This is a genomic window from Maribacter sp. ACAM166 (assembly GCF_005771495.1).
Classification (GTDB): Bacteria; Bacteroidota; Bacteroidia; order Flavobacteriales; family Flavobacteriaceae; genus Maribacter.
Window position 1 is genome coordinate 1 of sequence record NZ_VAUW01000006.1, and the last position, 57,671, is coordinate 57,671.

At 36.1% G+C, this 57,671-nt stretch carries 41 protein-coding genes; 22 read left to right on the forward strand and 19 right to left on the reverse strand.

Going from position 1 to position 57,671, the window contains the following annotated elements; translation table 11 throughout:
• Window positions 1-104 precede the first annotated feature (104 nt).
• Window positions 105-1,937, reverse strand: coding sequence for a cation:proton antiporter (locus ES765_RS06435; protein WP_138112417.1), 1,833 nt, complete (start codon window positions 1,935-1,937; stop codon window positions 105-107).
• 115 nt (window positions 1,938-2,052) lie between these two features.
• Between ES765_RS06435 and ES765_RS06440 the strand changes: the two genes are divergently transcribed.
• The 9 genes from ES765_RS06440 to ES765_RS06480 all read left to right on the forward strand — a co-directional run bounded on the left by ES765_RS06440 (window position 2,053) and on the right by ES765_RS06480 (window position 14,717).
• Window positions 2,053-2,943, forward strand: a complete 891-nt coding sequence (locus tag ES765_RS06440) for a universal stress protein (RefSeq protein WP_138112419.1) — start codon at window positions 2,053-2,055, stop codon at window positions 2,941-2,943.
• On the forward strand, window positions 2,940-5,162 hold the full coding sequence (locus tag ES765_RS06445; protein ID WP_138112421.1) for a SulP family inorganic anion transporter: 2,223 nt from the start codon (window positions 2,940-2,942) through the stop codon (window positions 5,160-5,162). The genes ES765_RS06440 and ES765_RS06445 overlap by 4 nt, the downstream gene beginning before the upstream one ends.
• Window positions 5,163-5,700: 538 nt before the next feature.
• Window positions 5,701-7,647, forward strand: coding sequence for an ATP-binding protein (locus ES765_RS06450; protein ID WP_138112423.1), 1,947 nt, complete (start codon window positions 5,701-5,703; stop codon window positions 7,645-7,647).
• A complete protein-coding gene (locus tag ES765_RS06455; RefSeq protein ID WP_138112425.1) occupies window positions 7,628-8,047 on the forward strand; it encodes a response regulator in 420 nt (139 codons plus the stop codon). Before ES765_RS06450 ends, ES765_RS06455 begins: the two co-directional genes overlap by 20 nt.
• 169 nt (window positions 8,048-8,216) lie before the next feature.
• The gene (locus ES765_RS06460) at window positions 8,217-9,077 is read left to right on the forward strand and encodes an MBL fold metallo-hydrolase (RefSeq protein WP_138112427.1); all 861 of its coding nucleotides are present in this window, start codon (window positions 8,217-8,219) and stop codon (window positions 9,075-9,077) included.
• Between the two features lie 55 nt (window positions 9,078-9,132).
• Complete coding sequence (locus ES765_RS06465) at window positions 9,133-10,782, forward strand: S8 family peptidase (RefSeq protein ID WP_138112429.1); 1,650 nt, start codon at window positions 9,133-9,135, stop codon at window positions 10,780-10,782.
• Between the two features lie 16 nt (window positions 10,783-10,798).
• Entirely contained in the window at window positions 10,799-12,652 is a 1,854-nt protein-coding gene (locus ES765_RS06470) for a M1 family metallopeptidase (RefSeq protein ID WP_138112431.1), read from the forward strand.
• A gap of 72 nt (window positions 12,653-12,724) precedes the next feature.
• Entirely contained in the window at window positions 12,725-13,108 is a 384-nt protein-coding gene (rnpA, locus tag ES765_RS06475) for a ribonuclease P protein component (RefSeq protein WP_138112433.1), read from the forward strand.
• The gene (locus ES765_RS06480; RefSeq protein ID WP_138112435.1) at window positions 13,089-14,717 is read left to right on the forward strand and encodes a S41 family peptidase; all 1,629 of its coding nucleotides are present in this window, start codon (window positions 13,089-13,091) and stop codon (window positions 14,715-14,717) included. Before rnpA ends, ES765_RS06480 begins: the two co-directional genes overlap by 20 nt.
• A gap of 35 nt (window positions 14,718-14,752) precedes the next feature.
• Here ES765_RS06480 and ES765_RS06485 read toward each other — a convergent pair whose 3' ends face one another.
• The 3 genes from ES765_RS06485 to ES765_RS06495 form a co-directional block, all read right to left on the reverse strand.
• Window positions 14,753-15,625: a DUF1080 domain-containing protein gene (locus tag ES765_RS06485; protein ID WP_138112437.1), complete on the reverse strand. Its 873-nt coding sequence runs from the start codon at window positions 15,623-15,625 to the stop codon at window positions 14,753-14,755.
• A gap of 47 nt (window positions 15,626-15,672) precedes the next feature.
• Window positions 15,673-16,512, reverse strand: coding sequence for a PIG-L deacetylase family protein (locus ES765_RS06490; protein ID WP_138112439.1), 840 nt, complete (start codon window positions 16,510-16,512; stop codon window positions 15,673-15,675).
• Window positions 16,513-16,702: 190 nt separating this feature from the next.
• The gene (locus ES765_RS06495; protein ID WP_138112441.1) at window positions 16,703-17,809 is read right to left on the reverse strand and encodes an acyltransferase family protein; all 1,107 of its coding nucleotides are present in this window, start codon (window positions 17,807-17,809) and stop codon (window positions 16,703-16,705) included.
• 125 nt (window positions 17,810-17,934) lie between these two features.
• On the opposite strand from ES765_RS06495, the gene ES765_RS06500 reads away from it, so the two are divergent.
• Together ES765_RS06500 and ES765_RS06505 are read left to right on the forward strand one after the other, a co-directional pair.
• On the forward strand, window positions 17,935-19,440 hold the full coding sequence (locus tag ES765_RS06500) for a S10 family peptidase (RefSeq protein WP_138112443.1): 1,506 nt from the start codon (window positions 17,935-17,937) through the stop codon (window positions 19,438-19,440).
• Between the two features lie 146 nt (window positions 19,441-19,586).
• Window positions 19,587-21,716, forward strand: coding sequence for a pyrroloquinoline quinone-dependent dehydrogenase (locus ES765_RS06505; protein WP_138112445.1), 2,130 nt, complete (start codon window positions 19,587-19,589; stop codon window positions 21,714-21,716).
• Between the two features lie 673 nt (window positions 21,717-22,389).
• On the opposite strand, the gene ES765_RS06510 is transcribed toward ES765_RS06505, so the two are convergent.
• The gene (locus ES765_RS06510) at window positions 22,390-23,583 is read right to left on the reverse strand and encodes a C40 family peptidase (RefSeq protein ID WP_138112447.1); all 1,194 of its coding nucleotides are present in this window, start codon (window positions 23,581-23,583) and stop codon (window positions 22,390-22,392) included.
• Between the two features lie 56 nt (window positions 23,584-23,639).
• Here ES765_RS06510 and dcm point away from each other — a divergent pair, with 56 nt between their 5' ends.
• The 3 genes from dcm (at window position 23,640) to ES765_RS06525 (ending at window position 25,929) form a co-directional block, all read left to right on the forward strand.
• Window positions 23,640-24,869: a DNA (cytosine-5-)-methyltransferase gene (dcm, locus tag ES765_RS06515; protein ID WP_138112449.1), complete on the forward strand. Its 1,230-nt coding sequence runs from the start codon at window positions 23,640-23,642 to the stop codon at window positions 24,867-24,869.
• Window positions 24,866-25,474: a hypothetical protein gene (locus ES765_RS06520; protein ID WP_249356254.1), complete on the forward strand. Its 609-nt coding sequence runs from the start codon at window positions 24,866-24,868 to the stop codon at window positions 25,472-25,474. Before dcm ends, ES765_RS06520 begins: the two co-directional genes overlap by 4 nt.
• 80 nt (window positions 25,475-25,554) lie before the next feature.
• Complete coding sequence (locus ES765_RS06525) at window positions 25,555-25,929, forward strand: hypothetical protein (RefSeq protein ID WP_138112450.1); 375 nt, start codon at window positions 25,555-25,557, stop codon at window positions 25,927-25,929.
• A 48-nt stretch (window positions 25,930-25,977) separates the two neighbouring features.
• On the opposite strand, the gene ES765_RS06530 is transcribed toward ES765_RS06525, so the two are convergent.
• Window positions 25,978-26,421, reverse strand: coding sequence for a GNAT family N-acetyltransferase (locus ES765_RS06530; RefSeq protein ID WP_138112452.1), 444 nt, complete (start codon window positions 26,419-26,421; stop codon window positions 25,978-25,980).
• A gap of 228 nt (window positions 26,422-26,649) precedes the next feature.
• Complete coding sequence (locus ES765_RS06535) at window positions 26,650-27,078, reverse strand: RpiB/LacA/LacB family sugar-phosphate isomerase (protein ID WP_138112454.1); 429 nt, start codon at window positions 27,076-27,078, stop codon at window positions 26,650-26,652.
• 638 nt (window positions 27,079-27,716) lie between these two features.
• Here ES765_RS06535 and rnr point away from each other — a divergent pair.
• The 3 genes from rnr (at window position 27,717) to ES765_RS06550 (ending at window position 31,365) form a co-directional block, all read left to right on the forward strand.
• Window positions 27,717-29,900, forward strand: coding sequence for a ribonuclease R (rnr, locus tag ES765_RS06540; protein WP_138112456.1), 2,184 nt, complete (start codon window positions 27,717-27,719; stop codon window positions 29,898-29,900).
• A 142-nt stretch (window positions 29,901-30,042) separates the two neighbouring features.
• Window positions 30,043-30,678, forward strand: coding sequence for a head GIN domain-containing protein (locus ES765_RS06545; RefSeq protein WP_317131398.1), 636 nt, complete (start codon window positions 30,043-30,045; stop codon window positions 30,676-30,678).
• Window positions 30,679-30,684: 6 nt separating this feature from the next.
• A complete protein-coding gene (locus ES765_RS06550; RefSeq protein ID WP_138112460.1) occupies window positions 30,685-31,365 on the forward strand; it encodes a LysE family translocator in 681 nt (226 codons plus the stop codon).
• 45 nt (window positions 31,366-31,410) lie between these two features.
• Here ES765_RS06550 and ES765_RS06555 read toward each other — a convergent pair whose 3' ends face one another.
• The 5 genes from ES765_RS06555 to ES765_RS06575 form a co-directional block, all read right to left on the reverse strand.
• Window positions 31,411-31,917, reverse strand: a complete 507-nt coding sequence (locus ES765_RS06555) for an OmpH family outer membrane protein (protein WP_138112462.1) — start codon at window positions 31,915-31,917, stop codon at window positions 31,411-31,413.
• Window positions 31,918-32,156: 239 nt separating this feature from the next.
• A complete protein-coding gene (locus ES765_RS06560; protein ID WP_138112464.1) occupies window positions 32,157-32,984 on the reverse strand; it encodes a class I SAM-dependent methyltransferase in 828 nt (275 codons plus the stop codon).
• Window positions 32,985-33,106: 122 nt separating this feature from the next.
• Complete coding sequence (mnmG, locus tag ES765_RS06565) at window positions 33,107-34,975, reverse strand: tRNA uridine-5-carboxymethylaminomethyl(34) synthesis enzyme MnmG (protein WP_138112466.1); 1,869 nt, start codon at window positions 34,973-34,975, stop codon at window positions 33,107-33,109.
• Window positions 34,976-34,980: 5 nt separating this feature from the next.
• Window positions 34,981-35,400, reverse strand: coding sequence for an rRNA maturation RNase YbeY (gene ybeY / locus ES765_RS06570; RefSeq protein ID WP_138112468.1), 420 nt, complete (start codon window positions 35,398-35,400; stop codon window positions 34,981-34,983).
• Complete coding sequence (locus tag ES765_RS06575) at window positions 35,393-38,824, reverse strand: DUF4175 family protein (RefSeq protein ID WP_138112470.1); 3,432 nt, start codon at window positions 38,822-38,824, stop codon at window positions 35,393-35,395. Before ES765_RS06575 ends, ybeY begins: the two co-directional genes overlap by 8 nt.
• 191 nt (window positions 38,825-39,015) lie before the next feature.
• Between ES765_RS06575 and gltX the strand changes: the two genes are divergently transcribed.
• Window positions 39,016-40,524, forward strand: a complete 1,509-nt coding sequence (gltX, locus tag ES765_RS06580) for a glutamate--tRNA ligase (protein WP_138112472.1) — start codon at window positions 39,016-39,018, stop codon at window positions 40,522-40,524.
• A 464-nt stretch (window positions 40,525-40,988) separates the two neighbouring features.
• Here gltX and ES765_RS06585 read toward each other — a convergent pair whose 3' ends face one another.
• From ES765_RS06585 to ES765_RS06600, 5 genes are all read right to left on the reverse strand, one after another.
• The gene (locus ES765_RS06585; protein WP_138112474.1) at window positions 40,989-41,225 is read right to left on the reverse strand and encodes a CBU_0592 family membrane protein; all 237 of its coding nucleotides are present in this window, start codon (window positions 41,223-41,225) and stop codon (window positions 40,989-40,991) included.
• Between the two features lie 158 nt (window positions 41,226-41,383).
• Window positions 41,384-42,361 (reverse strand): 23S rRNA (adenine(1618)-N(6))-methyltransferase RlmF, encoded by a 978-nt coding sequence (gene rlmF / locus ES765_RS06590; protein ID WP_138112476.1) that lies wholly within the window; start codon window positions 42,359-42,361, stop codon window positions 41,384-41,386.
• A gap of 44 nt (window positions 42,362-42,405) precedes the next feature.
• Complete coding sequence (locus ES765_RS06595; protein WP_138112478.1) at window positions 42,406-42,990, reverse strand: PepSY domain-containing protein; 585 nt, start codon at window positions 42,988-42,990, stop codon at window positions 42,406-42,408.
• A gap of 228 nt (window positions 42,991-43,218) precedes the next feature.
• On the reverse strand, window positions 43,219-43,374 hold the full coding sequence (locus ES765_RS21695; RefSeq protein WP_171017246.1) for a hypothetical protein: 156 nt from the start codon (window positions 43,372-43,374) through the stop codon (window positions 43,219-43,221).
• Window positions 43,375-43,518: 144 nt separating this feature from the next.
• Complete coding sequence (locus tag ES765_RS06600; protein ID WP_138112480.1) at window positions 43,519-46,281, reverse strand: M14 metallopeptidase family protein; 2,763 nt, start codon at window positions 46,279-46,281, stop codon at window positions 43,519-43,521.
• 259 nt (window positions 46,282-46,540) lie between these two features.
• Here ES765_RS06600 and katG point away from each other — a divergent pair, with 259 nt between their 5' ends.
• Window positions 46,541-48,784: a catalase/peroxidase HPI gene (gene katG / locus ES765_RS06605; protein WP_138112482.1), complete on the forward strand. Its 2,244-nt coding sequence runs from the start codon at window positions 46,541-46,543 to the stop codon at window positions 48,782-48,784.
• A 149-nt stretch (window positions 48,785-48,933) separates the two neighbouring features.
• Here katG and ES765_RS06610 read toward each other — a convergent pair whose 3' ends face one another.
• Window positions 48,934-49,293 carry a bleomycin resistance protein gene (locus ES765_RS06610; protein WP_138112484.1) on the reverse strand — a complete coding sequence of 120 codons (360 nt, stop codon included), beginning with the start codon at window positions 49,291-49,293 and terminating at the stop codon, window positions 48,934-48,936.
• A 259-nt stretch (window positions 49,294-49,552) separates the two neighbouring features.
• On the opposite strand from ES765_RS06610, the gene ES765_RS06615 reads away from it, so the two are divergent.
• Window positions 49,553-50,482, forward strand: a complete 930-nt coding sequence (locus ES765_RS06615) for an SPFH domain-containing protein (protein WP_138112486.1) — start codon at window positions 49,553-49,555, stop codon at window positions 50,480-50,482.
• Window positions 50,483-50,763: 281 nt separating this feature from the next.
• Here ES765_RS06615 and ES765_RS06620 read toward each other — a convergent pair whose 3' ends face one another.
• Window positions 50,764-52,449, reverse strand: a complete 1,686-nt coding sequence (locus ES765_RS06620; RefSeq protein ID WP_138112488.1) for a glutamine--tRNA ligase/YqeY domain fusion protein — start codon at window positions 52,447-52,449, stop codon at window positions 50,764-50,766.
• 224 nt (window positions 52,450-52,673) lie between these two features.
• Between ES765_RS06620 and ES765_RS06625 the strand changes: the two genes are divergently transcribed.
• Complete coding sequence (locus tag ES765_RS06625; RefSeq protein WP_138112490.1) at window positions 52,674-54,920, forward strand: gliding motility-associated C-terminal domain-containing protein; 2,247 nt, start codon at window positions 52,674-52,676, stop codon at window positions 54,918-54,920.
• Between the two features lie 7 nt (window positions 54,921-54,927).
• The gene (locus ES765_RS06630) at window positions 54,928-57,078 is read left to right on the forward strand and encodes a type IX secretion system membrane protein PorP/SprF (RefSeq protein WP_138112492.1); all 2,151 of its coding nucleotides are present in this window, start codon (window positions 54,928-54,930) and stop codon (window positions 57,076-57,078) included.
• Window positions 57,079-57,671: the final 593 nt, after the last annotated feature.

Sequence of the window (57,671 nt, forward strand, 5' to 3'; positions counted from 1 at the left end):
CTTTGGTAATTTCTTGGTGAATATTATCTCAGGCCTTATTGCATATAGCTTCTTGCCCAAGAAACCTAGCATCAAATATCAAACCGTTAAAACAAATCAACTAGTTATGTTTTAATCGAACTCAGGTTTTTACCCAAATAGGCTAGTTTGTAGCCTTCCTGTATATCTGTGAATTCTTTGCTGAATGCTGTTATAATATGAATATCGCCATCAGTGTCTTTAAGAAATAAGGGGACGATGTCAGCGTCGGCCTTTGTGATTTCTATCAAACCTTCATAATGCTCTGTATCATGAAGTTCAATTTCATGTATCGCCGGATACTTTCTAGCAGCTTCCGTCAGTTTTATGAAATCATCGGTATGGGAAAATAAACCTTCTTTCGGATTATTTTCAGGATCTCCCATTTCATCGGCATCCACCAATCTAAAAGAACCATTTTCTCCAAATGCACTTTGAAATTTATTAATGGCATATTTATTAATATCAGAGTTGCCAGTCAATGCCATTAAATACCCAATGTCATTAAGTTCTATATTATCTGTCAAACTATCGGAATAAATATTGGCTGAAATTGCTTCTAAGCCCAGTTTATTCGCCTTGTCAATATTTGATTGATTATTATCAATCAACACCACATGCCTAGCGTTTTGATGTAAATAGTTGCCGATAAGCCTAGATGCTTTTGAGGCGCCCAGAATTAAAATTCCCTCTGATTTGTTCAGAAATACGCCAACCAGTTTAGCGAACATACGAGCAGTAGTGGCGTTCAATAGAACGGTACCCAGCACAATCATAAACACCAAAGGGGTAATATACTCAGCACCCGGTTCACCTTTAGATAATAGCTTAGAACCAAATAGAGAAGCTATACCTGCTGCAACGATACCTCTAGGGCCAACCCAACTAATAAATAGTTTTTCGTTAAACTTTAAATTAGAGCCCATTGAACTAAGGAAAACTCCAAGCGGCCTTATTAATAAGACAATGGATAAAAATAAAGCCACCGTTTTCCATGTATATATTAATTCAAGATCTGCAATATTGATATTGGCTGCAAGTAAAATGAATAATATTGAAATTAGTAGAATACTCAATGATTCCTTAAAGTAGAGTAGCTCTTTAATATTGGGTAAATTGGTATTCCCCATGACCATCCCCATGACCACAACGGCCAACAGTCCAGATTCATGCGCGAAAACATCTGACATTACGAACACGCCCAACACCACTGAAAGTGTGACTACGTTCAATAAATAATGTGGAATAAAGTTCTTTTTAATTAAAAAAGTAAGGGCATGGGCAAAGGTGAAGCCGAATGTAAACCCAAACAATAAAATTTTTCCGAATTCAATCAATGCCGTCACCGTATATGCCTGTCCTTCTCCTACGCTGATAAACTCGTATACCAAAACGGCTGCCAACGCGCCAATGGGGTCAATAAGAATTCCTTCCCATTTTAGAATGGCCGAAACATCCTTTTTAAGTGGAATATTTCGTAGAATGGGCGTAATTACCGTTGGCCCTGTAACGATAATCAATGCCGAGAACAAGAAACATAGTTGCCAAGAAAGACCGAACAGAAAATAAGCTGCCAATGCGGCACCAAAAAACGTAGTGACACTTCCTAGTGTGATTAATTTAGTAATCACTGGGCCAATACTGCTTATCTCAGAACGCTTAAGGGTCAATCCGCCTTCAAATAATATGATACTTATGGCAAGTGACACAAAATAATACAGACTGTCCCCCGGAAAGAGACCTTTTTCCCCATTCCAAATTGGCTCTATGATTTTAGAACCATCTACCGTATAAAGCGTAGAAAATGGCCCTACCAATAAACCAATAAGTATCAAAGGTAATATGGCAGGCAGTTTTAAACGCCACGCCACCCATTGAGCGAGTATTCCCAAAATAATAATTCCAGCAAGCTCTAGCATATTATTTTTTTGTTAAAAATAACAATTATACAGGATTAAATACCATAAATTTTTAATCTAAACCATGCATTTTAACCAAGTGAAATAGCAAGCCTGTTTTCCATCTTATAATTAAATGTTATCTTGGAACGCACAACCCTATATTACACATCTTATCAAGCTATATAAATCAATTTTATTCGGATTTGCCTTTTCCCCTTCGCTTAGGATAAATATCCTTGAAACTACCCGTATCGCTAATTTTCTAGATTGTAAGTTGATTTTATTGCATGTTGGAACAAAAACTCCGGCGAAATCAGAGAAAATCAATACCATAATTTCACAAACCGAACACGCAAACCTTTCCATAACTATACTTTGGGAAGAAGGAAACCCAGAATCAGTCATTACAGAAGCCTGCTTAAATTTAAAGATTGATCTCTTAATTTTAGGCGCTTTACAACGTGAAAATAAGTTTCAGTTTTACTTAGGTTCTATAGCCAGAAAGCTGACGCGTAAGGTTAACTGTTCGGTTCTTTTGTTGATAAAACCTTCTGATAAAAGAGTGCCATGTAAACATGTTGTCGTTAATGGACTTGATGCTCCAGAAACTGCTATGGCAATAGAGCATGCCTTTTACTTTTCTAATTTATTGGGGGCACAACAAATTACGATTGTAGAGGAAATTCTAACCAAAGAAATTCAAGTTACCGTTGAGGATGACCGTTCCTTAAAAAAAGCGAATATTATTAAACAACGTTTACGGCAAAGAGAAGAGTCTAGGGTCAAAAACATTGTTGAAGCACTACCTGTCGATATTACCAAAAACCTCAAAGTAAAGACCCAAAGTATTTTTGGAAAAAGAGGCTATTCAATAGGGCATTACGCAGAGGTAGTTAGGGCCGATCTTTTAGTATTGAACGCCCCTGTAAAGTCTGGTATTTGGGACCGTATTTTTCCGCATGATATTGAATATATATTATCTGATTTACCAACCGATTTATTAATTGTTAGAAAGCAAATTTGAGCGCTAAAAAAAAGAAAACCGCTACGTTTTTAGGTACGCTGCCCAAGAATTTATTTTCTGGTTTCGTGGTGTCTTTAATAGCCCTTCCCTTAGGGCTCGGACTGGCTTTAGCGAGCGAGGCCCCTCCTATATCCGGTATTATTGCTGCAGTGGTTGGCGGCGTAGTAGTTTCGCTTTTAGGTGGCTCGAATGTCACCATTACTGGACCAGGGAATGGAATGGTGATTGTGTTATTGAGTGCAATTACAACTTTAGGCGCAGGTAATATGTATGAAGGTTATCTTTTTACGTTAGCTGCAGTTGTATTTTCCGGTATCTTAATGCTTATCCTTGGGTTTCTTAAAATGGGCCGACTGGCAGATTTCTTTCCGGCATCTGCTATTGAGGGTATGCTGGCGGCCATAGGCTTAGGCATACTAGCCAAACAGTTTCATATTATGATCGGTCATAATAACGAGCAAGGTAGTATCGTTCACTTATTGTTACAAATACCAGAAGGCATTCTTGGCCTATATAATAATTATCATTTAGAACAGCTAATTGCCGCAATTATCGGGCTGATCGCTCTACTGATCATGGCAAATTATTCTAAGATCAGAAATAAGTATTTACATCTTATTCCCGCCCCAATGTGGATATTGATTTTAACTGTGACCTTCAGTTATGTTTTTGATTGGATAGACGTGCCCTATCCCTTACAGGGTGAGTTTTTGGTCAATATTCCAGATAACATCCTGTCTAATTTAGCCTTTCCTAATTTTTCAAAAGTGCTTAAATTAGAATTTATAGTGGCTGTTTTCTCTATCACCCTTATCGCTAGCATCGAATCATTATTAAGCATAAAAGCAGTAGACAAGCTTGATCCTGAGCGTAGAAGATCTAATGTAAATAAAGACCTTAAAGCTCTTGGTCTCGCCACTACACTTAGTGGTTTAGTAGGTGGTTTGAACGTAGTCACGGTGATTGCGAGAAGCTCCGTTAATGTAAACAACGGAGCGACCAATAAATCTGCTAATTTTTTTCATGCCCTTTTCCTAATTATATTTGTGCTCCTTTTTCAAGATCAATTAAAACGAATACCGTTGGCTGCTTTAGCTGCGATTTTAGTATATACTGGTTACAAGCTTGCTACACCGAAGAACATTAGAAAAATTGCCCGAATCGGTAAAGAACAGATTATCATTTTTACAGTAACCCTACTAACGACCTTATTTACAAATCTGATAACCGGTATAGCAATTGGGATTGTAATGACCTTCTTAATTCACGTTGCGCTTAATAAGAGTATTTTATTGTTCGTAAATAATTTGGTAAAGCCCAATATATTAATGTTCAAAGAAAAGGATGGAGGTAATTATTACATCAGCGTAAAGTACTTCTCTAGTTTTCTTAACTTTTATAGATTAAAGAATAAATTGGATATTATTCCGGAAAATGAAAATGTAATACTTGATTTTTCATTATGCAATTTTGTAGACCACACCGTAATGGAAGGCCTAGAGAATTATGTGGACAACTTTACTAAAAAAGAGGGAAGTATTGAATTAATTGGGCTCGATAAGCATGGTGCAGATTCCAAACATCCATTTGCAATTCGTAAATTGTTGCCATTGGCCAAACTTGGGCCTATTCAGAAATATTTCACCAAAAGACAGGGTCTTTTGAAAGTTATGGCCAAAGAATACAACTGGTCGTATATGCCAAATCGATCTAATAAAACTAAATTTTTAAATAAGTTCATTTTCTTTAGAACGAGAAAAGTCCCTTTTTTCTATAACAGCTTTTACGACGAAACAAAAACGTTTCATCTATTTGATGTGGAGTTTAGTGAGGGTGAATTCATTGCGCGCGAAGTAGTAAAGGCAACGATATTACATATAAAGCTAAAGCAACCAATGCCAGTATTTACATTGGATAAGGAAGGGCTTTTAGATTTCATATATGGTATGGCAGGTTTTAAAGACATTCAATTGGAAAATCATCCCGATTTTAACAAACGCTTTTTCTTAAGTGGTGAAGATCAATCTGAAATTCAAAATCTGTTTACTGACGAATTGATATTGTTTTTAGAAAGCAACCCGTATTACCACGTTGAAACAAACGGGAATTCTATTATGATTTTAAAGAAAGAGCGCCTTTTAAGTGTTAAAGAAATTAAAGCAATGCTTTATTTTGGAAAACAATTAAACCTACTGTTGAATCAAAATAGTACCGCTTAAAACTTGTATAATACAATACGTATTAATTTAAACCAACTCCTCATTCTACTGACACAGTAACTCTAGAGTATCTATTTATTTGGTGTTCTTAATAGGGTATTGGGTAGGGGTCAATATTAATATAAGTACCATTAAAATTAGTTATAAATCAAAATACTGTGTTGCCTATTCGTTCAATTAGACATGCTATTTTTAATATCTATTTAGGGGTGACATTGTTAAAAGATAAAGGTAATCCTACAAGATAATAAGAGAAAACTTAGCTTTATACGTGTCTTTTCTTAAATTTGTTAAAAATTGCCAATTTTATGTTTAGTCCCCTGGTAATATTTAATTCAGCATACATCAGCTATTAATATTTAATCATGGTTCTCCTTGACAAAATGTACTGTATCAATTTTAGTATAAAAAAGGCATGTACAAATTAAATTTAGTTAGGCAAATAATGGAGATTAATACGGTTTATTGTCTTGCCTACTTATACATAATTCAAATTATATGAATGCTGCCCTAACTTCTAATTGCAAAAATTCATATAGTGCTTAAAACTAAACAACCCTCTTTTTTCAAAAAACCACTAACTGCAGGTGTTCTGGTGTTTATTTTGGTATGTATTATTACTCAGGTAATTAGCTATCAGAGATTTCAACTATTGCAGAAAACTGAACAACAAGAGGTCAATGAAAGAGTCTTAAGCTTAAAAGAGGATTTACAGAATGTGCTTGGACAAAGTTTTATGGCGACAAAAACCTTGTCGTTTATTGTGGAAAACTATGGTATTCCCCATGATTTTGACCGCATTGCTCAATTATTATTAAGCAGCAATAAAAATATTGAAGCTTTAGAGCTTGCTAATAGCCAAGGTGTTATTACCCATGTGTATCCATCAAGGGATAATGATGTTTTAGGTTTTAATATCCTACAAGATTCCATAAGTAGGTACGCAGCGCTCACAACAGTTAAAAGAAAAGATTATTTTACGGCGGGTCCGTTTCACTTAAAACAAGGGGGTGCGGGTTTTGTGGGTCGTACACCATTATTCAGCGCAGGTGACTTCGCTGGTTTTGCTTCTGCAATTGTACGTTTACCCACAATTATAAGTGCCGTACAAATAGATTCTTTAAGTGATACTCAATTTTCCTATCAATTGGCTAAAATCAATCCTGATCAATCGGAAGATGTCTTTTACCGTTCTAATGAAATTTCAATTAAAGATGCTATTAAAGTGCCCCTGACCACAAGTCAAGGGGAATGGAAGCTTTATGTCATCTCTAATCAAACACCACCATATTCAACAATTCTTATCTTTTCCTTTTTGGGACTACTACTTGCTATTGTTTGTGGTGTTCTTGTTTGGTTTCTTGTACTTCAACCATATAGATTAAATCAATTAGTACAAGAAAAAACAGTATTGTTAAGGGAAAGCAACAACAAATTCAAATCATTGGTGGAACAAGCCTCAGACGGCATATTTCTTACAAGTCCAAAAGGTGTCATTTTAGAGGTAAATAGCAAGGGGGCTGAGATGTTGGGCTATACCTTAAATGAATTAATAGGTTTAACCTTAAAGGATATTTATGACTCCGAAGAAGTACGTTATAACCCTATTAAATTTAAGGAATTAAAAGCAGGTAAGGTTATTCTGCATGAGCGTAAAATGATTAGAAAGGATGGTAGCCATTTTTACGGAGAAGTCAATGCTAAAATGGATCTCAATGGTAATTTATTGGGCGTTTTGAGAGATAGCACTGAACGAAAAGAGGCAGAAAAAAGTTTAGAAGCTCAAAATTTAGAACTTACGAAAACTAATTCTGAACTAGATAGTTTCGTCTATAGCGCCTCACATGAACTAAGAGCTCCCCTATCTTCGGTTTTAGGACTCATAAACATCATATTATCCGAACAAAACAATCCTAATTTGGTTTTTCAAATAAATATGATGGAAAAATCGATTAAAAGATTAGATGATTTCATCAAGGATATTATAACGTACTCTCGAAATAAGCACTTAGAAATTGAGGTGAGGAATATAAAATTCAGTAATTTAATAAAAATTTCATTGGAAAATTTCTCGTATTTAGAGAATGCAAACAAAATAAATATGCATTCCAATGTCAATGATAAAGTTGATTTTGTTTCTGATAATAAGAGAATTTCAATTCTATTGAATAATTTTATATCTAATGCAATCAAGTACCATGATGTAAGTAAAGATTCCCCTTCAATTTGGATTAATATTGAAACCACAAAAAAGGAAGCTATTATAAAAATAAAGGACAATGGTCTGGGAATGGAAGAAGAGCAATTAGATAAAATTTTTGATATGTTCTACAGAATATCATCGCAAATAATGGGAACAGGTATTGGTTTATTTATAGTCAAAGAAGTATTAGCAAAATTAAAAGGCTCTATAGAAGTAGAGTCTGTATTGGGGGCGGGAACAATGTTTACCTTAAAAATACCAAATGAATCAGATAGAAAATAAAATGAATGAGGATATCAGCGTATTATTAATAGACGATTCGGATGTGGATAATTTTATCAACAAAGTCATAATTTCGAAAGAAGAATGTATTTCTAAAATCACGGTCAAGACTTCTGGCGTTGATGCTTTAGAATATTTGAATAGTATACTCGACAATCCAAAAGCGTATCCAGATATGATTTTTCTAGATATCAAAATGCCAAGAATGAACGGTTTTGAATTCTTAGATCACTATATGAAATTACCGGAAACACTAAAAGAACACTGTAAAATATTCATTCTTAGCTCCTCATTAGACCCGCTAGATTTTGAAAAGGGAAAAGAATATAGCGTGGTAAAAAAACACCTAACAAAGCCTTTGGCGCATCATCAAATTAGCGACCTGTTCGTAGAGGCTTAATGACCTCAAGGCACATGGTTTTTTATAAGTTTTACCTTTATTTTCTAATACAATAAATTGTTCTAATTTCTATACATAGGTCAAAAATCACTTTTCTGCTCCTTAGCCAAATGATAATATATTCTTAATCCAACCTAGGATTTCATACGCTTTTATTATTTTGCCCCTTATGAAAATTTATCCTGTTGAAACTGGTAATTTTAAATTAGACGGTGGTGCAATGTTCGGCGTTGTTCCAAAGACCATTTGGCAAAGAACGAACCCTGCAGATAGTCGTAATTTAATTGATATAGCCGCACGTAGCCTTTTAATTGAAGATGGTGACCGCCTTATTTTAGTAGATACTGGAATGGGAAATAAGCAATCAGATAAATTTTTTGGATACTACTATCGCTGGGGAGATTTTAATATTGATTCGTCCTTAGATAAAATTGGTTTCCATAGGGATGATATTACCGATGTTTTTTTGACTCACTTGCACTTTGACCATTGTGGCGGTGCTATTCAGTGGAACAAGGATAGAACAGGGTATGAACCCGCGTTTAAGAATGCGCGTTTCTGGTCGAATGAGAAGCATTGGAAATGGGCAACGGAACCAAACCCAAGAGAAAAAGCTTCGTTTTTAAAGGAAAACCTCATCCCTATGCAAGAAAGTGGTCAATTGAACTTTATTGACCACACAAACAAAAACTACCTTAATAATAGCCCGTTAGGTTTTGATATTCGTTTTGTTGACGGACATACTGAAAAACAAATGTTACCCCAATTTCAATATAAAGACAAGACCATTGCCTACGTAGCAGACCTTATACCTACTGTAGGCCATATTCCATTGCCTTATGTAATTGGCTACGATACTAGACCGTTGATTACAATGACAGAGAAAGAACTGTTTTTAAATCAAGCCGCTGAAAACAACTACTATCTGTTTTTTGAACATGATGCACATAACCAATTGTGTACCCTAAAACAAACGGATAAAGGTGTTCGTTTAAATCAAGTATTTACCTTTGATGAAGTTTTCAATTAATTTACGCACTACTAATATATTCACAAATAAATTTTTTATTAAAAGTTGCCCACATATGACAAATACCTATATTAAATCGTTGTTCATACTATCCTTCTCTATATTATTATTCGGCTGTGGTAGTACGAGTCCGGCAGGAGGTCGCGGATTAATTCTCACTCCCGTCGAAAACATTGATGCCACTCCATTAAAAATAACAGACCTCACTGAAGATGAAAAGAAGAATTGGGGCCATTTGGATCTGGTTGCCGACACCATACCGGGTATGAGTGTCAACAAAGCATATGATGAAATCATCAAAAATAAGAAAGGGACCAGAACCATCGTAGCTGTTTTAGATTCCGGCATCGATTTAAACCATGAAGATCTTGATGGTGTTCTTTGGACGAATACCAAAGAAAAAGCTGGCAATAATATTGATGATGATGGCAATGGTTACGTAGACGACATTCATGGATACAATTTCTTGGGAGAATCTTACAACGAACAATTAGAATATGTGCGCATGTTACGCCTTAACATCGGTGATGCAGCCACGTTATCTAAAGCAAAAGCAGAATTAGAAACAAAGTATAGCGAGGCATTACAAGGTAAACAGCAATATGAGCAAATCTTACAAGCTGTAAAAAATGCTGATACAGAGGTGAAAAAATATTTAAAAAAGGATGCATATACGAAAGAAGATTTAGCCGGCATAAAAGCAACTGATGAAACCATGCAACGAAACTTGGCGGTGTTAAATCAAATGTTCAGTATCAAAGAAACCATCCCAGAAGTTATAAAGGAATTAAATGATGGGCTTACCTACTATTCTGAACAGTTAAACTATAATTTAAATAAGAATTTTAATGGGAGAACACCTGTAGGTGATGATGCGTATGATCTTACCGATGTAAATTACGGAAACGGCAATCCAAAAAATAGGTTCGATGATGAAAGTCATGGAACGCACGTAGCCGGAATCATTGCTGCAAAACGCAATAATGGCAAAGGGGCAAATGGCGTGGCAAATAATGTTGCCATTATGAGCGTCAGAGCCGTTCCAAATGGCGATGAGTATGATAAGGATATCGCACGTGGTATTCGTTATGCCGTTGACAATGGTGCACGAGTTATAAACGGAAGCTTTGGAAAATCGTTTTCCCCAAAAGCCGAGTGGGTTTATGAAGCGATTAAATATGCTGCAGAAAAAAATGTTCTTTTCGTACATGCAGCAGGCAATGATGGTGCTAATTTAGATGACCCTAGCATCGGTAATTTTCCAAATGACCAAGTAAAGAATGGACCTGAAATTGCTGATAACGTAATTACAGTTGGAGCCTTAAACCCTAAATATGGTTCAGAGTTGGTTGCCTCCTACTCCAATTATGGCGCTATAAATGTTGATGTTTTTGCCCCTGGCACCGATATCTACTCTACGTTCCCCAACAACGAATATGAGTTTTCGCCAGGTACCTCTATGGCGGCTCCGGCGGTTGCAGGTGTAGCGGCACTGGTAATGTCACAATACCCATCATTAACAGCTGCGCAAGTAAAACAGATTATTTTACGTTCTGGTCTGCCTATAAAAACGAAAGTAATTCTTAGTGGCGATACTACTAAAAGTGCATCTTTAGATCAAATTTCAACCTCTGGAAAAATTGTAAATGCTTACAACGCATTGGTAATGGCAAGCAAGGTCGTTGCAGGACAGATTCAATTATAACATTTATACAACAAACATGACTAAATCAATATTTTCATTTTTTACAGTATTATTTACCATTGGGCTGATTGCCCAAAATAAAACAAATTACTGGCAACAACACGTAGATTATACGATGGAGGTTGACATGGATGTAGACAATTTTAAATACACCGGAACGCAAACACTGGTCTACACCAACAATTCTCCTGATGAATTAAAAAGAATTTTCTTCCATTTGTATTTCAATGCTTTTCAACCAGGAAGTGAAATGGATATACGTTTACAGACCATTGAAGATCCAGATGGTAGAATGATTACAGACAATAAAAAAAGTAGAATATCGACCCTTTCTGAAACTGAAATGGGATACTTACACGCTACTTCTCTAGTGCAAGACGGAAAAAAGGTGACATTTTCTGAAGAAGGCACTGTGTTGGTCGTAGATTTAGCTTCGCCAATACCTGCTGGTGGAAAATCAACTTTTAATATGGATTTTAAAGGTCAAGTTCCGTTGCAGGTAAGACGTTCTGGCAGAAATAGTAGTGAGGGTGTTGCGCTTTCCATGAGCCAATGGTATCCTAAACTTGCGGAATATGATTTTGAAGGGTGGCATGCAGACCCCTATATCGCTCGGGAATTTCACGGTGTTTGGGGTGATTTCGATGTGAAATTGACCTTAGATAAAGAATACACCGTTGGTGGAACGGGATACCTTCAAAATGCTGATGAAATAGGACATGGCTATGAAACACCTGGGACAAAAATTAAGAAGCAAAAAGGTAAAACATTGACTTGGCACTTTAAAGCTCCAATGGTTCATGATTTTATGTGGGCGGCAGATCCAGATTATATTCATGATATACAACAAATTCCTGATGGTCCAGAATTGCATTTTTTATACAAGAACAACCCTGAAATTTTAGAGAATTGGAAAAACCTTCAACCAAAAACGGTAGAAGCTATGGCGTTTTTCAACACGAATATTGGTCCTTATCCGTATAAGCAGTATTCTGTTATACAAGGTGGAGATGGCGGTATGGAATATGCTATGGGAACACTAATAACTGGAGAGCGAAAATTTAGCAGCCTTGTTGGGGTGATGGCGCATGAAATGGCGCATTCTTGGTTTCAACAGGTGTTAGGCACCAATGAAGCTAAACATGAATGGATGGATGAAGGCTTCACCTCATTTATTTCTACACTTTGTATGAATCACATTATGAATCAAGAAAAGAATAATCCTTTTGAAAATACGTATAAAGGGTATAGAAATTTGGCGCTATCTGGTAAAGAACAGCCGCAGTCTACTCACGCAGATCGGTATGCCCTCAATTTTGCCTACGGCATTTCTGCGTATAGCAAGGGTTCAATCTTTTTGTCACAATTAGGATATGTAATCGGTCAAGATAAATTAATGGAAACTATTCGTACATATTATGCTGATTTCAAATTAAAGCATCCGATACCCAATGATGTTAAGCGTACTGCAGAAAAAGTATCTGGAATGGAGCTAGATTGGTATTTAACCGATTGGACACAAACAACAAACACCATTGATTATGGCATAAAAGAAGTGACGGCCTCAGATACGAATACCAAGGTTACCTTAGAGCGTATTGGATTAATGCCAATGCCTATGGATATTTTGGTCGTATATACTGATGATACTAGAGAAACGTTTTACGCTCCTTTGAGAATGATGCGTGGTGAAAAAGAAAACCCATATACCGGCATTGAACGAACGGTATTGAACGATTGGCCTTGGGCATATCCTATCTATGAATTTGTGATTGACAAACCATTATCCTCAATTAAAGGAATTGTCTTAGATCCATCTCAGTTAATGGCAGACGTTAATTTGGAGAACAATGTTTGGCAGGCAGAGTAATTTCAACGTGTAAATCTTTAGGTGGTAATACCTCTTTTAAAGAGGTGAATTCTTCATAATAATTCTTTTAGAATGGACAAATCCTTCGGTAAAAAGGAAAAACTTAAGAGCAAAATACGCATCACGCAATTATTTGATGAGGGAAAAGGTGTTTCAAGTTTTCCATTGAAGTTGATTTATATGCCTGTTCAGCAAAAATCGATTTCTATACAAGCCGGTGTAACTGTTTCTAAACGTAATTTTAAAAGTGCCGTCGACAGAAACAGGATTAAACGCTTGCTGCGAGAGTCCTACCGACTTAATAAAGCGCTAGTTTTTAACAATACAGATGCCAACTTTGCGTTTCTATTTTTATACCTTGGTAAGGATATGCCCTCCTTTGAGCTCGTAGATCAGAAAATGAAGCTCGTATTGAACAAATTTAAGCTCCAGATTGATGAAAAAAATAGTGCGTAAAAAAGTTCTTATCCCTATTATAGCGGTGGTATTTCTATTTATTGGGAGTAGTTATAAAAGTGACTTTTTTGAAATAGCAAAGCAAATAGAAATCTTTACCACGCTGTTCAAAGAATTGAACATGAACTATGTGGATGAGACCAATCCTGCAGAATTAATGGACACCGCCATTAAAAATATGCTAGAAGAATTAGATCCTTATACTAAATTCTTAAATGAACAAGATGTTGAATCTTATAGAATTAATAATGCAGGTGAATATTCTGGTATCGGTGCTCTAGTTCGTTCTTACGATGATAAATTATTGATTGTTGAGCCTCACGAAGGCTACCCAGCAGATAAAGCAGGCTTAAAGGCTGGAGACGAAATCATTCAAATTGGGAATATAAAAGTGGCTGATTTTGAGAATAATGCTAGCGAACTTTTAAAAGGTGCAAACGGTTCAACTGTGAGCGTAACGTATAAAAGACAAGGCAAGCTAAGTACTACTTCTATCACCCGTGAAGGGATTGAGGTAGATGCAGTTCCTTTCTTTAAAATGATTGATGCTAAAACAGGATACATTGTATTGGCAAAATTCAACGCTAAAGCAACAGAACAAACCAAATCTGCATTATTGGACCTTAAAGGAAAAGGAGCGGAAAAAATCATATTAGACCTTAGGGGAAATCCGGGAGGGTTGCTTTCAGAAGCCATTAATGTAACCAACCTGTTCGTGCCAAAGGGGGAATTAGTGGTTACTACAAAATCGAAAGTCAAAAAATTCAACCGTGAATACCATACCAACAATCAACCTGTAGACGAAGAAATTCCTTTGGTGGTTTTGGTAAATGGCAGTAGTGCCTCAGCTAGTGAAATTGTATCGGGTAGCCTTCAAGATTTAGATAGAGCTGTTATCATGGGCGCACGGAGTTTTGGCAAGGGCTTAGTTCAGCGTCCACTAAAGTTAACCTATGGAACGCAATTAAAAGTTACCATTTCAAGATACTATACCGCTTCTGGTCGTTGTATACAAGCTTTAGATTATTGGAATAGGGATGAAGGTGGCAATGCCGTTCGAAATACACAGTTCAATGATTTCTTTACACGTAACGGTAGAAAGGTACAAGACGGTGGTGGTATTCTACCAGACATAGAGGTGGCAACCTCCAAAACCAATGACCTTACCTTAGCGCTGCTTCAGAATAATGTAATCTTTGATTACGCTACTAATTATCATTACAAGAATACTTATGAAACTGTAACAGATTTCAAATTTACCGATACAGATTTCAATGCCTTTAAAAACTACGTAAAGCAAAGTGAGTTTTCTTTTGAGACCAAGGCAGAAAAGGCCATAAAGAAAGCACTTTCAGGTAGTGAAAATGATTTTTTAGGAACAGATGTAAAGGATAGTTACAAAACGCTTTTGGCCAATATAGAAAAGGGCAAACTAAATGCCCTTGACAAGTATCAGAGTGAAATTCAAAAAAACCTGGAGGATGAAATTGTAAAACGATACTTCTACAGAGATGGCTTATACCAGTACTATTTAAATAATGACGATGCTATACTTGCTGCAGCCGAATTGTTGGGTAATCAATCTAAGTATAGTGCTATTCTAAAATAATACTGCCTGCCATTACAAGGTTTATACCGTGTTTATCAATAAATACATGATTCTAAATCTGAAGTCATAAAATGAGCTTTATAATTTTTGGCCTTAGGGTCCGTACATCCTCTTAAATTTCTTATTTTTATATTTCTAAAATCAATAGGCTGCCCTTCGCTCTGTAATGCAATCAGTCCCTCTCTCAATGGCTTGCCATCTACTTTTATATTGGGGTCAAACCCATTTACTACACCTCCACCAATTTGTGGTTTGGTGTATTGTAATACCGTTTTTCCATTTACAATATGGGTAATCAACGAGTCATGTAGCACAATTAACTCTGCCGTAACCCACTGATCGCCAAAATAGGTATCTGAACTAGAGTTTATACAGTGCCTAGGGTCTATTTTGCCTTCGTAGACCACGTCTGTGCCAGGAGAGCACATATTGCCTGTGGGGCGTTCCTTCCCTTCTTCAATTCCTGCTAAAAATTGCATTTCTACACTGATAGGCCAATCTTGTTCCTTGAGCATCGTCTTCGGGTCTTGTGAATGAAACATGATACCGCTATTTTTCATGGTATAGTCTGGGGCGCCAGGATGTTGCTCTCCAACAAATCTATATTGCATAGTTAAATGAAAATCAGAAAAAGGTTGGTTGTAATATAGATGTGAAAAACGTTCATTAAACTGGCCTTCATATTGATCATAGCGTACCTTAATCATTTCATCCTCTGCCCTAAATGTATCTCCATGATTGTCTCCCACTTCATAATGATGGATTTTTGTGGTCCATCCGCTTAAGTCCTCTCCATTGAACATAGCCACCCAATCGTCTTCTGTTTGTTGAGAGTTTGATACCCCGCAGCCCATTAAAAAAAGTAATGCTGTAGAAAAGAAACTCGTTCTTAGAAATAGTGCTTTCATTTTTAGTTTTTTATGTTTAATCAGTTTTTTTGATACAAGTGACTAAATTAATCAAAGATAGAATCAGAGTCGCCTGAAGGGGGTTCGAATTTTCTCAAATAAATGAATCGCTCTTTATTAATTCTCCTATTTATAAAATCTTCTTTTGTTAATTTAGGGTCGATTTGGCTATAATGACATTTGTACGAGTCGAAGGCTTTATTAAAGTCTGCTTCCGTATAAGAAATTTTGGTTCTCAAGTATGTTCTATCCTGACCTCTCAATATTTTGCCATCAGCGTCATGAATGGTTTCTGAAGGAGTACCGTAATAGAACAAAGATGTTGGTTTTTCCCAATTCTTACTTAAAAAAACCTGTGTTACCGAGGCACCCACCAATCTATGGTCCATATGTGTTGAGCCACCATCAGGTCCCCACGTAATCAAAACATCGGGCTGCAATGTTTCAATAATATCATTTAGTTCTAAAAGTATAGCCCTTGCGTGTGGCACATGACCATCATACCCTTCTTCTGCTCGTAATTGGTCATGGTACTCTAAATGAATTAATTCTACCCCTAATTGATTGGCTGCGCATTTCATTTCCTCCTTACGAGTGGCGACTAGAGTTTCTCCTGCTTTTTGCTCATGAAAATCATTGATGCCATATCTGCCGTCTGTGACAATTACCAAATGTACTTTGGCCCCTTCCCTTCTGTATTTAGCCAAAATTGGAGCTACTGTGCTTTCATCATCTGGGTGCGCAAATACGGCTAAGATTGTCTTGCCTTGGTATGGTTCCTGACCTTGTAAATCAGAAGATTTAAGAAGCATTAGTGCTATAAGGGCCGTTAGAAGTAAAAGCTGATGCTTCATAAAAAGCAAAAACGTTGAATATTTAGTGTTCATAGCGCATTATTTTACCGTTGAATATTATAAAAATACTGACTCTAAAGTTCCCTTCTAAATATAATAAATGTTGGTCTGTTTACTATTTTATACCCTATGCTATGAATCTATCATGTTGATGCGAAACTTAGCTCATTAGCATTGTCCTTAAATCGAATTAAAGTATAGTGTTTTCTTTTACTTATTGAATTCAAACTTTGAAATACATTTTTTTCTTATTTAAAAAATACGTGATGAACCAAAAAATAAATAAAACTACCAATGAATTCAATACAAGTATTAGTGTTTCTGATACGCCCAACGGTGCCAATAACCCATGCGTCCATATTAAACCAAAATCCCTAAACCATTGAACTCCTACTGTTTCGGCAAAAAGATATATAAAGATAGCATTGGTGCCCACTACCGAAAAAACAGCGCCCCATTTTTTATGGTTTGCCCTAATATCTATGAACCAGTAAAAAAAGGATAACGTTAATATGGCTAGTCCACCAGAAGCGAGGGTAAAGGAAGATGTCGCAATTCGTTTGATTATTGGAGTGATATTTAAAATATCTAAGACAATACCAATAATCAATATCGAGGTACCCCAAATCAAAAAATACCGTAATTTATGCGCTGCCGATTTGTTCTGCATTAAGAATTGTCCACATAGCACACCCCAAATGGTGTGTGCGGCAGTAGGAATAAAGTTTACAAAGACCCAGTACCCACTATTAATCTTCCCCATAACTAACATATCAATATAGGAACCAAAACTATCATGCCCTTCTGCATAGGGTGCTTCAGGGTCATAACTTCGATATAACAGCTCTGTTAACATCAATAGTGCTACGGATATAACAATTTGATTTTTATATGACATGCCCATAATGGCATACGCTATTATAATTGTAAAAGACAATTGGACCAAAACATTCCATAATTCCCAAACCAAAGCGTGGCTGTAAACACAATGCAGTAATACCCCAAAGCTGAACAATAGAAAACATCGTTTTAAAATATGTCTAGTTGCGCTATTTCTAGTGCCAGTCGCTAGACGTTTTCTCAACGAAAAAGGCATGGCAACACCCACAATAAACATAAAAAAGGGTTGAATTAAATCCCAAAAACGTAATCCATTCCAAGGATGATGGTGAAGTTGTAAGGCTATTGGCTCTAATAAGGTGTTTTGGCTAAGTTCTAAAACGTTATGGTGAAAACCCGCAGCTTCCGCTATTAACATAAACATAATGGTTCCTCTAAATACGTCTAAAGAATAAAGTCGTTCAGAAATAGATGAGGACAATTGAGGCATTATTTTTTACTTGTTTAAACTTCCTCTTAAAAGTAATAGATTTTAATTGAAAAAGTGACTGTTCATATTTTATCCCTACTTTTAAATTGATAAACTAAAACCACTAGCAATCAATAACTCAAATTATGCGAAACCATTTTTTAATAACAACCATCTTGTTGTTTTGTCTACTATCAAAGGCTCAAGAAATTAAAAAAGACACTGCTCCTAAACCCATTCCAGAAGCCAAATCTTTTATCACAAAACATCAGGGTTTTTATGGTGGCAAAACTATTGAGTATACCACCACGGCGAAAGAAACTTTTCTTACCAATAAAGCGGGTGATTCAATAGCTGCTTTTTGGTCTGTAGCCTATACAAAAACGGCTATGGGCGATGTAACCAAGCGACCCGTAACCTTTATTTTTAATGGAGGCCCTGGTTCTGCTTCGATGTGGTTACATTTGGGTTTTTTTGGTCCTAAAATTGTAAAAGTAGATTCTGACGCCAAGAAGGATGATGGTGCTGCTCCCTACAATCTAATCAATAATAAACATGGCCTGCTTGACCTTACGGATATGGTGTTTATTGACCCCGTAGGCACAGGCTACAGTAGGCTAGTCGGAAAAGGAGAAGGGAAAGATTTTTACGGACTTAAAGAGGATGTGGATTCGTTTGCCCAATTTATTCGGAAATGGGTGACAGAAAACGAACGCTGGTTTTCCCCTAAATACCTGGCCGGTGAAAGTTATGGAACTACACGTGCGGCAGCTCTTGGAAAAGCCTTAGAAGGCTCAGGGCAAAATATGGCCTTGAACGGAATGATTTTGATATCTCAAGCGCTCGATTACGCAGGCTCTACATCAGAACCTAATAATATAACTTCATTTATCACCTATTTGCCAAGTATGGCTGCCACGGCTTGGTATCACAAAAAAGCTGGGCAAGGTAAAACGTTGAAAAAGTTCACCCAAGAATGCCGTGATTTTACCTACAACACGTATATTCCTGCACTGCATAAAGGTAATTTACTCCCCGACCATGAAAAGAACGAAATAGCAGAAAAACTAGCTTATTTTACCGGGTTGGACAAAACGTATATTCTTCGTTCAAACCTAAGAATATTAATGGGCCGCTTTCAAAAACAATTATTAATGGATCAAGGTTTGGCTATTGGTCGTCTTGACGGACGCTTTATGGGAGATGAAGAAGACAAAGTCTCTGAAAAACCTCATCTGGGCGATGCTGCCAGTTACCAAATTAGCGCAGCCTACACCGCTAGTCTTAACCATTATTTTGCGTCTGAACTTAAGGTAAAAATGGACCGACCTTACATTACCTCTGGCGGAGGTTCAAATTGGCGTTGGAGAACCGTGCCTGACAGCGAATATTGGGAACCAATGCCCGTAAATACCGCACCAGACCTTGGTGAAACAATGCGTAGAAATACAGCAATGAAAGTAATGGTCGCCAGTGGTTATTATGATTTAATTACTCCGTTTTTCGATGCCGAATACACTTTTGCCAGAAATGGAATAGTGAAAGAACGGGTTCAAATGAAATACTATGAAGCAGGTCACATGATGTATACCCATGAGCCAGATTTGATTCAGCTAAGCAAAGATATCCGCGAGTTTATTACTAGCAATTGATTATTCTTTAAATAATTCTCTTCGGATAAAGCTATTAGAACATAATTGGCAACCGCTCTGAATAAATGCTAATCGTTTAATTTTTTGTGTCGTGGAGCTATTTTAAGTTGATTTTACCGGAAACCAATTAACCAACAACATCCACCATGAGAGCTAATACTAATTTTTTATTAGTTGTAATTGTATCTCTTATAACCCAAATGGGTTGTAATAAAAAGTTAGATGGTAATAAGGAAAAGGCTTACGATACTTGGTCCTCGTATTTAGGTGATTCTGGCAGGAGTCATTTTACCACGCTTGACCAAATTACCTCTCAAAATGTTTCTCAATTACACGTTGCTTGGCGTTATGAGGCACCCGATTGGGGACAAATGCAAATGAACCCTTTGGTTGTAGACAGTATTGTTTATGGGGTTACGGCTGCATTACGAGTAGTCGCCCTTCATGCAGAAACTGGAAAAGAACTCTGGCAATTTGGTAATTCTGTTCAAGTTTGGCATTCTACGAGCAGAGGTGTTTCCTATTGGCAGAAGGGCAATGACAAACGTATTCTTTGTACTCGTGGCGCAGACCTTTATGCATTAGACGCCCTTACCGGTCTGCCTATACCCTCGTTCGGTATAAATGGTAAAATAGATATGCGTAGCGGTATGCCCGAGTCCGCCAAAGAAAAATTTGTTATTTCAAATACGCCAGGAACTATATTTAAGGATATTATAGTAATGCCTTTGCGTATATCTGAAGGCTCTGATGCAGCACCTGGTGATGTTATGGCATTTAATATAATTACCGGAAAAGTAGCATGGGTATTTCACACGATACCACACCCAGGAGAGCCGGGATATGAAACTTGGGAAGACCCCAACGCTTACAATAGCCCAATGGTAGGTGCTGCCAATAATTGGGCGGGAATGGCATTGGACGAAGCCGCAGAAATAATTTATGTGCCAACAGGTTCTGCTGCTCCTGATTTTTATGGCGGCAATCGGTTAGGAAGCAACCTCTACGCCAATTCATTGGTGGCGTTGAACGCAAATACTGGTGAGCACATATGGCATTTTCAATTTACACATCATGATATTTGGGACCGTGACCCTCCTGCCCCGCCGAACCTATTAACCGTTGAGCATAATGGCCAGAAAATAAAAGCGGTGGCACAAATCACCAAACAAGGGTATGTTTTTGTGTTTGACCGAATAACAGGAGAACCCTTGTTCGATATTGAAGAAGTTCCTGTTTCACCTTCAATATTATCCGGTGAAGTTGCTTGGCCAACGCAACCTATCCCCACAAAGCCAAAACCATTTGCGAGGCAATCTAATGAGCTAACAAGTGAGGATATTAGTCCTTATGCGGAGAATAAGGAGGAGCTTCTAGCGTTTTTTAAATCCGCAGAAAAAAGCGTGTATAGTCCGCCAAGCCTTGAACCGACGTTGTTGTTGCCTGGTTATGATGGCGCTGCCGAATGGGGAGGTGCTGGCGTTGATCCTGACGATGGGATTATATATGTAAATTCTAATGAAATGGCTTGGAATCTACAGGTTAAGGTCAATGACACTGGTGCTATAGAAATACCTTTGGGTAAACGCCTCTATAGTCTTAAATGTGCTACGTGTCATCAGCAAGATAGAAAAGGTCTGGTGGCTAGTGGTTTTCCTTCCTTAGTGGATATTAATTTGAGAAAACGCAAAGAAGAAGTGCTGGCGATTGTCACTCGAGGAAAAGGAATGATGACCGGTTTTCCTACGTTATCCGATTCAGAAAAAGATGCTCTACTTCAGTTTCTTTTCAATGAAAAAAAAGCTATAGCGTCTCTAGGAAAAATGGAGATAGCAAATACTTTAGAAGAGAACCCCTACCTACATGATGGGTACAACAAGTTTTTAGATAGTAATGGCTTACCCGGTATTGCTCCGCCCTGGGGAACGTTAAATGCTATTGATTTGAATACAGGTGATTTTCTGTGGTCCATTCCATTTGGGGAGACTAAAGCGCTCAAGGAAAAAGGATTCCCTACTACGGGTAGCGAAAACTATGGCGGACCAATCATTACCCAAAACGGATTATTATTTATAGCTGCCACCAAAGATGGATACTTTAGGGCATTCGACAAACGAACGGGTAAAATGCTTTGGGAATATGAACTGCCTGCACCTTCTTTTGCTACACCGACCACGTATGCGTATAAAGGTAAACAGTATATCGTTCTTGCGTGTGGAGGCGAAAAATTGGGGACTAAAAAAGGAAATCAGATTATTGCATTTACCTTGAAATAGGAGAGGTTAATGATCACACTTTGTATTAAAAAAGTGAATAATATCTTTCACATACTTCTTCTTAAAATCTCTGTTTTGTGTCTTCTTTACGAGTTTTGGGTAATTCGAAAAATACGCTGAGGCTGCCTTTTTAAGGTTTTTAGTACATAGTTGGTTTATGCCTAAGTGAGACAATTCACCATTTTCCTCTTTTTTTACATATCGGTTTTTGATATCATAAAAATTACCGCCCATTATATTTACATGTCCTTTGGCTCCACCCACATACATACATGCGGAATAGCCTTTTTGTTACAATACATATAGATTTACAACGCCAGCTTCCAATTCTTTTACAACATCAAAGTGACCATCTCATATTTCAATATAGATAGAGGTTAAAAACTCCTCTTGATTGTAGATGATTGCTTGTTGCAAGGTGTTAAAATTTAATTTTTAGGCCTTTTGAACTTTATTTGGTCTTCTCCAATTAATCTGTTTTACCTCATTAAATAGTAATGTTGCGGGGTCATTTTTAGCAAGTACAGGCACAGTTACAAAAATGCAAAATGAAATAGAGCGATTTTTTTATAGACACGTAATGAAATGAAATTGCCATTAAACGAGTCTAATGCGTACTTGGTATGCTGTTCTTTGAAAAATATTTAAAACAAGCCAAAATTATAAAACGAACCTACTCTTTAAAAATCTTCAGATTTTTTAAATCCTTTAAAAGAGGGTCGTTTTCTTTAAACACCCTTTTGGTTCGTAAATAACGCCCAACATTATACTCATCATAATTTGGTTCGTTCTTGTCCACACTGCTTATGCGAACCATTTGGGAAGAATGAATAAATTGGTTGTCCCCAATCCACATGCCTACATGAACTACTTTTTCTGTCGTCGAATCAGTGGCTTTTCTGCCAAAAAATAATAAATCTCCTTTAGCTAACGTATTAAAATTTGCGACGGAATCTATAAATTTCCCGGCGTGCACTTGTTGCGAAGCATCTCGCGGAATCACCATGCCGTTTAAGAAAAAAACAGTTTTGGTGAAACCACTACAATCCACACCTTTTGTTGAGGTTCCTCCCCAAAGATAGGGAACGCCCATCAGTGTTTTAGATGTCTCGACCAAAGCATCTGGCTCAACACTTAGGTTAGATAACCATGTAGTATATTCTTGAGCTTCGTCTTTTGGTACAAGGCCTATTCTACCATCAGGAAATTGAACTTTATAAAAATTGCCCTCTTCACTTAAAAGCTCCAACAAACTTCCTGCAACAAGATCAGAAACCCTATAGGTAGCATCAACGGAATAATAAGCATGACCATAGGTTCTTGTATAAATTATTTTATTTGAAGCGAACCATTGTGATAGACTATTTTCATCCATTAGTTGTATTCCGCCCGCATCTACCCATGCTAAATATGCGTCTGGTGTTTGAATTAAATACCAACCCCCTTCTTTTTTTAGAACATTTACCACAGTGCCTAACGTTGCTTGTGTAGCTAATTCTGAAGCATGTTTCGGGTTGCTTCTTAAATTTGCCGTAGATACATTAATAACTGCGTATGTCTTACTTTCTAACTCAAAAGAAGGTAGTGCCCTAATCTCATCCTTAAATTGAATTCCGTTTACTTTTAATACCGCTCTTAATGAATCTACCGCTTTCGGTAAATTACTTTCTCCTGCCAATGTTAGACTTGATGTACCTTCCAAAACCCCTATATTGAAAAGTGCGGTACGTTCATCTGGAGCAAAGGTGCTTTTTATGTTTTCAATTTCATTATCTAAAATTTCCTTTTCTTTTAAATTGATGCCGCATGCCATATTCAATGCTATCAAAATCAATACAAAAGCCTTCTGGAACAGTATCTTCTTCATGCCTAAAATAATTTCTTGTGGTATTTGCCTTGTGAATTTATGTAAATTTAGCGCAAATGAAGAAACTTAAGGTTATAGAACTTTTTGCAGGAGTAGGCGGTTTTCGTTTGGGATTGGAAGACACGGGTAACTATCAGGTAGCTTGGAGCAATCAGTGGGAGCCTAGTACAAAAACCCAACATGCATCATTGGTTTACGAAGCTAGGTTTGGAAAAGAAAATCACAGTAATAAAGATATTTCAGAGGTAGAAACGGCAGTAATTCCTGATGCAGATGTTTTGGTTGGCGGTTTTCCTTGCCAAGATTACTCGGTTGCCACAACCTTGCAAAACTCTAAAGGTCTAATTGGTAAAAAAGGTGTTTTGTGGTGGAGCATCCATAGAATATTGTTGGAAAAGAAGAATCCACCCATGTATCTTTTTTTGGAAAATGTAGATCGCTTACTTAAATCTCCGTCTAACCAGCGTGGACGGGATTTTGCCATAATGCTTAAAACTCTTGATAATTTAGGGTATGCCGTTGAATGGAGGGTGATTAATGCCGCAGATTATGGAATGCCACAGCGACGTAGGCGTGTATTTTTTCTAGGATACCACAAATCTACATCCCTATATCAAATCTTTAAAAATAAAACTGCAAAAAACTGGATATTTGAATCTGGAACTATTGCATCTGCTTTTCCAATTACGAGTACTTCATCAAAAATAGATTCATTTAAAATTACAGATGATCTTGTAACAGTATCAGAAACTTTTAATGTCGGAGAGAAATTATCACCCTTTCAAAATACGGGTGTTCTTATGAACGGTAAGGTTCACACCACTAAAACCCTCCCTAGCTTTGAAGGTAAGGGAACTGTTTTAAGAGATATTTTAGAAAAAGGGCTAGTCCCAGATGAATTTTACATTTCTGAAAATGAATATGCTAAATGGGAATACTTAAAAGGCGCTAAAAAAGAAACCCGCACGGCCAAGACAGGGTTCTCATATAACTACAGTGAAGGAAGTATGATATTTCCTGATGCATTGGATAATGCTTCTAGAACTATCATAACGGGTGAAGGAGGTAAAAGCCCTTCGCGTTTCAAACATGTGGTACAGACAACAAATGGACTACGTAGATTAACACCTTTGGAAATAGAGCGTTTGAATATGTTCCCAGAAAACCATACTGCTCTTGAAGGTATATCGAACACAAAAAGGGCTTTTTTTATGGGTAATGCTTTAGTGGTTGGTGTGGTCAATAAAATAGGGAAATCGCTCTTTGATAAAATTAGTTCAACGTGAAAAGTTCATTCACATCTGATTTAAAGAAGGAGAAAAAACTTTCCCTTCTCATGGATGTGTATTATCAAAATCACTTAAACCACTATAATACAAAACGTGTTTTTGATATGAAAAATCAAATGGCAGGAGTTGATGTAGTTTTTACACATAAACAAACTAAAAACAGGTTCTATATTGATGAAAAAGCTCAATTAGATTATATTAATGATGATTTGCCCACATTTGCTTTTGAGCTAGCATATAATAAAAACGGTACTTATAAAGAAGGTTGGCTATTTGATATAAATAAAAAGACAGATTTTTATGCATTGGCTACCGCTATTTATGAGGATGAGCCAAGTGTTTTTACCACATGTAAAATTACCTTGGTTAACCGTAAAAAACTATGCACCTTTTTAGAACATAGAAACGTTACAAAGTCATCATTAGAAAAATATAGTAAGAAAACTACCGAAAAACATGGTAAACTAAAACTGAATGAGTTGCACCATAGAACAGAAGGATATCTCTACTTTTCAAGGAATAATAAAGTAGAAAAACCCATCAATTTAATTTTAAAACTAGATTTTTTAGTTGGACAAGGAATTGCAAAACGTTTGGTTTAAGGAGTATTCAATAATCTTAACATATTGTTAATCAATGGATAAAATTTGTAATTGTCCTTTTTTTTGTTATCTTAATAAGTATGGTAAAAGTTGAAAAGTTAGAAAACGTAAAATTTTTAGAAAAGTCAATCCAACATTTAGAAGCAACAGGATTTGAAAATATTAAAGCAGATATGGAGGGTTATGAAACTCCAAAGTCATTTACTAGAAAAGGTAAAGAAGATTCTGTTACACCAGATATTGTTGCCTACAAAAATGGTAGAAAATATTTTTTTGATCTTAGCCTAAAATCTTCCAAAACAAGTTTACTTAAATCTAAATGGTTATTCTTGGACACCTTAAGTAGATTGAAATCGAATCGATTTAGAATAATAACAACACGAGGTCATTACAAGTTTACAGATACCATGCTCGAGGATATTAATCTGAGTAATAAAAAACCAATTCGCATTTAATAGATTTTTCACCTTAAATAATAAAAGAGTTGCAAATTGCAGCTCTTTTTAATTTTTAACCATTTGAATATGTGGAATACCATCTTCTAGATAACCTTCCCCAATAGACTTGAAACCTAGTTCGTTATAAAATTTAGTTAAATATGTTTGTGCTGATAATTTTATTTTATTCTTATGAAATATTTCTTCTACCGCTTTAATAGAGGCGTCCATAATTTCTTTTCCGTAACCAATTTTTCTATGTTCTTTATGCACTGCAACCCTACCTATACTAGATTCTTTAAAATAATCCCCAGGTTTAAAAATTCGAGTATATGCTACAACTTTACCATTCATCATACCCAGTATATGAAGGGCCTTACTGTCTTTACCATCTAAATCTTGGTAAACGCAATCTTGTTCTACTACAAATATGTCGCTTCTCAACTGCAGAAGGCTATATAATTCTTCAATACTTAATTCACTAAATTTCTTAACTAAAATATATAACATTAGTCCTCTAAAATTAATTATTTACTATCACATATACTTTATTCTGGATGAACCGTGAGATGACTAATCCCAAAATTAGGATAAATTTAACCTGGAATATATTTAAAACTAATATAAAATTTGCGAGGCCTATAGCTTCTAAAGTAATCTACTATATATTAAATAACCATGTAAATGATGTATGTTATCTATCTATTTTTTTAGGGTACATATGAGCTCGGCATTTACTTAAATAGGAATTTTTTCAACTCTACGTTCATGGCGACCACCGCTAAAAGAAGTATTTAAAAAGGTTGATACCATTTCAAGTGCTTGTGGTAAGGAAATATATCTTGCTGGTAAACTTAAAATATTAGCATCATTATGTTCTCTTGCCAACTGCGTTATCTCTTTAGTCCAACATAATGCTGCTCTCACATTTTGTTGCTTATTAGCGGTCATACATGCACCATTACCACTACCGCATATTAAAATACCAAAATCAACATTCCCTTCTTCTACATCTTGGGCGACAGGATGGGTAAAATCTGGATAATCTACACTATTCGTGCCATCTGTACCATGATTAATTACTTCTACGTGCATAGATTTTAATAAACCAATTATAGCTAGTTTATATTCAGTTCCTGCATGATCATTGCCAATAGCTATTTTCATATATAAAGGTTAATAAGTTTATAGTGTATATACTAAGGGAAATATAAAAATCTTTTTAAAGATACGATAATCAGCTACTGGCAACAAAATTTAAGTAATTCACAACATATGTTATCTACTTAAATTTAATCATTGTTAATTACTATGTTATAAACAGGTTTACTAGATGCATAACTTGTTTAAAAATAAATGCTTTAAAAGTTGCTTTTTAAAGTTGACATCTGCTTACACTTTTAAAGTTGAAAAACATAATTAAAGTTTTATAAAGAGTTAATGGATTTTCATCAAAAAAACTCTTACCATTAACATTAAATTTACATTTAGTTATTAAAAAATTCATGTTAATAGAGGTTATAAACCATTACTAATAACTTCTCAAAATTCTGATTTACAAGTATATTTAAAGATGATATTGTGTCAACAACTTTTGGTATCTCATAAAATCAAGTAAACTTTGAATAAGTTATACCAGTTATAAACAGACTATAATAACCATCAATATTTAATTTAATTTAAAAGAAAAACTGTCTATTATTATATAATTGTTGATAACCATGAAAAAGCTTAACTATTCATTAAAAAGTTGACTTACATGTAGTGGATTATAATTCGTAATTTTCCAACAAATAAAAAGATTAATGTCGAAAAGTAATAAGAAGGCGAAGAATCATAGAACCAATGAAATTACCAAAGGTATTTTTACAGTTCTTGAAAACGAGCCAAGTAAAAGTTTTAATTATAAACAAATAGCCGCTAAGATAGATATAACCGATGCTCAAGATAGAAATACCCTTATAAAAAGGTTAAATGAGTTAAAGGAAAAAAAGCGCATTCAAGAAATTGACAGGGGACAATATCAGGTAGTAGAAAATACCAAAACTTATCATGAAGGTACTGTAGATGTTACAGGAAAAGGTAATGCATACATTGTAGTGGAAGGTATGGACGATGATATATTCATTCCAGCCAATAAATTGAACAAGGCTTTTCATAAGGATAAGGTTGAAGTATATATATATCCCAGGAAAAAAAGTAAGAAATTAGAGGGTGAAATTGTTAATATACTAGAGCGTTATAAAACTACCTTTGTCGGTGTTGTCGACATGCAAAAAACGTTTGCATTCGTTAGACCGTCTGATTTTAGAATGTATACTGATATTTTCGTATCCAAGGATAAATTAGGGGATGCTAAGGATGGAGAAAAAGTTTTAGTTGAAATTACTGATTGGCCAGATAATGTAGATTCTCCTTTTGGAAAAGTAACTGAAGTTTTAGGTATACCTGGTGAGCATGATACAGAAATTCATTCAATTCTTGCTGAATATGGATTACCCTATTCATTTCCTGCTGAAGTGCAAAATTTCGCCGACGGTTTAGATACCAGTATTAAAGAAGAAGAAATAGCAAAACGTAAAGATGTACGAGATGTACTAACATTTACTATTGATCCAAAAGATGCAAAAGATTTTGATGATGCGCTTTCTTTTCAAAAGTTAGAAAATGGTAATTATGAAATAGGAATTCATATTGCAGATGTTTCTCATTACCTTGAAAAGGATACTATACTTGATAATGAAGCGTATGAGAGAGCAACTTCTGTTTATTTAGTAGACCGTGTAGTACCAATGTTGCCAGAAGTTTTATCGAACAATGCGTGTTCATTAAGACCTAATGAAGAAAAATATACATTTTCTGCAATTTTTGAATTGGACGATAATGCAATTTTAAAAAATCAATGGTTTGGTAGAACTATTATCAATTCAAATGAACGTTTTGCCTATGAAGAGGCACAGCATATTATCGAAACTGGTAAAGGTTATATACCACAAGATATTTCTATAAGAGATGCTGCTTATACGGTTTCTGATGATGTTGTTAAGGCAACCTTGACTATGAACCGCTTATCAAAAGTAATGCGGGATAAACGTATGGATAATGGTGCATTATCTTTTGATAAAGTAGAGGTTCGTTTTAATCTTGATGAGAATAGCGAACCTATAGGAGTATATTTCAAAGAGTCTAAAGATGCTAACAAGCTTATAGAAGAGTTTATGCTACTCGCTAATAGGAAGGTTGCTCAGTTTATTGGTAAACAAAAACCTAAAAAGACTTTTATATATCGTGTACATGATGATCCGGATCCAGATAAATTAATGACTTTAAATGGTATTGTGGCTAAATTTGGGCATAAACTAGATTTTAAGGATAAAAAATCTATTAGTACTTCCTTAAATCAATTGTTGCAAGATGTAAAAGGAAAGAAGGAACAAAATATGGTTGACACACTAACCATACGTAGTATGAGTAAAGCCATATACACTATAGATAATATAGGTCATTACGGTTTGGCTTTTGATTATTATACGCATTTCACCTCTCCGATTAGAAGGTATCCTGATATAATGGTACACCGGTTATTGCAACACTATTTAGATGGTGGGAGTACTGCAAAAGAGGAAGAATTCCAAAAGAAATGTAAACATTCGTCTGATATGGAATATCTGGCGTCAAGTGCTGAACGAGATTCTATAAAGTATATGCAAATCAAGTTTATGCAAGATCATAAAAATGAGGAGTTTCGTGGTGTGATTAGTGGCGTAACAGAATGGGGTCTTTATGTTGAAATTATTGATAATAAATGCGAGGGAATGATTCGTATTCGAGACATAAAAGGAGATTATTATATCTTTGATGAAAAGCAGTATGCTATTATAGGTGAACGAACCAAGAAAAAATATCAATTAGGTGATGAAATAACAGTAATGGTTAGGAATACCGACTTGATTAAAAGACATCTTGATTTTGCTTTGATTCCTGACTAGAGTAAATAAGTTGGAACGAATTTTGGTATAAGGTCGCTGAACTAGAGAAGTAACTATTAGCTTAGTAAGCTTATCTATTAAACAAATTTATACGTAAAGAATGAGGCAAGTACTAATTATAATAGTTCTTTTCGGAAGTCTTTTGGTTAAAGGACAGGATAATAAAATCACTCAAAATTTAGATGCTTTTAAAGAAATTAAGGGTTTTGATGGTATTTCTATTAACCTGATTAATTCAACTGAAAATAAAGCTGTTATTACGGGTGAAAATACGAGTAGTGTGGTTATTATAAATAATGATGGCATCCTTAAAATCCGTATGCAAATCGGTAAGATTTTTAGTGGATACAAAACATTTGTTGATTTACATTATTCTGGAAGCCTATTTGTTATTGATGTTAATGAGGATGCAAGAATTATAACTAAAAATATTATAAAACAAAAAGTATTAGAGCTTAAAGCTCAAGAGGGTGGTGAACTTATTGTGAATGCAGAAGTTGAACAAATGTTGATAAAATCGGTTTCCGGAGGAGTTATTAAAACAACAGGATCAGCTGATTTACAAGATGTGCAAATTAATACAGGTGGTATTTATGAAGGTAAAAATTTTAAAACCAATTTTTCAACAGTAAACGTAAATGCTGGTTCTAGAGCGGAAATTAATGCTAAAGATTATGTTAAGGCAACAGTTAAGGCTGGTGGTGAAGTACTTGTATATGGTAATCCCAAAAAATTAGAAGAAAAAACCATTTTTGGTGGTACAATTAAAAGAATGTAAAGGCTTATGTTAGAAGATGTACAGGCAGCAATTCCTTTAGGCTTTTTTTTAAGTTTTATGGTTGGTCCTGTTTTCTTTGTGCTTTTACAAACTAGTGCGGTAAAAGGTTTCAGAGCTGCCATTGTTTTAGATTTAGGAGTTTTAATTGCTGATATCTTATTTATTCTTTTAGCTTATTTCAGTAGTTACCAACTGTTAGAAAATCTAAGTAATCAACCAGGATTATATGTTTTCGGGGGTGTTATACTCTTAATTTATGGATTGTTTACCTTTTTCAAGGGTGATACTAAAAAGTTACCCGATGGATCTAAAAGAATTAAAAAGTCCGACTTTTTAGGTTTATTTATAAAAGGGTTCCTTCTAAACTTTATTAATATAGGAGTGCTTGTTTTCTGGTTAGGTATTATAATTATAATTGGTCCAAGTCTAGATAATCAACCTAGTCGATTTTTCACATTTTTTGCCACGGTATTACTTTCTTATTTTATTACCGATATTTTCAAAATATTATTAGCTAAACAGCTAAAGAAAAAATTAACGTTCAAACGAATCTGTTTTATTAAAAAGGCTATAGGGATAATTTTAGTAGTATGTGGAGTGGTGCTAATTGTAAAAGGGTTTTTACCGAAAAGTAATTTTGATATTGAAAAGGGATTTGAACGACTTGAACATACAATAATAGAATAAAAAAACCGGTAGAGTATACCGGTTTTTAAATAGTATGTTGAAATGTTACTTCTTGTATTGGTCGTTTAATAATTTAACAACTTCATTTGTTAAGTCATTCGCATCAGTACCGTACAAAACACTGCCACCATCACCACCACCAAGAATGTATGAGTATCCGTTAGCTTTACCGTAAGATTTAATTTCTTTTTTAACAGAAGATACTATACTGTCCATTTCAGTTTGTCCTTCAAGTTGTAATTGTTGATCTTGTTGTTGTAGTTGTTGACCAATAGCTTGTCCTCTTTGTTGCATAGCTGCATACTCTTCTTGTGCTTTGCTTTGAGATAATGATTGCGCTTTCGTTTGAAAAGACTGAGCTTCCATTTGAAAAGCTTGAGATATACTATCTCTTGTTTTAGCTAATGCATCTGCTCTAACTTTGAATTTAGCTTCAACATCAATTTTTTGTTGGTATTCATCCATCAATCTTACATTATCAACATATCCTATTTTATCTTGTTTGCAAGATGCCAATAATACGATTGCTAACAATACTATTACGTTTTTCATTTTTTTCATTTTTAAGTTGTGCAAAAGTAATAAAGCTTTTTAGAATTGGAATTAATTTTTAATTAGATAAATATTTAAAAAAGATAAACTATAGATAAAAATTATAATTATAACTTAACTTATAAATAATAATTATTATATATAAGTGTTTTAAAGCTGTATAAGCTAATTAAATTTTTTTTAAAGCAAACACCATAGTTTTTAATTTAAACCTCTTTAAATAGGCGTTATATAAGAATTTAACCTCTTTGAAGTACATATATAAGGGATGAATACTCTCCTGTCTTGTTTGCTTTTCTATTTGACAACCATCCATAATAAATGGCCCTTAAATAATTGCGTTTCCCTGTTTTATATTTTTCAGATAATAGTGATACATAATAAGAGTCAAAATACATGGGTAGTGTTTTTATAACTTTAAAACCGTGCTTTTTAAATAGTCTATAAATCGAATCTTGTGAAAAATGCCATAGATGTCTTGGTGTATCATAAGCGGCCCAAAATTCTTTATAATGTTCAGCGTCGTAAGATTTGAAATTAGGTACCGCAATTATAAGTGTTCCGTTTTTTTCTAAATGTTTTTCTATTATAGCAATCTGCTCATTTATGTTTGGTAAATGTTCCAGTACATGCCAAAGTGTTATTACATTAAATTTTTCATCTGTTAGATTCGTTATTTTTTCTTTAATGTGTATTCCTTTTTTTTCTGCTTTTAGTTTTGCCTCTACGCTAGGTTCTATTCCAAAAGTTTTCCATTTTTTTTTTTTTGCCTGTACTAAAAATTCACCGGTACCTGATCCAATATCAAGAAGACTTTTACTTTCATTTATAAATTGATTTATCAATTTCACTTTTTTGTTTAAAGTGTATTTTTTTACAATCTGATATATTTTTTCAAAAATCGTTTTCGATTCATCATTGTGAGATATATATGTTTTTGTTTCGTAATAAGAATTTATATTTATTGGTTGAGGACTTGTCGTAAGCATATCTAAAGATGGGTCATGTATGAGCGTAAAATTTTCTTTTGAAACTAGAAAATCTTTTGTTTTTAGGTATACCTTCAAGTTTGATAATTATTATGAGTTAATCTCAATTTGGAATTTTATTACATATTAAATGCGGAGCCAATAGCGCTCTAAATATTTTAGATTAGTAGTATTGATTGTTCCACGTGGAACAATCAATACTACCTACCAAGAAAAACTAAGAGAACACTTATATCACTTGGAGTTACACCACTTATTCTTGATGCTTGAGAAATGGTAACTGGTTGAATGTTTGTTAGTTTTTCTCTTGCTTCATAAGACAAAGATTTTAATTTATAATAATCAAATTTTTGTGGAATTCTCACAGCTTCTAGTCTATGCAATTTTTCTGCATTAACTTTTTCTTTAGCAATATATCCAGAGTATTTAATTTGAACTTCTGCTTGCTCTAGTACTTCGCCATCTAAATTATTTTCTGATATATAGGAGGAAACATCATTGAGTTGTAGCATATGATCCATTGTCACATTTGGTCTAGAAAAAGCTTTGTACATTTTATCTGATTGTTTTACCAAAGCAGAATCTACACTTTTAAGAATAGGATTAATATCTTTTGGGAGTACACTAGTTTCTCTAAAGAATTTTACTAATGCTTCTGATTTTTCTAGTTTATCCTCCATCTTTTTCATGCGTTTTTCTCCGGCTAAACCTATCGCATAACTTAACGGGGTTAAACGTAAATCTGCATTGTCTTGTCTTAATAAGGTTCTGTATTCAGCGCGTGAGGTAAACATTCGATAAGGCTCTTCAGTTCCTTTGGTAATAAGGTCATCAATGAGTACACCAATGTATGCTTGATCTCTTTTTAGAATAAGGGGCTCTTGTTCTTTTAATTTTAAATGCGCATTTATTCCTGCCATTAAACCTTGCGAAGCTGCTTCCTCGTAACCGGTAGTTCCATTTATTTGTCCAGCGAAATATAGGTTGTCTACCAACTTTGTTTCTAAAGTATGTTTCAATTGTGTAGGTGGGAAATAGTCATATTCAATAGCATAACCAGGCCTAAAGAATTTTACTTTTTCAAACCCTACAACAGAACGTAATGCTTTAAATTGTACGTCTTCTGGCAATGAGGTAGAGAAGCCATTCACATATACTTCTACGGTTTTCCACCCTTCTGGTTCGATAAACATCTGATGACTATCTTTATCTGCGAATCTATTAATCTTATCCTCTATTGATGGGCAATACCTTGGCCCAGTACTTTTTATTCGACCATTGTACATGGGCGATCTATCAAAACCTTCTCTTAGTACATCATGGACTAATTCACTCGTGTGGGTCATGTGACAATCGCGCTGGTGTTGTAGTGGTTTTGTATTTGTGTATGAAAATTTTTCTGGTACAGCATCCCCGGGTTGGATAATCATTTTAGAATAATCTAATGACCTTCCATCAACTCGTGGGGGTGTACCAGTTTTCATTCTTCCACTTTCAAACCCAAAATCAAGTAGTTGTTCTGTAATTCCCGTAGCTGCCTTTTCCCCTGCTCTACCACCACCAAATTGCTTTTCGCCAATATGAATGAGGCCATTTAAAAAAGTACCGTTGGTAAGGATTACCGCTTTCGATTTTATAGCTATACCTAACGAAGTTTTGACCCCTATAACTTTGTTCTTTTCAACTAAAAGACTAGATACCATTTCTTGATAAAAGTCAACATTGGGTGTTGCTTCTAACATTAAACGCCATTCCTCAGCAAAACGCATTCTGTCGTTTTGAGTTCTAGGACTCCACATTGCAGGTCCTTTTGACTTGTTGAGCATTTTAAATTGTATGGCAGACTTATCGGAAACTATACCGCTGTATCCACCCAAGGCATCAATTTCCCTCACTATTTGTCCTTTGGCAATACCACCCATGGCTGGGTTACATGACATTTGTCCAATGCTTTGTAAATTCATTGTAACCAAAAGTGTTTTTGATCCTAAATTGGCAGCAGAAGCAGCCGCCTCTGCGCCTGCATGACCTCCGCCAACTACGATTACATCATATTCTTCTCCAAACATATCTTCTATTGTTCCACGTGGAACAGCTTTATTTTTTCTTCTTCTTTAGCGCGCATTTCGGCAGTAGCTGTATCCATTTTATCCGAATAGCCCATTAGGTGTAACACCCCATGAACCATTACCCGCTTTAATTCATTTTCAAAGGTAACACTGAATTCTTCCGCATTTTCTCTTACCCGATCTATAGAAATATATAAGTCTCCAGATATATCTTTTCCTAATACATAATCAAAAGAGATGATATCGGTTAAATAATCATGTTGTAGATAGTCTTGATTTATCTTTAATAAATAAGAATCGTCACAAAAGATATAATTTAATTCATTAATATTAAAACCTTCAGTTTTACAGACTTCTGTTAGCCATGATTCGTATAAACCTTCAGCATCTAATTTAAAATCAGTTAAATAATTGTAGTTAATCATTGGCTTTGAAATACTCTTTCACCTTGGTTTGAAAATTTTGGCGCAAAGGTAGGCTTTGCCTATTTAAAATCTCTATTTCATTACGATAATTATCTAACAATGAGGGCTTAGTCGTAATAGGATTATTGAAATATTGTTTGTTTCCGCTACTCTCCCTTTCCGATTTTTTACCTTGTTTGAGCGCAGCATTTTCCAGCTTCAACAACTCATATTGTATCGTATTGGCTTTATTAATAGTACGTTGTGTTATGCCATTTTCTAATAAATCATTTTGAAAATCTTCCATCTGCTTGACCAATTTTTCACCAAGCTTTTGGTCATCGGTGTTAATCATATTCTGAAGTTGCTTCTCTAAAGATGCTCTGATTTTTTGTTGACTTTGATATATCTCATAGATTTCTTTCAAGTCTGCTTCGCTCATTTGACCCTGACCATTGTCTCCGCTTCCATTGCCACCTCCTTCTCCCTGTCCATTTTCTCCACCTTTCCCATTCTTATCGTTTTCTCCCTGTCCATTTTCACCACTCTCTCCGTTTTTGCCATTTCCTCCTTCTGAACCTTGTTCTCCTCCTTGCCTTTTTTTACCACTTTCGCCCTTCCCTTCTTTCCCTTGACTACCAGATTTTCCTTGTTCTCCCATTTTTTCGCCCAGCTGTTGTTGACCTTTAATAATATCAGGTAGTTGAAAACCTGCTTCGCCTTTTCCTAACCCCTTACCCATTTGCATGCTTTCCTGCATATTGTCCATAACTTCTGCTAGAAAATCAGCAAGACCATTCGCTGCAGTAAGCACATATTTTTGATGTGAAATCCCTTGAAACGTTTGACCATCGGCCATGGTTTCTAATGATTTATCAATATTGTAATATACTTCGGTAATCTGTTCATTCACAAATTCAGAGAGTTCTGCTTGTCTAAGGGATAATGCAAAAAGACTATCGTCTACATGTTCGAATAGTCGGCGTAATTCATTTTGGTCACGCACAGTTTCCGAATACTGAGACGCATCCTGATCTACCTTGGCACTAAGCTTATCAAAAAGGGATTCCTGTTTGAAAGAAAATATAATGAGATTATCCAATATCTGACGTAGCATTTCCGCATCTTCAGCAACAGAGGAACCTCCAGAGCCTGACGAAGATTCCCCTAATTGCTTGCTCATTTCCTTTATTTTTTGTGCCGCAGATTTTTGTTTTTCTTCAGCTTTGTTTTCAGTATCATTCTCTATATTCTGTTCTTTTTGAAGTTCTTCTAGGGCAGATTTTTGGTCTTTTTTTATCCTATCTTTTTTAGTTTCATCAATATTTAAATCGATTGGTTTTTTTAGAGCAGCATTATCCTTTTTAAGGGCACTCAATTCTTTGGAAAGGTCATTGAATTTTTCGTTCAGCTTTTTCTGTTCATCAGCGTTGTTTGGGCTATTTTTTTCTTCTGATAGTTCTTCTTGTTTTTTTGCAAGCTCTTCTAGGTCTCTGGCCAGTTGCGAAGCTTTTTCGGTTACATAATACCGTTTGGTCAGTTCTAGTAATTGCTCAAGACTTCGTTCGCTGTTTTGTTGCTTCTTTGCAAGTTCTTCTAACCGTTCTGAAAGCTCTTCTTTGTTTATTTTATCTGCTATTTTGTTCAGTTCTTCAAGCAGTTTTTCGTTCTTTTTCGCCTCTATTTCTTGGCGTTCTAATCGTTCTTGTAACAATTGGTTTAATTTATCGTCTTTTTCTCCTTTGTCTAAGGTTTCTTTAAGCTCTTTGCTGAATTTCTGCATGAATTGTTCTTGACGCTCCTGCTTCTTTAAAAAATCTTTTATCTGATTTTGATCATTAAAATTTAAACTTCCTTTTTCTTTCTGATTTTGATTTAATTCATCTAAAGTTTCTTTTTGCTCCTTCGCACGTTCTAAAGATTTATCCAGATCCTTAATGAGAGATTGTTGTACTTCGAGCACTTTGTTTTTTAGTTGATTGTCATCGAGTAGGACTTGCTTAAAAATTTGACTTTTCACTGTTTTACCATTATGTATCGCATCATTATCCGTTACCTGAAAGTAGAAGCCGTAGTTTTTTCCAACTTCGATTTCTAAACCAGAAGGAAACGTATAATAGAACTGTTCAAAATTCGAAGTTGGTTTTATAAGGGTGACCGTTTTTTCAGACTTCTTATCCCCTACTTCGAAATAGGTAACAGTTATTTTACTTAAACCATAATCATCGGTTGCATTACCCGTAAAGTACGATATATTAGAATTTATTGAATCTAGAACCTGAGTTACTTTAATTGTAGGATACCCATCTTTTATAACCTTAAAATCATATGACAATTGCTCATAATCTTTAATGTTTTTGTTCGAAGTAGTTAGTTGGTAATTTAGATTATGAAAAATGCGTTGACCCAATTTGAACTCATCTTTTGCCTTTACAAATTGGTAGGAAGTGTCTTTGGTTATTAATTTAATCTCATCGGTATTTTTTCCTTCAATTTTCCAAGTAATTTTTGTACCCTCTGGTATTACTGCGTTTCCGGTGCTTTTTATTGTTTCACTTCGTTTCTTTAGATAGACAGGATAGGCTAAATCCATCGTAAAATCAACAATTGAGGGAGTTTCTAAAGCAGTCATGGTATACTTACGAGATTGAACTTCATTAGCCTTAAAATTGAATGTCGTGGTTTTTACTGGAGGTGAAAATGTATACATATAAAGCCCATTCTCTTGTTGAAGCAGAATATCCTTCCCGTCGATATGCACATAAACATTTTCGGGTCTTATATCGCCCTTTGTGGCAACCTGAAGCGTGAAGGCTTCATCCTCCAAAACATTCAGGTTTGATGTCAAAAGTTCAAATCTGAAAGGAGCGGGTTTATCATAAGCTAGGTTATAATTAACTACACGTTCGTAAGTGCCAAAAAACGTGTTCCAATTGCCGGAGATATAAAGCAAACCTAATATCAGCAAAGGGGGTATTGCATATTTTGTGTAGCCAATCGCCTCTTTGTAAGTAACGGCATTAGAAAATGGTATCGAATCCAGTTGTTTTGAGCGTTGTGAAATACTAGCCAACAACAATTCCGACTGCTGTTTGTCTTCCGCTAGATCCAATAGATTCGTCAACCTATCCCCCACTTCGGGAAAATGCTTGCCAATCATAGTGGCAGCATCTTTTGGCCCAATTCCTTTTTTTAATCGCAAGAGATAGAAAATAGGAGTAAGAATGTAGCGAAATAATAAGAAAACTTCAACCAAGACAAATACACCAAACAGCATCATTCTGCCTGAAGTACTAAGCCACAAAAAATATTCTACCCCTAATATGATTAACAAAAACAATAGTCCGAAGACAAAAAAAAGTAAAACCCCTTTAAGTAATACTTGAGAATAATGCTTTTGAATAAACTGGTTTAATCGGTTTAATATGTGATTATAGTCTTGCAATTATTTTTTTTATACCAAGATAACGGTTATCACCAATGTTTGTTGGGAAATATGTGTTAAAACAGGGTGTTACTAATTTGATGAAACGGCAAGCAATGAATTAGTATTACACAGTAATGAGCGAATTCCTATTTCCAATTTTAGATTTAAAAACGGTTGGTTGTGTATCTTTGCACCTTTATAAAAAGCATATGTCACAAAAAGTACGCGTTCGTTTTGCACCAAGTCCTACAGGACCTTTACATATTGGCGGGGTTCGTACCGCGCTGTTTAATTATTTATTTGCCAAAAAACACGGTGGTGATTTCATTCTTCGTATTGAAGATACAGATCAAAACAGGTATGTTGAAGGAGCTGAACAATATATTATTGATGCATTGAATTGGTGCGGAATTCCTTTTGATGAGGGTATTGGAAAAGAAGGTGAATTTGGACCATATAGACAGAGCGAGCGTAAATCGTTGTACAAGCAATACGCCGATAAACTTATCGAAAAAGGAAAGGCTTATTACGCTTTTGATACTTCAGAACGATTGGATTTTCACAGAAAGGACCACGAACAAAAAGGAAAGACATTTATTTATAATTGGCATAACCGGCTAAAACTCGACAATTCTTTATCGCTTATGCCTGAAGATGTCCAGAAACGGTTGGACAATGGGGATGAGTATGTAATTCGATTTTTAACCCCACCGGATGAAAAATTACAATTGACCGACATTATCCGTGGGTCTATGGAAATAGACACTAATGTACTTGATGATAAGGTGCTATTTAAAAGTGATGGAATGCCGACCTATCACTTGGCAAATATTGTAGATGACCATTTGATGAAAATTACTCATGTTATCCGTGGAGAAGAATGGTTACCTTCTTTAGCATTGCATAAACAACTGTATGATGCTTTCGGATGGGATACACCACAATTTGCACACTTACCATTAATTATGAAGCCTGTTGGAAAAGGAAAATTAAGCAAGCGTGATGGCGAGAAAATGGGATTCCCTGTATTCCCTTTGTCTTGGAATGATTCTCAAGGGTATAAAGAAGCTGGATATTTTCCGGAAGCGGTCATTAATTTCTTAGCCCTATTGGGATGGAATCCAGGCACGGAACAAGAATTATTTTCGTTAGATGAGCTAGTGGCTACTTTCAGCTTAGACCGGGTAAACAAGTCTGGTGCTCGTTTTGACCCAGAAAAAACTAAATGGTATAATCAATATTATTTACAACAAACTTCAGATGCTGTGTTGGCAGAGAGTTTCTTACCTACAGTAAAAGGGCACACTACGAATGATGACTATTCAAATTTGGAGTATGTTACAAAAGTGGTTTCTCTTATAAAAGAGCGTGCGGTTTTCGTTTCTGATTTTTGGGAATTGAGCGATTATTTCTTTGTAGCACCAACGGATTACAATGCGAAAGCGGCGAAAAAATCATGGAAAGCCGATACCGAAGATATCATGAATGATTTGATTGACACCTTAAATTCCATTGGTGATTTTTCATCAGAAAATCTGGAAACTTTAGTAAAGGCATGGATAACTGAAAAGGAACTTTCGTTTGGTAAAGTTATGCCACCTTTGCGTTTGTTCTTGGTAGGTGATATGAAAGGCCCACATATTTTTGATATAATGGGCATGGTAGGCAAAGAAGAAAGTATCACCAGAATTAAAGTTGCGCTAGAGAAATTAGGTTAGAAAAAGGTATTATCTCCACGTTCGATATTAGTTAAAACTATAGGCGAAATCTTTTATTTTGGTGATTGAATCGAGAGTTGTTTTAAAAAACTTTTCAAAACATTCATCGCTAAGGGGGTCATCGCTATAGGGCCAAATATGTGATTATGCTGAAAAGCAGCAACCACATTATAATTAATTTTGGGTTATTTTACTGCTGTTGAAACGATGGTAGTAACGCAATAGCATGAAGTGAAGAATGAACGGTTAGGCATTATCCATTAAGTTGTGAATTCGTAAGCAAAACTAAACTCATCGGTATTTGTTTTAGAAAGGATTATTATGACTTATTTCCGCTTCATTGAATTCGAAAAATATATGTTCTCTTGAAATAACTGTTGAAGTAGTAGTATTGACAAAAACATATGCTCTAGCGTTTAGCTAAGGCTTTAAACCTTTTAAAAGCACATCTAAATCTGTTTCTCCTACCGTAAGCGCTGTTTTAAGAGGGTAACTAAAGAAACCAATGCCCAAATCCCTTCAAGGATGATAAAGGGTAGGTAGTTCAATAAAACGGAAGCCAAACAAGCCATGCTCGCTCCAATGAAATTTAAAAGAAGAAAAAGGGTAGATTGGTTACTTGCGTTACCGGTTAAGTTAAGCACATAGGCCAACAAAATTTGAAATACTCCCGCAAAACCTATCCAATCTTCTACATTCATTTTTAGCCGCTTTTATATCATTTGGACAGATGTAGAAACGAATATATTTATATGTTGAAATACACTATAAACAAATCAGGCACATCAAAGTAATTCCAGCTATTTTCAAGCTTGATTGTTGTGCATATCATTTCTTAGTATGGGATACATCTAAAATATTATTCTACAGAATTTTGCCATCTTTCGGCTGACCAAGACGCCAGTTCTTTTTCATTTAAAAAAGTCCAGGCAACGATTCTACTCATTTTGTTCCCGTGTCCCATTGGGATCGTCTTATGTTCAGTAGCTCCAATTTTTTCCAACCGATCATAGAACGAACGTAAGTTGGACTGTTTGGACACTAATGTTGAAAACCACGCACAGTTTTTAGAATACTGGGCACTTTCATTAATCATGTTGAGTACAAAACGTTTCTCACCACCATCTGTCCATAATTCACCACCTTGGCCACCAAAATTAAGTTCGGGTTTTTTTACCCTTTTCTTTTTTAGGTTACTTAGCTTCCGCAAAGTTCCCGCTTCGGCTTCCGCTTGTGTGGCATGAAACGGTGGGTTGCATATGGTTAAATCTAGTTGTTCGTCTGCGTTTAATATCCCAGAGAAAATATGTTCAGGTTTTGACTGAAGTCTAAATTCTACCTTGCCGACAAGTGAAGGATTGGAATGGACAATGTTTTTGGCAGCTTCAATTCCTTTGGGGTCTATATCCGTAGCGATAAAAGACCATCCGTAGGTATTATTTCCAATTATTGGGTATACGCAGTTTGCGCCCACACCGATATCCAAGCATTTTATTTGCTCTCCCTTAGGTACAGCGCCTCCATTGCTAGCCGCTAAAACATCTGCTATGTGATGCACATAATCTGCTCGCCCAGGGATGGGAGGACAAAGAAAACCATCTGGTATATCCCAATATTCTAAGCCGTAATGGGAAATCAACAATGCTTTATTAAGTGCTTTGACTGCTATTGGATTAAAAAAATCTATAGAAAGGTTGCCATATTTATTTTTGGCGACGAATTCTTTAAGGTCAGGATTTACTAGGCGGAGGGCCTTTAAATCGTAACGACCTGTGTGCTTATTGCGTGGATGTAAACTCGGTTTTTCTAGACCTTCTTTTTTTATAGGGCTTTGCATCTTTCTGGCATGTGTTCTTTAGACTACAAAGCTAAAGCTAATTTTTACGTGGCACTATTATTTCTTCTCATGCGTTTAGGGCCATACCAGAGCCAAAAGCCGGTAATAGTAAAAACCAACAGCGCAATACCCATAACAGAAGTGTAAAATACTTTGATTTGGTTGTCACTGGTGCCTACGTAATTATCTAAAATAGAACCATCATGTATATGTTCAATTATGTCTGAATAACGACGCTCAGTGTGAAGTAGGTTGCCGGTCGCGCCATCAAGTTGTAGACCCCAAAAATGATTAGCGTATATAAACTTCACCATTCCTTTTTCCTTTCGAACATCAATACGGTCAATTTCGGTAGAAAGTTCGGTTGAAACAGTTTCTAGAAGATATGAATTCGCCAAAGTATGCAGACTATCTAAAGGCAACCAATCTTTTAGATTCGTAGAAGTGCCGTTATGGGATTTTGACATGATAATACCTCCACTATGTTTTTTCCAACCCAAAAGTAGTCCGGTAATTGAAATGAAAAAGAAAAATATAAAAAGAGCGGCACCAGTAGCTCTATGAACCTTTCTGAACCATCGCAGCAATTTTGCTTGTCGTTTTCTCTTCGTATCCTTCCCCTTTCTCATAAACCAAACTTGCTGCGCAATATAGGTAGATTAAAAAAGATCGATATAAAAGAAATTGTTAAAAGACTTGGGTTTAACACCATTAATTGTTGTGTTTGATACTAGATATGGTTTGCCGTGTACTGTAGGGAGTACGGGAAGTTAAATTTAGAATTTCACTTTCCCATTCTGTTTAGAAACGGCCTCGTTTTTATTGTATTTTATACTATTCAGTCTAATTTTATTATTTTAATTGAAATCAGCATGAATTTTATGGTTAAAGGCAATCAAAACACGCTCGCACCAAAATGGTAACTGCGAAGCTAGCACTAAAATAGAGTGGTTGTTGGTGCTATTTTTCCAATTCAACGGGTCTTCTGCGCCCCCTACTAATGTGCGATGCATAGTAACAAACCAATTTTGTTTGGTATGGGTGTGTTTAAGTATCCCCTCAAGTTAAAAGGTTCATTGCACCGGTACTTTTTAACGGACACACCCACCACAAGTAAAACGGTATATTCAGCTAAGTTTAATAGGTGCGTTACTTACCTATTCTTCCTTTTCACCCTCAACACGTTGTATAGCGTCAGTAGATGACCACTCCTCGTTAACTTTATGATTGTTTGGAATGTCATTAGCATAAAATAGCGCGTTGAATAATGAACGATAGGTACCCATTGGTTGTCCTCGCCATTGGGGCTGAAAGCCAAAGAGCACTACGTGACCTTTTTTATAGTGAACATCTAAAGCTGCCGCATTGTTGTTCATATATTCTTCGCCAACTAAATAACCGGATAAGAGGGGCGAGCCTTTTTCTTGATACCGAGCAAGAACCTCGCCTTTAAAACCTTCTTTGGTTTGAAATACCGGACTATCAAATACAAAAACACTTGATTTTTCGGGCATTCCGGCCATTACAGGATGTTGGTTATTGTTTTCTACTTCCATGATTGAACCTCCAGTGAAAAATGCGCTTCTTTCTACATCTTTAATATTGTTTCTTACCGGTAAGTGAAGAGCGTTAATGGCAAAATCACTGCTTTTATTAAGACAGACCAATGTTCCACCTTCGCTTACAAATGATTCAATGTTACGAGTACCTTTTCCGCTAAGTCCACCTGCATATTGTGGGGGCGCCATTCCTTTTTGAAAACCGTTTTCAATAACGCCAGGTCCTTCTGAAGCCATTAGAATTACATCAAACCGATCATTCAACGTACCATTGACAACATCGGTATTCCTAATTATAGTATACGGAATTCCAAAACTATCTAAAAGCCACCTTGTCCAACCCATATCCATACTCGCCGTCCAAGGGTCGTAAACCGCAATTCGCGATGTAAGTTTTGTTTTGGATGAACTAGACCTAAGCAAACCATTAACGGCGTACTCTTTTATCCATGTTTGAATTTGTGAACGATTTGCATTTTTAATACCATATGATTGCGTTTTTGAATCATAGAGTAGTGGCAAGCCTTTATTCATTGCTTCTCCAACCACCCTAAATGTATTATTCTCTTTAGGATTTAAAAATAACGTTCCACCACTCCCTTTAACTGAACCTGGCAAAGGCACAATGCCTGCTGCAACTTCATTTGTATTAAAACCGGCTCCACCAACAAAATCAACCTTACTAAGGTCTCCTTGTCCCTCTTGGTCAGCATCTAAAGCGATGCCTTTTACCGGAATTAACGCTTCGTTAAGCGCTTCTGTTAAAGGAGACATCGCCGCAATCACTTCTAATTCCATTTGATAGGGTAAGGTCCAACCGGCTGCATCATAAGGTTGTTCTAAAGGTCCATCTGGTGATTCTCTCAAATCTGGGTATTCTTGAACATCCATTAACTGGCGCACCAACTCACCAAATTCTTGGGCCATAGGTATTACCCAAGTTCCCTTTGGATAATTCATGCCTTCAAAAAGAATTGCTTTATCTAACTGAGAAATTTTAACACCATTAAAAGCTAATCTTCTTAGTAATTCCACTGGGCGAACGGGATCCCGTTGCTTTTGTTTTATGAAATACGCATATGGGGGTTCTTGCTTGTATTTTTCTATAACACCAATGCCCGATTGATATTTGTTAAATAGGAGTGTCTCTTTGTATTTCGAGGCATAGTCTAAAACTGCAATAGAAGCGGTCTGCATATATTGCATGGCATCTTTTAATCGCCACCAGCCACCTTTCCATGGGCTTGAATAAAGAGACTCTACCCTTAAGTCGGCCCTATCTTTTGGGAAATCACGTATAGTGTAAAGGTGTGGTGTTGCGAATCGGTAGAGTGCAGTTTCTGTCCAAAAAGAGGGGATGTTTTGCATAACAGGCATATAGTCTATGTAACCTGGGTACCAAGCGTCAAAACCTTTGCCCATATGCACGGCACCCGGCAGTCCTTCAGTTTCAAGTTCCTGCGCTATTGCCATTCCGATCATATTAACTTCACGGGCAACTATTGGGGGAGTTTGTGGGGCAATTGGTTCAGCAAAAGGAGGCAACCAAATACGTGTGGGAAATGGGGAGGATTGATGGTGAACATGAATGATGCTTGGCTCCCATTCGCGCCATGTTCGGCCTACCACCCGAGACTCTAATTGATTCAACATATAGGCATCACGATTATTATCATGACCAACATACTTTTGATACAACCAGGGTGTTGGTGCTGTTTCATACGGTGTTCCAACATTACCCAAGTACCAATTTGCAATGATATCTTGTCCATCAGGATTAAGGGAGGGCCATAACACAAGAATGACATTATCTAAAATGACCTTGAACTTCTTTTCATCTGCCTTGCTTACCAATTCGTGGGCTAACGTAATAATGTGCTGTGCACCCGCAACTTCAGAGGCATGTAATCCACCGCTTATATCAACAATCGCTTTCCCTTCTTCAGCAAGTTGTTTTGCCATTTCTCGACTTAGCCCCTGTGGGTGAGCAAGTTGTTGTGAAATCGATTTATAATGCTCAACCTTTTTAAGGTTTTCGGGTGATGATATCAACACATAGTTCCAGTCCCTACCTTCTGAGGTTTTGCCAGCATAGCGCATTTCCACCAAGTCACTTGCTTCGGCTAGCTTTTTAAAGTATGTAATGGATTGTTGGTAAGTGGCCAAATGAAAATCGGACCCTATTTCAAAACCTATCACATCATTAGGATTTGGTATATTTTGTGCGTGTATTTTAGATGTTCCAATTAGAAACAATAACAAAGCGGAACAAAACGGTATTAAAGAGTAAGCACGTGTACCAAAGCTTATTAAAAAAGTGGAAATTTTGGATAAAGCTGTTAAAGATGATTTACAGAGCATTGCGAAAGGTTTTAGTTGGTATCGCTAATGTATTAATAAAGAATCTTTCTCCTTTCTAAAATCTCAATTAAAGAAGAAAATTTAGGATATCGAAAAAATTATGGAAGAATAAAATGTCACTTGATAATTCGATAATAGAAGGGTTGATTAAGTTTGAAAACACGCCATAGGTTTTATCTATCGATAATGATATTTTAATAAACAAAATATTTATAAATTTACTATTCAACTAAAAAACAACCTTATAAATAATATACTAATGAGCAATAACAACGGAAAAGGAGAAGCTTTGGATGTAAATGAATCTTCAGCAGCAGATTGTCCATTTTTGAATGGTGAGTTAAATCAGGCAGCAGGCGGCGGTACATCTATCAAAGATTGGTGGCCAAACATGTTGAATCTGAATATTCTGAGACTGCATTCAAAGAAAGCAGATCCAATGGATGATGATTTTAACTATGTGGAAGAGTTTAAATCTTTGGATTTGGCAGCTGTTAAAAAGGATTTAACGGATCTTATGACAAATAGTCAAGATTGGTGGCCTGCAGATTATGGGCATTATGGACCTTTCTTTATTCGTATGGCGTGGCATAGCGCAGGCACCTACCGTATTGCGGATGGCAGGGGTGGAGCTAGTTCTGGAAATCAACGTTTTACACCATTGAATAGTTGGCCCGACAATGCGAATTTGGATAAGGCTAGGTTATTATTATGGCCCATCAAACAAAAATATGGTAGAAAGATTTCTTGGGCAGATTTAATAATATTAACCGGTAATGTCGCTCACGAAAGTATGGGATTACCAATGTTTGGTTTTGCGGGAGGTCGTGAAGATATTTGGCAACCAGAAGAAGATATTTATTGGGGCTCAGAAACAGAGTGGTTAGGGAATAATAAGCGATATGATGAAGATGGCAGTGAATTAGAAAATCCCTTAGGTGCTGCACATATGGGTTTAATCTATGTTAATCCTGAAGGACATAATGCAAACCCAGATCCATTAGAGGCTGCACACTACATCAGGCAGACGTTCAAGCGAATGGCGATGAATGATTACGAGACGGTTGCCTTAATTGCAGGTGGTCATACCTTTGGCAAAACTCATGGGGCTGCAAACCCAGATGATTATGTTTCTGATGAACCGGCCGCAGCCGATATTACCGAGCAAGGTTTAGGATGGAGAAATAGTTACAAATCAGGTGTAGGAGCAGATACAATTACTAGTGGACTTGAAGGAGCCTGGACACAGAGTCCTACGCAATGGAGTCATAAATACTTTGAAAACCTTTTTGGTTTTGAATGGGAGTTGACCAAGAGTCCTGCAGGTGCTTGGCAATTTAAACCAGTAGGTGATGAGGGAGCAGGTAGTGTGCCAGACGCACATATTGAAGGTAAGACCCATCAACCCTTTATGTTGGTTACGGACCTTTCGCTTCGCATTGATCCAGAATATGAAAAAATCTCAAGAAACTTTTTAGAAAACCCTGATGAATTTAAAGATGCGTATGCCCGGGCGTGGTATAAGTTAACGCACCGTGATATGGGACCTGTCAATCGTTATTTAGGTTCAGAAGTTCCACAAGAGGAATTACTATGGCAAGATCCTGTGCCCAATGTTAATTTTGAATTGGTAAATGATACTGATATTGAGCAATTAAAAACGAGCATTTTAGCTTCAGGCCTATCCACTTCAGAGTTGGTTTCTGCTGCATGGGCTTCTGCTTCCACATTTAGGGAATCTGATAAACGTGGTGGCGCTAATGGGGGCCGTATTCGTTTAGCTCCTCAAAAAGATTGGAAAGTTAATAACCCAGCACAATTGTCAAAGGTTATCAATACATTAGAAAGGATTCAAAAAGAATTTAGTGATAGTCAATCTGGCAAAAAGAAAGTTTCTTTAGCAGATTTAGTTGTTTTGGCAGGCACAGCTGCTGTTGAAAAGGCCGCTAAGGCTGCAGGATATGATGCTAATGTAGCTTTTACAGCAGGTCGTACCGATGCTACCCAAGAAATGACAGATATTGAATCCTTTGATGCATTAGAACCTATTGCTGATGGCTTCCGCAATTATACCAAACGTAAATACTCTGTGAAGGCTGAAGAATTGCTGGTTGATAGAGCAAACCTTCTTTCGTTAACCGCTCCTGAAATGACTGTTTTAGTGGGAGGTCTAAGGGTATTAGGCACGAATTTTGACGGTTCTAAACATGGGGTTTTTACCGACAATCCAGGTGCGTTGACAAATGATTTCTTTGTTAATCTTTTGGATATGGGAACTACTTGGAAAGCGACTTCCGATGATGATACTGTATTCGAAGGTAGAAATCGTAAAACAGGAAACGTAAAATGGACAGGTACAAGAGCAGACTTAATATTTGGTTCTAATTCTGAACTACGTGCGTTGGCCGAAGTATATGGTACGGAAGATGCGAAACGAAAGTTTGTTCGCGATTTTGTAAAAACATGGACTAAGGTTATGAACCTTGACCGTTATGACGTTTAAGGAATAAAGTAGATTTTATTTTGCATAAACCAAGGCAGCTCTAAACGGGGCTGCCTTTTTTTTATCATGGTAATGAGCTAGAAATGTAACATCTGAAATTTGAGGAAATAGAACATTAACAACAATGATGTGTAAACGAGTTGTTTAATTTAGGGAAATGTCTGACCAAAGGTCAATAAGTTACTGTCGGGGTCTACTAAAGAAAATTCCTTTTGACCCCATGGTTTAACCTCTAGTTTTCCATTAGGATGAATAGGCACCTTGTTTTTTGATAACAATCGGTATACTGTGTCTGTTTGATTTGTTCTAATATAGAGCTGACCATAATTTTCTAGTGTGTCTAGTCCCTTAAATAAGAAAAAATGAATTTGAATATTGTCTTTTTCAACCATTAAATACTCAGGATAATCAGTAGTTCCAAATTCATTAAATCCTAGAAAATTAATATAATAATCTCTAGTAACAGCCTTGTTCCGCATTGGTAATTTCGGATTTATGGAAACTAACATTTAATATCTTTTTATAGTTGTAACTTGATTTAAAGGTAACTTTTATAATAAAAGAACAAACAATAATAGAGGGCACTTTTTTTAGATAAGATATATGTGAGAGGTTATAATCTGATGAATTTCCCATGCTTTCACCATGATTTTTAGGTTTTTTTGATAGTACTTTGTTCATTGTTACTGTAACAATTAGCAATAAATTGCTACCAATGCTAAGAAGGCTTTTACTATCTTTCAATATTAACTATAAAATCAAAACACCATGGGAGCGTTCATTTGGATTCCAATCGTAATTTTTGTGATTATTACAGTCCTTTCAGGAGTATTTATTGTAAAACAGCAGACGGCTGTTTTAATTGAAACGTTTGGAAGGTTCACGAGTGTACGTCATTCAGGTATTCAATTTAAAATTCCGTTTGCACAACGAATTGCCGCACGAGTTGGTTTAAAAATTCAACAGTTAGATGTGATTATAGAAACGAAAACGCTTGATGATGTTTTTGTCAAAATAAAGGTTTCTGTTCAATATGTAGTCATTAGGGAAAAAGTGTATGACGCTTTTTATAAATTGGAATATCCCCATGAACAAATTACATCGTACGTGTTTGATGTGGTACGGGCAGAAGTGCCAAAAATGAAATTAGATGATGTTTTTGTAAGGAAAAATGACATTGCAATTGCTGTTAAATCTGAACTGCAAGAGGCAATGTTGGATTATGGATTTGATATCATTAAAACATTGGTAACTGATATTGACCCTGACGCCCAAGTTAAAGAGGCCATGAACCGTATAAATGCATCTGAGCGACAAAAAACAGCCGCACAGTTTGAAGGTGATGCTGCCCGTATATTAATAGTTGAAAAGGCAAAGGCTGAAGCTGAAAGTAAACGTTTACAAGGAATGGGTATTGCAGACCAAAGAAGAGAGATTGCTCGTGGGTTGGAAGAATCTGTTGAGGTACTGAACAAGGTCGGCATTAATTCACAAGAGGCTTCTGCGTTGATTGTAGTTACGCAACATTACGACACGTTACAAAGCATAGGAGAAGCCACGAATACCAATTTAATTTTATTGCCAAATTCCCCGCAGGCTGGAAGTGATATGTTAAATAATATGGTGGCTAGTTTTACGGCAAGCAATATGATTGGCGAAAGCATGAAAAAATCGCAAAAACCAAAACCGAAAGAGTAAACTAAAGTTGTAAAATGTCATTTCATAAAAAACGCCCAGAAACTATTAAGTATCTGGGCGTTTTTGTTTAGGTTCTCAGAGTTAAGGACAAAAATTACTTAACGAACCCCTAAAGCAACCGAGGAACAACGTAAAACACGTTCCACACACATGTGGTTTAAAAACACAAAAAAGCCCTTAAGATGGAGTTCTAAGGGCTTTTTTGTGTTAGAAAATTTAATGCTACGTAGTGTATTCAATACCTAAAACGTAGACCCTAAATTCACTATAAATAAAGTAGGTTACTTCTTTTCTTGAACTTTTGCCCAAGAGTCTCTCAACCCTACCGTTCTATTAAAAATAAGTTTTTCTGCAGTGGTATCAGGATCAACACAAAAATATCCGATTCGTTGAAATTGAAAACGATCACCTGATTTTGCGTTTTTGAGTGCAGGTTCAACATATCCTGTAATAACACTTAAAGAATCTGGATTTATAAAATCTAAGAAATCTTTGTCTTTATGTGTATCTGGACTCTCATCTGTAAAAAGGCGATCATACAAGCGAATTTCTGTTGGAACTGCATGTGCTATAGAAACCCAATGCAAGGTGCCTTTTACTCGACGCAAACTTTCTTCTGTACCACTGCCACTCTTACTTTTTGGGTCATACGTACATTGAACCTCTATAATATTCCCTTCGGTATCTTTGGTGCAAGACTCAGCCTTAATGATGTAACCGTTTTTTAAACGAACTTCTCCACCCAATTTTAAACGGAAGAATTTCTTGTTTGCAGCTTCCTTAAAATCTTCTTGTTCGATATATAATTCCCTAGAGAAAGGCAATTCTCTTGAACCTGCGGTTTCATCTTCTGGTGAGTTTTCAGCTTCCAGCCATTCAGTTTCACCTTCTTGATAATTGGTGATTACCAATTTTAACGGATTCAAAACACCCATTACCCTATGGGTGGTTTTATTCAAATGTTCGCGAATATTGAATTCAAGTAGGGATACATCAATTAGATTATCTCGTTTTGCAATACCTATTGTATCAACGAAATTTCGAATGGATTCTGAGGTATACCCCCTTCTACGCAACCCTGAGATGGTTGGCATTCTTGGGTCATCCCATCCGGTAACATGTCCTTGTTCTACCAATTGTAGTAATTTACGTTTACTAACGATAGTGTGGCTTAAGTTGCGTCGCGCAAATTCACGTTGTTTAGGGCGTATGTTTTTAGTAGTATATACTTGATCTAGAAACCAATCGTAGAGCTCACGGTGCATTGCAAATTCTAACGTACAAAACGAGTGCGAAACTTGTTCGATATAGTCACTTTCCCCATGAGTCCAGTCGTACATAGGATAAATACACCAATCGGTATTAGTACGGTGATGAGCTTTATGAAGTATTCTATACATAATTGGATCCCTCATTAACATATTCGCTGAGGCCATATCGATTTTAGCCCGCAGAACATGAGTGCCTTCTTTGAATTCTCCACTTTTCATTTTTTCGAACAGGGTAAGATTCTCTTCAACGGTGCGATTTCGATTTGGACCATTGACCCCTGGTTCCGTTGGCGTACCTTTTTGTTCTGCCATGTCTTCAGATGATTGGTCATCTACATAGGCCTTGCCATCTTTAATTAAATGAACTGCCCAATCATGAAGTTGCTGGAAATAATCTGAGGCATACCGTTCGGTATCCCACTTAAAGCCTAACCATTCCACATCTTTTTTAATGGCATCTACATACTCTTGTTCCTCTTTTGCCGGGTTGGTATCATCAAACCTTAGGTTAACAGGGGCATTGTAGCGTAGCCCTAACCCAAAATTCAGGCAAATAGAACTGGCGTGTCCAATGTGCAGATAACCATTGGGCTCTGGTGGAAAACGAAAACGAAGTTCGTCTCTGGTATACCCATTCTCTAAGTCTTCCTCTACAAGTTGTTCTATAAAATTCAAAGACTTTGATGTCTCGCTCATGTCGTTTTATTTCAGTCTACAAAAGTAGCAAAATTGCCTGAACTAGGAGGTTTAAAATAAATACACCTTATTTTAAATGAGTTTCACAACATAAATGTTCCTTCCGACAACAATAAATTCCATTTCACCGTTATAAATAACATATTTGACTATGAATTGACGGCGAAACAAAAATGTTATTAACCGACTTTTCAACCGTAGTGGCCCCATAACTACAAATACTTATGAAAACTTTTACCAAAAATTTCGTTTTTAGCGTAATATGTATGCTTTTTAGTGTCACACAGTTAATGTCACAGGCAATAGTAATAAACGCACCAGAACCAGCAGATAACCCCAATTTAGCAGGTAATTCGCCTTGGACAGCAGTTTGTGCTGGAAATGGCGGGTTCAATGAATATTATGTCAACATTACCTGGGCAGGAACCGTGAATACGGGAAACGATTTTGTTTTAGAACTGTCGGATGCCAATGGTAGCTTTACAAGTACTGAAACTTTGCTGACAATAACGGATCAAAATTCTGTTAATAATTTTGATGTTAGTTTTTCAATTCCAACCACTACAAGAGGTCAGGGGTATAAGATGCGAGTACGTAGTACCGACCCTGTAAAGGTGGGTACGGCTTCTCCAACTTTTAACATGTACTACATGGATGTCACCAGTAGTCTTAACATTAGCGAAACAGGTGACGGGGTTCCTCCTGGCAGTGTGTGTAGTACAGGACCAATTTCATTACAGGTAGATAATATTAGTAATCCTGAAACCTATCAGTATATTTGGTATCGTAGTGGTACTGAAATTGTCGGAGAAAAAGGACATACACTTTCTGTTACTCAAACAGGTATGTATAATGCCTATGTCGATTACGGTCCTATTTGTACGGGATCAGGAAATACAGATTCTAATATTGTTGATGTAAACATAGGTGCATCAGGAAACGGAATTGCAATTACCAACCCAACTAATACATCTCTTTGTAGTACAGATGCCGAAACATTAAGTATTAATAAAACGGAAACTGATTGGAATTACCAATGGTATAAAGATGGTGCGGCTATTTTAGGCGCTATGGGAACTTCGTATACTGTTAACGCATCCACTACTGGGTTTGAAGGAGATTATGTTGTTGAGATTGCCGGGACAGGAATATGTAATGAACAATCAGCAGTAGTAACGATAACGAATGCAGAGGCCTATACGGTAACTGTTGATAATGATATCAATTTAATTTTATTACCATCGCAAACACAAAGTTTATCGATTACTACAACTGCAAATACACCAAGCTTTAAATGGTTCAAAGACGATGTAGAGATAGCGAGTGAAACAAATAGTACGCTAAGCGCTACAGAAGCAGGACAGTATTATGCAGAAGTTTCACAAACAGGAGGCTCTTGCGCAATCACTTCAAAAAAATCAGAAACCACAACCCTTGTTTTACCAACTTCTTTTGAGATGACTATTGATTATACCGATGCGTATGCTGTATGTGAATCGACTAATACGACACTTAGTGTACAAACGATAGGTGCCGTAGCGTCCGATGGCACTGTTACAGATGTTACTAGTGCATTGATTAATGTTTTTTCCTATCAATGGAAAAAAGACGGTGTAAATATAGGTGGTGCCAATAGCAAGAATATTAGCCTGGCTTCAAATGCTGAAAACGGAAGCTATCTTTTGACCGCAACAATTGAAACGTTCAATGAAAGTTCTAATACATTGTCGATAAAACTTCTAACTAATGAAATAGTTGCTATCACTAGTTCTGGGACAGTATATTGTTCTTTAGGTGAAACGATTACATTAACGACAGCTACAGATTTAAGCGCAACTAGCTTTGAATGGCAACTAGATGGTTCTTCGATTAATACAACAGACCTATCTTTTAATGTATCCACCCCAGGAACATATCGATTAGTTTTGGACAGAGATGGTTGTTCTTTACGTTCAAATGAAATTATTATTTCTCCCTTAGATGAAAATCTAATTACGCTTGATCCAGGCACAGAAATCGTTATAACAGGAGGCACTACCAAAACGGTAACTGCTAGCGGAGGTTCAGCCTTCAGATGGTTGGATTCCAATTCTATAGAACTTAGCAATTCTGATAGTGTTACTTTTTCTGAGGCAGGTAGTTATACGCTAATTGCTTCGATAGATAATTGTGAAATAATAAGACAATTGGAAGTAACGTTATTAGACACATTCAGGGTTCCTAATGTAATTACAGTCAATGGAGATGGTATTAATGATCAATGGGTAATCCCGAATTCATATTCTAATAAAGAAGATGTAAATGTGATTATTTATAACGAACAGGGTCAAGAAATTATTAATGAATTTGGTTATAAAAATAATTGGCCGCAGTCAGCAACTGCGTTCACGAAACAAAATATGGTGTTCTATTACAAGATAAGGAACGCTAGTGAAGTACTCAAACAGGGTACTATCACAGTAATACGTTAAGCTCGTCATGCTAAAAAAAAGTGTTTTATATCTATTGTTATTAGTGCTTGCTACTGTAAAGGTTAGCGGGCAAGAGGAAAACCCATTTGTATCTTATGATGTTCCTGCACAGAACCTATTAAAGTATAACAGGTTTTTAATCAACCCAACCTTTTCAACCGTAAGGGAAGATAAGTCCTATATCAATTTGCTACACCGAAACCAATCGGTACAATTTGATGATAACAATCAAAACTATTTTTTAAGCTATAGTGGTCGTATTAGCGATAAAACTGGTTTAGGCCTTAGTCTGTACTCCCAACGTTTGGGTACGCTTAGTAATTTTGGAGTCTTGGCCAACTACGCTTACGGAATAAAGCTAAATGATAAAAGCAACTTTACCTTTGGTGCAAATGTATCTTACTACCAAAGTGGCTTTGATCAAAGTAGAGCTTCAACAGTTGAAGAAGATCCTTTTTTAGCTGGTTTGCAAGATCAAAACCTAATTTCATTTCAACCTGGTTTCAACCTTTCTTATGGCAAGTTTGACATAGGGGTGTTCGCAGAAAATTTATTCGATTATAATATTAAAACAAGTGAGTCTCTAACTGAATTTAAGGATAAAACCTTTTCTGGCCACTTACAATATACCCATCAGTTTGAAAATCAAACAGGAATTTTTGAAGAAGGTCGACTAATGCCATTGACAAGAGTTAGAAAAGTGGGTGAAGAAGATGTTACGTTGGGTGGAAGTTTAATTTTAGACCTTCCTAAATTAGGATGGATTCAAGCTGGGTACGATAGTTTTTATGGTGCAGCCGCTGGTGTTGGTTTTAACCTTAACCGTAGAATTTCATTAGGGTATACTATGGAAAAAGGATTGTCTAACAATTTTGACAATTTTGGACTAACCCATGAAATCTCTTTTGCATATTCTTTCTCTCCAAACCTTACAGAAGACCGGGTAATGCTGGAGGATGATTATGAAGATGATTTAGTTATGAATGACATAGTGCCTGAAAATATTACAACGAACGAGGAAATAGAAGAATTGAAGCAAAAATTAGCTGAAAATGATGCAATAATAGAGGAGTTAATGTTTCGTCAAGACTCATTAGAAACAACTCGACAAGGTGATTTGGAACGCCGTTTTGAAATGGTGATGCGTATGGTACGGAATGAAACAAATGGTGATAGACCAGATTTGGAAAAAAGGGCCAAGAAGCTTTTTATGTTTGACGATAACATGACGGAAATCACATCAACTCAAAATTCAAGTAATAGTGGAAGGGATTTAAATTCTGATAATTCACAAAATGAATACAAACGAAATACGGTAGCAGTTGCAAATACAATCAATAGAACGAATACTGCCATTGAAAAGCAAGAGATAGCTGAATCTAATACCAATCGTCGCAATGGTCAATCCAAAAGAAAGAAAGAACAAATACAACCAAAAGAGGCCATTGCAGTCAACAGACCTAAACTACAAAACGTACAGGATAAAGTGAAAAGTAAAAGGTTTAAAGATTTACCGAATGTAACCGACGGGTATTATGTTGTAGCCAATGTATATAAAGGAGGAAAGTATATGGATAGATTCTTGAGCACCTTAACTAGTAAAGGTATCAATGCAGATTTTATTGATAATCCCAATAACGGACTGAAATATGTTTACTTGCAACGATATGAAACATTTGAGGAAGCTTTGGTCGCACATGATTCTAATCTAAACGGAATGTATGAAGGTGCTACTTGGATCATGAACGTTGCTAACAAGTATACAAACAAAGCCTATGCCAACAACGTAAATAAAATTAAGGAGAAGTCCTCTAAATATGAGACGAATATGCTTAGCAAAAATGTTGTTGTTAAGGATAATGTAGCATCTAACGACACAGATCCAAAATCGTATCTTATAGATGGTGTAGGGTCTGATTATTATCTTATTGCAAACGTCTTTGCAAATCCTAACAATGCGAAGCGATTTGTGAAATTATTGAATTCTTTCGGGTTGAGTGCGAGCTATTTTATTAACCCTAAGAATAATTATAGGTACGTTTATCTTAAAAAACATGATTCTTGGACCAATGCTCTTATATCGTACTATTCTAAACTTAACGACGCATATAACGACAAGATGTGGATAATGCGTGTGAATCATGAGCAGCTGGTATAGAAGGGCTTAAAGGCCACCTGACTGTGTGCTTTCTAGGTTTATTTTAATGTTGATATTCTTTTCATTTAGTAATCTTTAGGTTTATTGACTCAATTACTGCTATTTTTAGTAGGACAGGTTCTACTCTGACCATCCGAACCAGTAGGTTTACTCTACCAGCCCCCTTCTTTCAAATAGCTCCGGTTGAGCACATAACAGTATTCATTTAAGTAACCTTGTAAATCAGTAACATGGTGATGGAATCTCCTTAGTTATCCTTACAGGTTCATTATAACCCTATAGAGATCTGAAAAGTGTCTTCCTTTCCCCTGAAAATATTTATTTCAGGTTTTCAATTTTTTTTTAAAGGCTTATACCCTGGCCATTTATCAGGGGTAACCCTAGCACTTGACTTTACGTAAGACTTCATAAAATCTCCCGGGCTATTTCTTTCCATCCGCTTTTTCTATGATCCTGAAATATGAACGGCTTACCCCTTTTTTCTATTTCTCTAGCGCAATTAAAACAAGTTTCTTGGTTTTGTTCTGACGCCGCTTCATCCATATTTCCTGACCCCAAATGACAGTTTCATTTACCACTGCTTGCTCTTCTAT

Bases quoted from the DNA above. Each gene is read 5' to 3' on its own strand.
- ES765_RS06435 (WP_138112417.1), bottom strand. From the start codon at position 1,937: ATGCTAGAGCTTGCTGGAATTATTATTTTGGGAATACTCGCTCAATGG.
- ES765_RS06440 (WP_138112419.1), top strand. From the start codon at position 2,053: ATGTTATCTTGGAACGCACAACCCTATATTACACATCTTATCAAGCTA.
- ES765_RS06455 (WP_138112425.1), top strand. From the start codon at position 7,628: ATGAATCAGATAGAAAATAAAATGAATGAGGATATCAGCGTATTATTA.
- ES765_RS06460 (WP_138112427.1), top strand. From the start codon at position 8,217: ATGAAAATTTATCCTGTTGAAACTGGTAATTTTAAATTAGACGGTGGT.
- ES765_RS06465 (WP_138112429.1), top strand. From the start codon at position 9,133: ATGACAAATACCTATATTAAATCGTTGTTCATACTATCCTTCTCTATA.
- ES765_RS06470 (WP_138112431.1), top strand. From the start codon at position 10,799: ATGACTAAATCAATATTTTCATTTTTTACAGTATTATTTACCATTGGG.
- rnpA (WP_138112433.1), top strand. From the start codon at position 12,725: ATGGACAAATCCTTCGGTAAAAAGGAAAAACTTAAGAGCAAAATACGC.
- ES765_RS06480 (WP_138112435.1), top strand. From the start codon at position 13,089: ATGAAAAAAATAGTGCGTAAAAAAGTTCTTATCCCTATTATAGCGGTG.
- ES765_RS06485 (WP_138112437.1), bottom strand. From the start codon at position 15,625: ATGAAAGCACTATTTCTAAGAACGAGTTTCTTTTCTACAGCATTACTT.
- ES765_RS06490 (WP_138112439.1), bottom strand. From the start codon at position 16,512: ATGAACACTAAATATTCAACGTTTTTGCTTTTTATGAAGCATCAGCTT.
- ES765_RS06495 (WP_138112441.1), bottom strand. From the start codon at position 17,809: ATGCCTCAATTGTCCTCATCTATTTCTGAACGACTTTATTCTTTAGAC.
- ES765_RS06500 (WP_138112443.1), top strand. From the start codon at position 17,935: ATGCGAAACCATTTTTTAATAACAACCATCTTGTTGTTTTGTCTACTA.
- ES765_RS06505 (WP_138112445.1), top strand. From the start codon at position 19,587: ATGAGAGCTAATACTAATTTTTTATTAGTTGTAATTGTATCTCTTATA.
- ES765_RS06510 (WP_138112447.1), bottom strand. From the start codon at position 23,583: ATGAAGAAGATACTGTTCCAGAAGGCTTTTGTATTGATTTTGATAGCA.
- dcm (WP_138112449.1), top strand. From the start codon at position 23,640: ATGAAGAAACTTAAGGTTATAGAACTTTTTGCAGGAGTAGGCGGTTTT.
- ES765_RS06525 (WP_138112450.1), top strand. From the start codon at position 25,555: ATGGTAAAAGTTGAAAAGTTAGAAAACGTAAAATTTTTAGAAAAGTCA.
- ES765_RS06530 (WP_138112452.1), bottom strand. From the start codon at position 26,421: ATGTTATATATTTTAGTTAAGAAATTTAGTGAATTAAGTATTGAAGAA.
- ES765_RS06535 (WP_138112454.1), bottom strand. From the start codon at position 27,078: ATGAAAATAGCTATTGGCAATGATCATGCAGGAACTGAATATAAACTA.
- rnr (WP_138112456.1), top strand. From the start codon at position 27,717: ATGTCGAAAAGTAATAAGAAGGCGAAGAATCATAGAACCAATGAAATT.
- ES765_RS06550 (WP_138112460.1), top strand. From the start codon at position 30,685: ATGTTAGAAGATGTACAGGCAGCAATTCCTTTAGGCTTTTTTTTAAGT.
- ES765_RS06555 (WP_138112462.1), bottom strand. From the start codon at position 31,917: ATGAAAAACGTAATAGTATTGTTAGCAATCGTATTATTGGCATCTTGC.
- mnmG (WP_138112466.1), bottom strand. From the start codon at position 34,975: ATGTTTGGAGAAGAATATGATGTAATCGTAGTTGGCGGAGGTCATGCA.
- ybeY (WP_138112468.1), bottom strand. From the start codon at position 35,400: ATGATTAACTACAATTATTTAACTGATTTTAAATTAGATGCTGAAGGT.
- gltX (WP_138112472.1), top strand. From the start codon at position 39,016: ATGTCACAAAAAGTACGCGTTCGTTTTGCACCAAGTCCTACAGGACCT.
- ES765_RS06585 (WP_138112474.1), bottom strand. From the start codon at position 41,225: ATGAATGTAGAAGATTGGATAGGTTTTGCGGGAGTATTTCAAATTTTG.
- rlmF (WP_138112476.1), bottom strand. From the start codon at position 42,361: ATGCAAAGCCCTATAAAAAAAGAAGGTCTAGAAAAACCGAGTTTACAT.
- ES765_RS06595 (WP_138112478.1), bottom strand. From the start codon at position 42,990: ATGAGAAAGGGGAAGGATACGAAGAGAAAACGACAAGCAAAATTGCTG.
- ES765_RS21695 (WP_171017246.1), bottom strand. From the start codon at position 43,374: ATGCATCGCACATTAGTAGGGGGCGCAGAAGACCCGTTGAATTGGAAA.
- ES765_RS06600 (WP_138112480.1), bottom strand. From the start codon at position 46,281: ATGCTCTGTAAATCATCTTTAACAGCTTTATCCAAAATTTCCACTTTT.
- katG (WP_138112482.1), top strand. From the start codon at position 46,541: ATGAGCAATAACAACGGAAAAGGAGAAGCTTTGGATGTAAATGAATCT.
- ES765_RS06610 (WP_138112484.1), bottom strand. From the start codon at position 49,293: ATGTTAGTTTCCATAAATCCGAAATTACCAATGCGGAACAAGGCTGTT.
- ES765_RS06615 (WP_138112486.1), top strand. From the start codon at position 49,553: ATGGGAGCGTTCATTTGGATTCCAATCGTAATTTTTGTGATTATTACA.
- ES765_RS06620 (WP_138112488.1), bottom strand. From the start codon at position 52,449: ATGAGCGAGACATCAAAGTCTTTGAATTTTATAGAACAACTTGTAGAG.
- ES765_RS06625 (WP_138112490.1), top strand. From the start codon at position 52,674: ATGAAAACTTTTACCAAAAATTTCGTTTTTAGCGTAATATGTATGCTT.
- ES765_RS06630 (WP_138112492.1), top strand. From the start codon at position 54,928: ATGCTAAAAAAAAGTGTTTTATATCTATTGTTATTAGTGCTTGCTACT.